Source organism: Nostoc sp. (genome assembly GCF_036916975.1).
GTDB lineage: Bacteria > Cyanobacteriota > Cyanobacteriia > Cyanobacteriales > Nostocaceae > Nostoc.
The window spans coordinates 115,343-173,013 of the sequence record NZ_JBALFF010000080.1; the positions used below are offsets into that span (position 1 = coordinate 115,343).

Annotated in this window: 45 protein-coding genes and 2 pseudogenes (2 of these 47 running past the window's edge); 29 read left to right on the forward strand and 18 right to left on the reverse strand. The window is 42.0% G+C overall.

The window, feature by feature from the left end; genetic code table 11:
* On the forward strand, nt 1–180 hold the 3' portion of the coding sequence (locus V7K73_RS20080; protein ID WP_334882364.1) for a hypothetical protein. It extends 48 nt beyond the left edge of the window; 180 of the gene's 228 nt are visible here — the last part of the coding sequence; its start codon lies off the left edge, out of view; it ends in the stop codon at nt 178–180.
* A 218-nt stretch (nt 181–398) separates the two neighbouring features.
* Nucleotides 399–794, forward strand: coding sequence for a hypothetical protein (locus tag V7K73_RS20085; RefSeq protein ID WP_334882366.1), 396 nt, complete (start codon nt 399–401; stop codon nt 792–794).
* Nucleotides 795–1,183: 389 nt separating this feature from the next.
* On the opposite strand, the gene V7K73_RS20090 is transcribed toward V7K73_RS20085, so the two are convergent.
* The gene (locus tag V7K73_RS20090) at nt 1,184–1,855 is read right to left on the reverse strand and encodes a LuxR C-terminal-related transcriptional regulator (RefSeq protein WP_334882368.1); all 672 of its coding nucleotides are present in this window, start codon (nt 1,853–1,855) and stop codon (nt 1,184–1,186) included.
* Nucleotides 1,856–1,955: 100 nt separating this feature from the next.
* Between V7K73_RS20090 and V7K73_RS20095 the strand changes: the two genes are divergently transcribed.
* Both V7K73_RS20095 and V7K73_RS20100 read left to right on the forward strand, forming a co-directional pair.
* The gene (locus V7K73_RS20095) at nt 1,956–2,612 is read left to right on the forward strand and encodes a DUF3386 domain-containing protein (RefSeq protein WP_334882370.1); all 657 of its coding nucleotides are present in this window, start codon (nt 1,956–1,958) and stop codon (nt 2,610–2,612) included.
* Between the two features lie 443 nt (nt 2,613–3,055).
* Entirely contained in the window at nt 3,056–3,712 is a 657-nt protein-coding gene (locus tag V7K73_RS20100) for a pentapeptide repeat-containing protein (RefSeq protein WP_334882372.1), read from the forward strand.
* Between the two features lie 90 nt (nt 3,713–3,802).
* Here V7K73_RS20100 and V7K73_RS20105 read toward each other — a convergent pair whose 3' ends face one another.
* The 3 genes from V7K73_RS20105 to fraC form a co-directional block, all read right to left on the reverse strand.
* Nucleotides 3,803–4,582: an ABC transporter permease gene (locus tag V7K73_RS20105; protein WP_334882374.1), complete on the reverse strand. Its 780-nt coding sequence runs from the start codon at nt 4,580–4,582 to the stop codon at nt 3,803–3,805.
* Between the two features lie 257 nt (nt 4,583–4,839).
* Nucleotides 4,840–5,856: a septal junction protein FraD gene (fraD, locus tag V7K73_RS20110; protein WP_334882376.1), complete on the reverse strand. Its 1,017-nt coding sequence runs from the start codon at nt 5,854–5,856 to the stop codon at nt 4,840–4,842.
* A 56-nt stretch (nt 5,857–5,912) separates the two neighbouring features.
* Nucleotides 5,913–6,452, reverse strand: a complete 540-nt coding sequence (gene fraC / locus V7K73_RS20115) for a filament integrity protein FraC (protein ID WP_334882378.1) — start codon at nt 6,450–6,452, stop codon at nt 5,913–5,915.
* Nucleotides 6,453–6,676: 224 nt separating this feature from the next.
* On the opposite strand from fraC, the gene V7K73_RS20120 reads away from it, so the two are divergent.
* The 3 genes from V7K73_RS20120 to V7K73_RS20130 all read left to right on the forward strand — a co-directional run bounded on the left by V7K73_RS20120 (nt 6,677) and on the right by V7K73_RS20130 (nt 9,328).
* Nucleotides 6,677–7,813: a cob(I)yrinic acid a,c-diamide adenosyltransferase gene (locus tag V7K73_RS20120; protein WP_334882380.1), complete on the forward strand. Its 1,137-nt coding sequence runs from the start codon at nt 6,677–6,679 to the stop codon at nt 7,811–7,813.
* 89 nt (nt 7,814–7,902) lie between these two features.
* Nucleotides 7,903–8,232: a type II toxin-antitoxin system RelE/ParE family toxin gene (locus tag V7K73_RS20125; protein ID WP_334882382.1), complete on the forward strand. Its 330-nt coding sequence runs from the start codon at nt 7,903–7,905 to the stop codon at nt 8,230–8,232.
* Nucleotides 8,225–9,328 carry a helix-turn-helix domain-containing protein gene (locus tag V7K73_RS20130; RefSeq protein WP_334882384.1) on the forward strand — a complete coding sequence of 368 codons (1,104 nt, stop codon included), beginning with the start codon at nt 8,225–8,227 and terminating at the stop codon, nt 9,326–9,328. Before V7K73_RS20125 ends, V7K73_RS20130 begins: the two co-directional genes overlap by 8 nt.
* A 61-nt stretch (nt 9,329–9,389) precedes the next feature.
* Here the strand turns inward: V7K73_RS20130 and V7K73_RS20135 are convergent, their stop codons facing one another.
* From V7K73_RS20135 to V7K73_RS20150, 4 genes are all read right to left on the reverse strand, one after another.
* Entirely contained in the window at nt 9,390–10,361 is a 972-nt protein-coding gene (locus tag V7K73_RS20135) for a GGDEF domain-containing response regulator (protein WP_334882386.1), read from the reverse strand.
* Complete coding sequence (locus V7K73_RS20140) at nt 10,358–10,891, reverse strand: Hpt domain-containing protein (RefSeq protein WP_334882388.1); 534 nt, start codon at nt 10,889–10,891, stop codon at nt 10,358–10,360. The genes V7K73_RS20135 and V7K73_RS20140 overlap by 4 nt, the downstream gene beginning before the upstream one ends.
* Nucleotides 10,892–11,234: 343 nt before the next feature.
* Nucleotides 11,235–11,471, reverse strand: coding sequence for a hypothetical protein (locus V7K73_RS20145; RefSeq protein WP_334882390.1), 237 nt, complete (start codon nt 11,469–11,471; stop codon nt 11,235–11,237).
* Between the two features lie 897 nt (nt 11,472–12,368).
* Complete coding sequence (locus V7K73_RS20150; RefSeq protein ID WP_334882392.1) at nt 12,369–12,719, reverse strand: hypothetical protein; 351 nt, start codon at nt 12,717–12,719, stop codon at nt 12,369–12,371.
* Between the two features lie 256 nt (nt 12,720–12,975).
* On the opposite strand from V7K73_RS20150, the gene V7K73_RS20155 reads away from it, so the two are divergent.
* The 9 genes and pseudogenes from V7K73_RS20155 (at nt 12,976) to V7K73_RS20195 (ending at nt 24,234) form a co-directional block, all read left to right on the forward strand.
* On the forward strand, nt 12,976–13,194 hold the full coding sequence (locus V7K73_RS20155; RefSeq protein ID WP_334882393.1) for a hypothetical protein: 219 nt from the start codon (nt 12,976–12,978) through the stop codon (nt 13,192–13,194).
* Between the two features lie 215 nt (nt 13,195–13,409).
* Nucleotides 13,410–14,885, forward strand: a complete 1,476-nt coding sequence (gene gatB / locus V7K73_RS20160; protein ID WP_334882526.1) for an Asp-tRNA(Asn)/Glu-tRNA(Gln) amidotransferase subunit GatB — start codon at nt 13,410–13,412, stop codon at nt 14,883–14,885.
* Nucleotides 14,886–15,456: 571 nt separating this feature from the next.
* Complete coding sequence (locus V7K73_RS20165; protein WP_334882395.1) at nt 15,457–16,584, forward strand: succinylglutamate desuccinylase/aspartoacylase family protein; 1,128 nt, start codon at nt 15,457–15,459, stop codon at nt 16,582–16,584.
* Between the two features lie 337 nt (nt 16,585–16,921).
* Nucleotides 16,922–18,235: a bifunctional ornithine acetyltransferase/N-acetylglutamate synthase gene (gene argJ, locus V7K73_RS20170; protein WP_334882397.1), complete on the forward strand. Its 1,314-nt coding sequence runs from the start codon at nt 16,922–16,924 to the stop codon at nt 18,233–18,235.
* Between the two features lie 248 nt (nt 18,236–18,483).
* Entirely contained in the window at nt 18,484–18,771 is a 288-nt protein-coding gene (locus tag V7K73_RS20175; RefSeq protein WP_334882399.1) for a hypothetical protein, read from the forward strand.
* Between the two features lie 568 nt (nt 18,772–19,339).
* Nucleotides 19,340–20,722 (forward strand): CmpA/NrtA family ABC transporter substrate-binding protein, encoded by a 1,383-nt coding sequence (locus V7K73_RS20180; RefSeq protein ID WP_334882401.1) that lies wholly within the window; start codon nt 19,340–19,342, stop codon nt 20,720–20,722.
* A gap of 126 nt (nt 20,723–20,848) precedes the next feature.
* A pseudogene (locus V7K73_RS20185) lies at nt 20,849–21,739 on the forward strand (CmpA/NrtA family ABC transporter substrate-binding protein); the annotation flags it as partial.
* A 279-nt stretch (nt 21,740–22,018) separates the two neighbouring features.
* On the forward strand, nt 22,019–22,876 hold the full coding sequence (locus V7K73_RS20190) for a nitrate ABC transporter ATP-binding protein (protein ID WP_334882403.1): 858 nt from the start codon (nt 22,019–22,021) through the stop codon (nt 22,874–22,876).
* Nucleotides 22,877–22,908: 32 nt separating this feature from the next.
* On the forward strand, nt 22,909–24,234 hold the full coding sequence (locus tag V7K73_RS20195) for a DUF58 domain-containing protein (protein ID WP_334882405.1): 1,326 nt from the start codon (nt 22,909–22,911) through the stop codon (nt 24,232–24,234).
* A 390-nt stretch (nt 24,235–24,624) separates the two neighbouring features.
* Here the strand turns inward: V7K73_RS20195 and V7K73_RS20200 are convergent, their stop codons facing one another.
* Nucleotides 24,625–26,295, reverse strand: coding sequence for a calcium-binding protein (locus tag V7K73_RS20200; RefSeq protein ID WP_334882407.1), 1,671 nt, complete (start codon nt 26,293–26,295; stop codon nt 24,625–24,627).
* 525 nt (nt 26,296–26,820) lie between these two features.
* Here V7K73_RS20200 and V7K73_RS20205 point away from each other — a divergent pair.
* Together V7K73_RS20205 and moeB are read left to right on the forward strand one after the other, a co-directional pair.
* Entirely contained in the window at nt 26,821–27,279 is a 459-nt protein-coding gene (locus tag V7K73_RS20205) for a M67 family metallopeptidase (protein ID WP_334882409.1), read from the forward strand.
* A gap of 178 nt (nt 27,280–27,457) precedes the next feature.
* Entirely contained in the window at nt 27,458–28,630 is a 1,173-nt protein-coding gene (moeB, locus tag V7K73_RS20210; protein ID WP_334882411.1) for a molybdopterin-synthase adenylyltransferase MoeB, read from the forward strand.
* Nucleotides 28,631–28,715: 85 nt separating this feature from the next.
* Here the strand turns inward: moeB and ftsH4 are convergent, their stop codons facing one another.
* The 3 genes and pseudogenes from ftsH4 to V7K73_RS29925 form a co-directional block, all read right to left on the reverse strand.
* Nucleotides 28,716–30,581, reverse strand: a complete 1,866-nt coding sequence (ftsH4, locus tag V7K73_RS20215) for an ATP-dependent zinc metalloprotease FtsH4 (RefSeq protein WP_334882413.1) — start codon at nt 30,579–30,581, stop codon at nt 28,716–28,718.
* An 88-nt stretch (nt 30,582–30,669) separates the two neighbouring features.
* Complete coding sequence (locus V7K73_RS20220; RefSeq protein WP_334882415.1) at nt 30,670–30,855, reverse strand: DUF2949 domain-containing protein; 186 nt, start codon at nt 30,853–30,855, stop codon at nt 30,670–30,672.
* Nucleotides 30,856–30,902: 47 nt separating this feature from the next.
* A pseudogene (locus V7K73_RS29925) lies at nt 30,903–30,986 on the reverse strand (high light inducible protein); the annotation flags it as partial.
* A 1,064-nt stretch (nt 30,987–32,050) separates the two neighbouring features.
* On the opposite strand from V7K73_RS29925, the gene V7K73_RS20225 reads away from it, so the two are divergent.
* Nucleotides 32,051–34,591, forward strand: coding sequence for a beta strand repeat-containing protein (locus tag V7K73_RS20225; protein ID WP_334882417.1), 2,541 nt, complete (start codon nt 32,051–32,053; stop codon nt 34,589–34,591).
* 84 nt (nt 34,592–34,675) lie between these two features.
* Here the strand turns inward: V7K73_RS20225 and V7K73_RS20230 are convergent, their stop codons facing one another.
* Complete coding sequence (locus V7K73_RS20230; RefSeq protein ID WP_334882419.1) at nt 34,676–35,119, reverse strand: TOBE domain-containing protein; 444 nt, start codon at nt 35,117–35,119, stop codon at nt 34,676–34,678.
* Nucleotides 35,120–35,450: 331 nt separating this feature from the next.
* Here V7K73_RS20230 and V7K73_RS20235 point away from each other — a divergent pair, with 331 nt between their 5' ends.
* From V7K73_RS20235 to V7K73_RS20245, 3 genes are all read left to right on the forward strand, one after another.
* Nucleotides 35,451–35,588, forward strand: coding sequence for a hypothetical protein (locus tag V7K73_RS20235; RefSeq protein WP_334882421.1), 138 nt, complete (start codon nt 35,451–35,453; stop codon nt 35,586–35,588).
* Complete coding sequence (locus V7K73_RS20240) at nt 35,558–36,850, forward strand: APC family permease (RefSeq protein WP_334882423.1); 1,293 nt, start codon at nt 35,558–35,560, stop codon at nt 36,848–36,850. The genes V7K73_RS20235 and V7K73_RS20240 overlap by 31 nt, the downstream gene beginning before the upstream one ends.
* A gap of 94 nt (nt 36,851–36,944) precedes the next feature.
* On the forward strand, nt 36,945–38,390 hold the full coding sequence (locus V7K73_RS20245) for an FAD-binding domain-containing protein (RefSeq protein WP_334882528.1): 1,446 nt from the start codon (nt 36,945–36,947) through the stop codon (nt 38,388–38,390).
* Nucleotides 38,391–38,876: 486 nt separating this feature from the next.
* On the opposite strand, the gene V7K73_RS20250 is transcribed toward V7K73_RS20245, so the two are convergent.
* The 4 genes from V7K73_RS20250 to V7K73_RS20265 form a co-directional block, all read right to left on the reverse strand.
* A complete protein-coding gene (locus V7K73_RS20250; RefSeq protein WP_334882425.1) occupies nt 38,877–39,863 on the reverse strand; it encodes a hypothetical protein in 987 nt (328 codons plus the stop codon).
* Nucleotides 39,864–39,958: 95 nt separating this feature from the next.
* Nucleotides 39,959–41,167, reverse strand: coding sequence for an MFS transporter (locus V7K73_RS20255; RefSeq protein ID WP_334882426.1), 1,209 nt, complete (start codon nt 41,165–41,167; stop codon nt 39,959–39,961).
* A 1,089-nt stretch (nt 41,168–42,256) separates the two neighbouring features.
* The gene (locus V7K73_RS20260) at nt 42,257–43,066 is read right to left on the reverse strand and encodes a hypothetical protein (protein ID WP_334882428.1); all 810 of its coding nucleotides are present in this window, start codon (nt 43,064–43,066) and stop codon (nt 42,257–42,259) included.
* A 266-nt stretch (nt 43,067–43,332) separates the two neighbouring features.
* The gene (locus V7K73_RS20265; RefSeq protein WP_334882430.1) at nt 43,333–44,844 is read right to left on the reverse strand and encodes a calcium-binding protein; all 1,512 of its coding nucleotides are present in this window, start codon (nt 44,842–44,844) and stop codon (nt 43,333–43,335) included.
* Between the two features lie 674 nt (nt 44,845–45,518).
* On the opposite strand from V7K73_RS20265, the gene V7K73_RS20270 reads away from it, so the two are divergent.
* Both V7K73_RS20270 and V7K73_RS20275 read left to right on the forward strand, forming a co-directional pair.
* Nucleotides 45,519–45,764 (forward strand): hypothetical protein, encoded by a 246-nt coding sequence (locus tag V7K73_RS20270; protein WP_334882432.1) that lies wholly within the window; start codon nt 45,519–45,521, stop codon nt 45,762–45,764.
* Complete coding sequence (locus V7K73_RS20275; protein ID WP_334882433.1) at nt 45,745–46,026, forward strand: hypothetical protein; 282 nt, start codon at nt 45,745–45,747, stop codon at nt 46,024–46,026. The genes V7K73_RS20270 and V7K73_RS20275 overlap by 20 nt, the downstream gene beginning before the upstream one ends.
* Nucleotides 46,027–46,231: 205 nt before the next feature.
* Here V7K73_RS20275 and V7K73_RS20280 read toward each other — a convergent pair whose 3' ends face one another.
* Nucleotides 46,232–47,470 (reverse strand): glycosyltransferase family 4 protein, encoded by a 1,239-nt coding sequence (locus V7K73_RS20280; RefSeq protein WP_334882435.1) that lies wholly within the window; start codon nt 47,468–47,470, stop codon nt 46,232–46,234.
* 330 nt (nt 47,471–47,800) lie between these two features.
* On the opposite strand from V7K73_RS20280, the gene V7K73_RS20285 reads away from it, so the two are divergent.
* The 5 genes from V7K73_RS20285 to V7K73_RS20305 form a co-directional block, all read left to right on the forward strand.
* Nucleotides 47,801–49,600, forward strand: a complete 1,800-nt coding sequence (locus tag V7K73_RS20285; protein WP_334882437.1) for a ShlB/FhaC/HecB family hemolysin secretion/activation protein — start codon at nt 47,801–47,803, stop codon at nt 49,598–49,600.
* A 152-nt stretch (nt 49,601–49,752) separates the two neighbouring features.
* On the forward strand, nt 49,753–52,200 hold the full coding sequence (locus V7K73_RS20290; RefSeq protein ID WP_334882439.1) for an S-layer family protein: 2,448 nt from the start codon (nt 49,753–49,755) through the stop codon (nt 52,198–52,200).
* Between the two features lie 64 nt (nt 52,201–52,264).
* Entirely contained in the window at nt 52,265–54,730 is a 2,466-nt protein-coding gene (locus V7K73_RS20295) for an S-layer family protein (protein WP_334882441.1), read from the forward strand.
* Between the two features lie 154 nt (nt 54,731–54,884).
* Nucleotides 54,885–57,431, forward strand: coding sequence for a CHAT domain-containing protein (locus tag V7K73_RS20300; RefSeq protein WP_334882443.1), 2,547 nt, complete (start codon nt 54,885–54,887; stop codon nt 57,429–57,431).
* 189 nt (nt 57,432–57,620) lie between these two features.
* Nucleotides 57,621–57,671, forward strand: the 5' portion of a protein-coding gene (locus tag V7K73_RS20305) for a DUF928 domain-containing protein (RefSeq protein WP_334882445.1). Its footprint extends 936 nt past the window's final position; 51 of the gene's 987 nt are visible here — the first part of the coding sequence; it begins with the start codon at nt 57,621–57,623; its stop codon lies beyond the right edge, outside the window.

Genomic DNA, 57,671 nt, shown 5'->3' on the forward strand with positions numbered 1-57,671 from the left:
CTGAATGGGAACTGCTATATATTATCTGGCGATCGCTCATACGGAACTGCGATCGCCTCTCTATTAAATCAATGGACAGTCAACAGTCTCACTTCGTTATTGGTTGGTTGCAAAATCGTGGGACTTAAACAAAAATTAAGCCCAAATAAAGCCCAAACTGGCTTTGTAAGCAGCAAATAGTCCCGGTTCAGGGTCAACCAATCAAAAAGTACTTTGCGATTGCTTTGCTTGAGAGGGTTCCACTCGCAATGAAAAATTAGTATCTAATAAATCACCTCTTCCCAAAGAAAGATTTAAAATTTTTTTCTTGTTTATAACTAAAATATGCCTTTTGCTAGAAGGATAATTATATTTTTGTAGTTAATCTCTATTTGTAGTCAAAAAATAAGCTAATTGGCATGATAAATTTGATTTCTAGGACGATTGGTAACATCAGTTCCCTACTTAAAGGACTTCAGGTAAAATCTTTTTTGGCTGTTGTCGTAGTTGGTTTCCTAGTGCTGACGACGAATATTGCTTCTGGGCAGAATGATCAAGGCTTAAAAGAAAGAGTCCGCGAACAGATAGAGCAAAATGATGCCCAAAGACCGAAAACAATAGGGCAGTGGTTTAAGGATGCTCGTGAAACGGAAGATTCTCCTGGTGAAAGACTTCAGAAGATTGGGCAACAGTCGGGAGAAGCCCTTAAAGAGTTTGGGTCTGGATACGTAAAGGGCGCTCAAGAAACCGCTAGTGATGTAGGGAACAGTGCGGCAGAGGCAGCCAAAGATGTCTCAAACAAAGTTGGACGCTAAATGCGTTACGAGATTCTATTGGCAGCAAGTACTAAGTAAGTGGGTCAAATTAAATATAAAACCTTACCCTGCCTCCAGCTTCCCTCTCCGATACTTTGGAGAGGGATTGAGGGTGAGGTTTATTATATGTTTAATTACCTCTACCTACTTAATAACTTTTCGCCAATATGGTGTATGATAACCGATTTCAAATAGTTGGGTAACGCGCTTACCCTTGCTGATGATAGATTGTAGTCTTTCTCAGTTTCATAAAATATAGTCCTTTAGTAGGGGCGCACAGCTAGCTGTGCGCCCCTACTGCAAAATTCAGATTAATACAAGATAAGAAATAACCTTAATCACACATTCTAAAAATTTCTGCTCGTGTGAGTTAACGAAATTAGGTCTTTTTATGAAACTTGTATATCTTGTAGCTTTGCTACCATTTCTGCACGCGCCGAAACCTTCAACTTACGAAACATCCTCTTCAAAGCTTGTTTGACGGAATTTTGTGTAATCCAAAGTTTTTCCCCAATTTCCGCGTTCGTTAACCCCTGCGCCACTAAGTCGGCAATTTCTAACTCACGCGCTGTTAGAGGATTTACTAAAAGAGAATGGGATATTTTTGGTTTTGTTCGTAGAGTTGCCATTTTTGCTGATAAATGAATGCATAAGGCACTCAAATCAGCTAAATCGTTGCCATTAAAAGCAGGATTTCCCTTGTCACGAGCCAAGTTAACTGTTCCTACAAGACGACCATTGCAAACAATTGGCCCAGTCATTACGTGTTCGTGATCGGAACGCGAGCAAAAATGCTTCCAGTCTTTTGGTGATAATAATAACTGTTCATGGGCGGGAGCGTGACGCTCAACCACATAGCGCCCGACTGGATTGCTTTCTAAGCATACTGCTGGAATAGCCTGAACATCGATTTGGGCCGTTGGTTGCTCATCTAAGAAATAAATGCCCCAATTTTGGACGCTAAAATGCTCACCAATTTTATCCGTGAGAGCTAGCCTTAATTCTTGCTCATTTTGGACATTGGCGATCGCATCAAATACGGCGTGAAGAGAATTAACCATAAGTGTACCCAGTTGGGGACTATCCAAGCCTCAACAATTACTTCTATGCTAATACCAAGGAAACTAAAACGCTAATTACAGTAGCGACTAGGAGAAGCACATGACAGTTACACAACTCTCTGCTCAGGAACTTTTCCGGGCTGCTTATGAAAACCGCTACACTTGGGACAAAAATTTCCCTGGTTATACCGCAAATATTACCTTTAAGCATGATGATAAAGTGTTTACAGGCAAAGTTATCATCAATGCTAATCTCAAAGCGGAAGTTTTGGATGTAGATGACGAGTCCGCCAAGCAAGCAATTCATGGTCAAGCCTGGGAAATAGCAATTCACCGCATCCGCCGCAGCTTTGAAGACACCCACAGCGCCAATACGTTTAGCTATGGTAAAACTGACGAAACTGGTGCGCTTGAGCTTTTAATGGGTGGTAAGGCTGAGGGCGACAAATATAAAGTCCGCAATAATGAAGTATGCCATGTTCACCGTTTAATCCACGGTACTTACGTGACAATTGACACTTTCAGCAGTCACGACACCGGGGAAGGCTACCTATCCCACAGCTATGATTCTGTGTACCATGACCCCAAGACTGGGGAACAAAAGGGCGGTAGAAGCGAATTTATCGATGAGTATGAAAAAGTTGGTGACTATTTCATTCTAAATCGTCGGGAGATTCGCACCGAGACAGCAGGACAAGTTTCTATTCAAGAATTTATCTTCTCTGATATTAAATTGTTGGAACCTGTTGCTGCTTAAGTTGTATTTTGTAATCTAATTAGCGATCGCTCTTTATTTTAAAGGAGCGATCGCTTTTTTTTGACATTTAAACCTCACCCCTAACCCCTCTCCAAAGCATCGGAGAGGGGACATTTTTATTTTTTAACCTTAACCGAGCAGTATTGGAGGGGAGTGTGTCTTCAAATACGGGGTAAGGTTATGACTGTGTTGCACCATTCAGGAGAATTGCTATATTCTCACCGAGCTAGTTAATTCTACTTGACTTATCAATGTTCCCTGACTTATGTCAGCATTTTTTGTTTTAAAAACCACTCAAAAAGCGCATTTTCAAGCTCCTAGCGATTTTTCGGAAATTTATTTTTGATTATTTACTCAGATGATCTCCATTTGCGGTGTACTCTCAATATACGGTAACTCTCACACTCGACCTTTGAGATAAATTACACCCAGAGGTGAATACCATGAAAAATTATGCTGCTCAACAGGAATTCATATTAAGTCAAATCACAAATAAATATTTTCAGCGCCGAGATTTCAGTGGATGTGACTTGCATGGAATCGACTTAAAAGGAATTGATTTAAGTGGTGTTAACTTCATAGGAGCAGATTTGCGTGATGCAGATTTGTCTGGCTGTATTCTCACTCGTGCTAATTTAAGTGGCGCAAATCTGATGCGAGCTAACCTACGTGAAGCTAATTTATATGAAGCATCTTTGTGCGAAGCTAATTTGATTAATGCTGATTTAACACGAGCAAATTTGTGCGGAACTTTCTTATGGCGGGCAAAATTCACAGGTAGTAATCTTTGGGGTGCTTCTTTATGTGATGTGGATTTGAGAGAAGCAGACTTAAGTGAAGCCAAATTAATTGAAGCATCATTGATTGAAGCTAATTTAGTGAGAGCAAATCTCACAGGAGCAAAGCTATGTGGAGCCAAATTACTAGAAGCTGATTTAACTGAGGCTAACTTAACTGGTGCAGACCTGACATGGGCAAATTTAACCAAGGCAAACTTGAATAAGGCAAACCTTTGGGAGGCAAATCTGATTTATGCCAAGCTTCGAGATACTATCATGCCTGATGGTACAATTGAGCAACCTCAGATAGTTATTTATTAGTCATTTGTCATTTGTCATTGGTCATTTGTCATTTGTCATTTGTCAGGAGAGAAGAAATTTCTGTTTGCTGCAATGGCTAATTGCCAATGACTAAAACTCACGTTGTGAGAAGATAAAAATAGCGATCGCTAACAACATGGCACTATAAAGTAAGCCATAACCAGCATTTGTAATCAGTGCAGTTGTGTCAGGTAGTGCTTGCATACCATAAACGGCATCGTTTTTTAAATTTAATCGAGATAAATCTGGCAAGATGAGAAACAAACCTTGAGTTAGACGTTCCATACCAGGGTTGTGGCTCAGACGACCAAGTTGTACTAAATCTTGAGTAATATTTCCGATTAAATATACCGCAAAGGTTAAAACAGTCGCCAGTAAAGAAGCAGTGAAAACACCGAAGGTAATAGCCACAGCCGTAATTAATGACAACTGCAAAAATAAGAAAATTGCAGCAATTAAAATGCTCGTCGTTGGATGAGGAATGTTACCAAATTGCAGAAATATTAGATAAATTGCTGTCATTGTGGCGACAAGCACAGCGAGTACTGCGGATAAACCCAAGTATTTGCCGACGATAATTTCGCTACGGCTGACAGGTTTAGCAATTAACACCAAAATAGTGCGTTTTTCAATTTCTTTATTAACCAGTCCCGTACCAATAAATATCGTCACAATTAAGCCGATGGCATTCATCGCCGCCATCCCAAAGTCTAAAAAGATTTTGTCTTGAGTCGTTGCTGCAAATTCAGGAAGGACGCGGAAAGCAATAGCGAGGATCAGCGCATAAAAACCAATAATAAATAGGATGCGATCGCGTACCACTTCCTGAAACACATTCTTTGCCAATACAAAAATTCTGTTAATAGTCATTTTTTTTGGAGTTGGGAATCGGGAATCGGGAAGAGGAGGTAAGTAAGTAGGGAAGATAAAGCCAAACTATGTAACGAAAAGTAAAATCTCTGTATTTGGCTCGTAGTTGCGCTTTAGCGCTAAAGCGCAACTACGAGCCAGTAATGATTATTTGCGCCCATTTACTTAGGAGGTAGGAGGTAGGAGGTAAGAGTTCTAAAATGTTTGAATGCGTGAATTTTGAATTGATTTCTCCCTCATCTCCCCACTCCCTACCTTCACTGTTGCACAGGTGGTGATCCACCAAAAAGTTTACTACCGGGATCGCATTCAATTTCTGCAACTGTAACTTTATTGTCTGAATTGCTAGTTGCAGCAACTGGTTCAATGCGGCAAGATTTTTTCAAGTAATAGCCCCGTGGGTTAGAACTCGGACCCATCCAAATACTTAATAAATCTAATATATATCCAGACTTAGCATTAGTTACGCGCGGTTCAACACGCCATAGTTCCTTTTCTTCATATTGACCCAGGTTCTTTTGAATTACTCCCCTAGCCAGAGTTACTACCCGAGGTTCGACATCCTTTTTCGGTATCAGCCATTTCTCCACTTCCGACCAAGGTCTTTTAGCTATTTCTTCTATTACTATTGGTTGAAGTTTCTCTAGAATTATAGCGCCGTTTCGTGGGACTTTTAGGCGTTTTTCTGTACTTACAAGAACGGTACTAGTTCTAAAAGTATCTGCCTGCAAACTCGGATATTCTTGAAACCAATTATTCATTACAAAATGAAACTGAATCCAGCAACTTAGCAGCATACTACTAGCAACTAAAATTATGATTCTTTGGCGGTCTTCTGGTTTCGGAATTCGAGCTTTTGCTTCGGTATCATTACCTTCAATAAATTCTGGTATTGCCGTAATTAGTGCTGAAATTGTCGGCCAAAAAACAATTGTTCTTGGTGTAATTACATCTTGTTGATTTCCAAATGCAAAAACACTCACTAAGAATCCAGTGATCACTGCCCCGACTGGCATAAAAGTACCAGGAACTCTCAAAGGATCTTCAGTTGTATACCAAGCTGTACCAGTAATTAAAAATAACCAACCGAAAAAGGCAATTATATCTTTGATATAACCTATCGCAAAATATGAAACAAACCAAGAAAAAACACTCAAATAAATAAATGTTTGCCATGAATAAGCTTTAGGTGGAACTAATATTTTTCTAATTCCTGCATAAAGCCCTTCAGTAAATTTAAAAAGCCCAAATACATCTTTAAATAGCGTATTCATATTATTACCTCCACCTGATTAATCATTAGTCTTCTTTTGAATTAAGTAAACTATTGCTACTTTGAGCGAAAAAATAAAATAATAGTTATAGCACTATAGCTTAGAGAATTCGCTATTAATGTAGTAATTACTAAATTGCTATTTTGTAATTTAGCAGTGCTAAAAGTACGCCATCGCTGCCGTTTAGATGTTTGAGGTTCCTCTTCTTTTTTAGCAACTGGTTCACTCAATGATAGTAGTAATACCATTAAAATGAAAAATTTCATTATAAAAGTAGCAAAGAAAATTATACAAGCAGTTAAAATAATTACACTTTGTGTATTCGCTGATTTAAAATTATTAAAAAACATATAGCTAATTAATTCTGATTTCATCTGTATCGGCAACATTGGTTCTGCTATAAAAAATATGAGCCAACCAATTACACTAGAAAACAGATTCATAGAGATAGCATAAAAAATGCTAGTTTTTTTGTCAAATTTTAATCTATTTTGCAAAACATAGGCTTCGATCGGGATAGCAATCAATACAAATAAAAAGTCAAACAGAATTCCACCAATAGGAAAAATCCTGGGAAGCATCCAATTTTCAGGCATAAATGGTTAAGGGTAAGGGTTAACTGTAGAGAGTATAACTGGGATAGTGAGGGTGATGGGGGAAATTATCTGATTGTTTTTTTCCTTTACTATGTTGGTGTGTGAATATTATCTTGTCGATATTATTTATACATTATACGGATGCCTCAGAGGAGAAGTTTCTTTACCTAAGAGTACAAGACGTTAGGTAAGATTAAAGACTCCCACTTATAGCTTTTTGAGAAATGACAAGGAACGGTATTGGTATTCGCACGGCGCAAGTGCGTCAAGAACGGCTCGTTGGTCAAATTCACGTCTACGATGGCGTGGGTAAAGGTAAGTCCCAAGCGGCTTTGGGGGTGGTTTTGCGCTCTATTGGCTTGGGGATAAATACGCCTAGCAATTCTAACCGCGTTTTACTGCTGCGGTTTTTAAAGGGGCCTGAACGTGATTATGACGAAGATGGGGCGATCGCAGCTTTGCAACGCGGGTTTCCTCATTTAATTGATCAGGTTCGCACTGGGAGAGCGGAATTTTTTGGTCATGAGGAAATTACCACTTTTGACCGAGATGAAGCGATGCGGGGTTGGGATGTCGCTAAAGGCGCGATCGCTAGTGGTTTATATTCAGTTGTTGTCTTGGATGAAATTAACCCGGTTCTGGATTTGGGTTTGCTACCAGTAGATGAAGTAGTGCGAACATTAAAATCCAAACCCCAAGAGTTAGAAATCATTGCTACCGGACGAGCCGCGCCGCAAAAGTTGCTTGATATTGCAGATTTACACTCAGAAATGAAACCCCATCACCACCCAACAGCCAAAGCCCTCTTCCTTGAAGGGATTGAAATTTATACTGGTGCTGGTAAAGGTAAATCTACTAGTGCTTTGGGCAAAGCCTTACAGGCCATTGGTAGGGGAATCAATCATCCAGGGTCTACTCGTGTGCTGATTATGCAGTGGCTTAAAGGTGGTACTGGCTACACAGAAGACGCTGCGATCGCTGCTTTGCAGCAGTCATATCCAGAAGTGGTGGATCATCAGCGCTGCGGTGGAGATGCGATCGTCTGGCGAAATTCCCGACAAGAATTAGATTATGTAGAAGCCGAACGGGGTTGGGAAATCGCTAAAGTTGCGATCGCCTCTGGATTATATAAAACTATTATTCTCGATGAACTAAATCCCACCGTTGATTTAGAATTACTCCCCGTTGAACCGATTGTCCAAGCTTTACTCCGCAAACCCCGCGACACCGAAATCATTATCACCGGTCGCTGCCAAAATCCACCCGCATACTTCGACTTGGCTAGCATCCACTCAGAGGTTTATTGCCACAAACACTATGCCAATCAAGGTGTAGAACTTAAACGAGGGGTAGATTTTTAGGCGTTGCTGGTTAGTTTATATGCTAGATTTTCTAGAAAACTAACAAATTTATTTACCATTTTGGTAAACTTATATTAGTCTAGTAACGCATGGAAATCACCTTCGCTGACCGCAAACTGCAAAACCTATGCCAACAACAAGACTTAGCGCAAAGAAAATTAGGTGCAAACTGTGCCAAAAAATTGACAGCGCGATTGGCTGACCTTGCAGCTGTTAGCTGTGTCAAGGAATTATTTGTAGGTCGTCCCCATCCCTTAAAAGGAGATCGTGCAGGTGAATTTGCAGTAGACCTAGAAGGTGGTAAAAGACTTGTATTTAAGCCAGAGAACGACCCCATCCCCCTTACCGAGGATGGAAGCATAGATTGGTCAAAAGTTACTGCTGTTTGTATTGTTTTTATTGGAGATTACCATGATTGAGACAACCCGTACCTTTACTCCAGATTGGGTATCTCCTCCCGGCGATACCATCGCTGATATATTAGAAGAGCGTGATTGGACACAAGTACAGTTAGCAGAGCGGTTAGGCTACACTACCAAACATATCAGCCTACTGATCAACGGTAAAGCACCCATCAATGAAGAAACAGCCCTGAAGCTAGAACGGGTTTTAGGGAGTACAACAGCATTTTGGCTCAATCGTGAAGCCCAATATCGTGCTGGTTTAGCAGGGATAGAAGAAGAAAACCGCTTAAAGGGGTGGACATCTTGGTTAGATGAGTTACCAGTCAAAGACTTAATGAGCCAAGGTGTAATTCCTAAGTGTCGTTTAATTGACAAGAATAAGCCTGGTTTAGTAAAAAAGTTACTGCAATTTTTCGGTGTTGCCTCGCCGGAAGATTGGCAGAATTATTATGCAGGTATGGAAGCTGCTTTTCGTCGTACACACGAAGACCAAAGTGATGTTGGTGCTATTTCCACTTGGTTACGGTTGGGAGAAATAAGAGCAGAACAACTAGAGTGTCCCAAGTACAGTAAACCAAAATTTGAAAAGGCGGTGCGGCAAATTCGCACTTTGACGGTGTTACCGCCAGAAGAGTTTGAACCACAGATGCAAAAGTTGTGCTGGGAAGCAGGGGTTGTGTTTGTTTTAGTACCATCAATCAAGAAAGCGCACGTCAGCGGTGTTGCACGGTGGTTAAATCCGCATAAGGCACTGATTCAACTTTCGCTTTATAGTAAAACCAATGACCGCTTCTGGTTTAATTTTTTCCATGAAGCAGCACATATTTTGTTACATGATAAAGACAATATTTTTCTGGATGAATGGAATAGTGGGGATTTGAAATCGGAGCAGGAACGCCAAGCAGATAAATGGTCGCGGGAATTTTTGATCCCACCTGAGTATGAGGGGGAATTAGCGAAGCTGAAATCTGAAACTGATGTGATTGATTTTGCTGAACGTATCAGTATTCATCCTGCTATTGTTGTAGGTCGGCTGCAACACGATCATCTAATTGATCCGTCTTGGATGAATGGTTTAAAGGTGAGTCTGGATTTTCAAGGCATAGAATAAGCAGACGATAATCCAAGCCGATACGTTGAACATATTTTAGAAAAGTGTGAAATTTGGCGCACTAGCAGGAATTTTTATTTTTGGGTAGTTGAATATTTTGCACAAAGCGATCGCGTCCTGCTGCCTTTGCTTGATACAATGCCCGATCGGCGGCGGAAATCATTTCTTCTATATCAGAATCTGGCTGAGGAATTTCTGTCGTAAACCCAGCACTCAGGGTAACATGAGGACTAACTTGGGAATTTTTATGAGGAATTGCTAGTGTTCGGACAGTATGACAAATTTGTTCGGCAACATAAGTCACCCCTTCGGTGTCTGTGTTAGGTAAAATCACAGCAAATTCTTCTCCACCATAACGGGCAACTAAATCTCCGGGACGTTTAATAATATCTTTGATGGCCTTAGCAATTTCTTGAAGACAGCGATCGCCTACCCGATGACCATAGGTATCGTTATATAATTTGAAGAAATCAACATCGCAAAGAATTAGAGAGAGGGGGCATTTCTCCCGTTTCATGCGCTGCCATTCTTGGTTAAAATACTCTTCAAAGCATCGGCGGTTAGCTACTTGAGTTAATCCATCGATAGTAGCTAATCGCTGCAATTCCAGATTAACGGCTTCCAGTTTTTGCTGTAACTGAGATTGCTGAATCAAGCGTTTTACCCGTTGTCGCAAAACTGCCCACTGGTAGACTGGTTTAGTAATATAGTCCATTGCCCCCGCTTCAAATGCACGGTCAACTGACTCTTCATTCTCAAGTCCTGTAATCATTAAAATTGGAGTGTGTTTGCTACGATCAAGAATCACCAACTCAGTGCAACACTCGAACCCATCCATCTCTGGCATCATCGCATCAAGAAGTACTATATCAGGATGCAATTGCTCAAAAACTTTTATTGCCTCTATGCCATTTTGAGCTTCCGCTATTTGATAGCCTTCTCGCTCCAAGAAATGCCGCAGTATCAGCCGGATAAAAGGTTCATCATCAACAATTAGAACTAAAGATTGGCTTTCTTGAGCATCGGCTTTCATAGTACTTCCTTCCCAAGTTCTTGTTCTAAGGCAGTTTTAACTTGTTCATATTCCTGATATAATTGTGAGATTAATTCTAGGCTGTTTTCTAATTTACTGCTGTATGCCTGTGCTTCTAACACCTTGCAAAACTGTGCCAAGGCGATCGCTCCAACAGAAGCACTGCTAGACTTAAGTTGGTGGGCTGTGTTCAATAGAGTTTGGGTATCCTGAGATGTGATAGCTGTGCTGATATTTTCCACCTGTCTTGGTGTCTCTGTAAGATAACACTCAATCAGTTCAACAAATGCCACACGATCTCCTCTGAGCATATCCTGCAAGGATTGGAGAATTTTGGCATCGATTTTGGCAATTTTTAATGTCTGGTTTTGCTCTGATTGTAGGATATTTTGCGAAGGTTGCAATTCTAAGCACATCACCTTATCTTGTTTTCCTTTAGAAGTGAATTTAGAACTTCTTTGGGGTGGGTACTTGCTGAGTGCCTTAGCTAACTCTTGAAGCTGAATCGGTTTGCTAATGTAGTCATCCATACCAGCAGCAAGACAGACTTCGCGATAGCGATCGCTAATGTGCCATTGACGCGAATAAACTTAAAGTTACAGGCTCACCAACACCCTCCGCGAAAAGGCTTAGGCTTGCTATCTGGTGAATTGGCAAGAGTAGCTGGGATCAGATTTGAAAACGTAAAATACAAAAGTCGATAGGCTCGTGACAACATCCAGAATTTTTAAGTGAAGCGTGAATTGCAATCTGGAGTTGTACGCCTACAAATTTTTAATTTTTTTATACGAGCAAGATAAGGAGGCAGAGGACAGTTATTGCTGGAAGAAAACTGCCCTCTTTCAAAATAGGTCTATTGCCTATACTTATACCTTAAATCACAGCTTCTTGGCGTTGACAATCAAAAACAACCATGTACGAAGCATTTGGTATTTCTTGGGGGAGGTGCCGCATATAGCCTTCGGCATCAGAACGGCTGCGGAAGCGAGCAACAATCTCGCGTTGGGTATTAGGAAGTAGGCGAGCGATCGCCCAAGAATTGAGGCGTTCTTTATAGGCAATAGCCTGATTGTCTAATTTTGAAGCTTTGTAATCCGTATTTTCTGGCATAATTATCTTAACCGTATGAAGTTTAATCAAGGGCGTTAATTAGTTTCTAGGTAGGAATGCACTAACGCTTTTTTTTAATGCTGCTGCCACCTTGTTATTCGATTATTGAAAAATTGTCAACACTGAGCGCTATATTTTAGACCACTTAACTTATAATTCTCAGGTAGCAATGAATCTCAAAGCCTTAATTTGCAATTGTTTCTAGGCTACAACAATGCTCAAACAAAAAGTTTGGCAAATATTAAGTTTGTATGATTTGTCTGCATACACATAAGTAAAATCTGCATCAGTATTAAAATTAACGTCAACGTCTTAAAAAATACTATTAAAAAATTTATATCTCAAAGTTCTCAAAGCACTTGAAAACGGGAGCATCCCGTCAGGTGCAAAAACCTTGATAGCCTTAATCCCCTAACCCCGAATCCCAAATGATGGGATTCGGGGAACTAGAATTATGTCTCCCCTCTCCCAGATGATGGGAGAGAGGCTGGGGGTGAGGGAAAAGATTTAAGCACTTATTGGGATGCTCCCCTTGAAAACGAGAATAACAGAAAAAAGCGTGCATTCTAACTGAAGGCAAAGCAATAGTTGCTCCGCACCAGAATTCTTTTTCAATTTTACCTAACCTAAGTAAGTCGGCGCAAATAATCGTCACTGGTTTGTGGTTGCGCTAAAGCGCAAGACAGCGCAACTAAGAGCCAAATACAGAAACTTTACTTTTCGTTACATAGTTTAGTTTTTTCTCGCCGACGTACTTATACCATTTCTTTGTGAGGTTGCGCCAAACCCTTTTAACTTCTTCTTTCTTTGTGTTCTTTGCGGACTTTGCGGTTCGTTTTTGTTTCTTGTACTTAAATATGGTTTAGCGCATCTTCATACAGAATTGGTATTATCTCTTCACCACTCCTTATTTAGTAGGGATTCAAATTCAGCTTGTAAGGCGGTTATATCCGCCAATCTTGTGACTAATAAATTATCCTTACCAGCATCAGTTAAACGTACTTTCCAATAACGAATACTGTCAGAGTTATTCAACCAAAACTGAATCACGGTATCTACTACTTGATCGAGATTCCAATCCCATTTTGCTGGAACTGATTCCACTGATTCTAGAAACGTATCGAGTGTACAGGTATGCATTCCCAAGTATTCCACCCCTTGGTGAGGTGGTTTTTGCCCATTTTGCTGTTGCTGATTAAAAAACTGTAAAAGTGGAGATACTCCGACAATATCAAAAGTGTATTTCATACTAGCACTCCCAATTTTAAATTACTTACAGTAAAGCTTTAGTTTTTTCTAAGATAACGTCTAACAAGTAGCTCAAGCATCTAGAAAAAGTATAGTTTATATCTATATCATAAGCATTAAATCTCAGTCAATAATTAGCACTAAAAAGTCTTGAGTGCTAATTTTTTTAATAGTTTGATTTATTATTAAAGATTCGATTGCAGAAAAAAAAGATATTCCTGACTTAGTTGTAGAAGTAATCAAAACTTACCGACGCTTGGGAGTAGGAGAAATTTGGTTTTGGAAAAATAATCGGCTGAGGGTCTATCACTTACGCGAAGAAAATATAGCAGAGTTTTTGGAAAAAAATAGCTATGAGCAAATTACTTTAAGTCAGTTTCTGCCAGAACTAAATATCTCTTTACTAGAACAATGCCGTATAATTTCAGACCAAATTAAAGCTGTTGATGAATTTGAACGAGGTATCAACTCATGACTCAAGTTCTACCCTAAATCATAATCTTGGTTGTTCCCTGACCTAATTTGCTAATTTTATCCAACCAATAATTAAGATTTTCTTTACCTTATGTTGCATCTCCCTTTTCAAGCTCATAAGGGTAAGCATTGCTCACCCAAATAACCGTCTTCAGGGCAACTCAATACGCGGCTACAATAGTACCACTACAAGGATTATGCCCAAATATTGATATTATGACCATTGCTACCACCGTAAAAACTGAGTATGAAGCGATTATTGGTCTAGAAACCCATTGTCAGCTGAGTACCAACACCAAAATTTTCTCTAATAGCTCTACAGCATTCGGTGCTGACCCCAATACTAACATTGACCCGGTTTGTATGGGTTTACCTGGGGTCTTACCTGTACTCAATGAAAAAGTATTAGAATACGCCGTCAAAGCTGGTTTGGCACTGAATTGTCAAATCGCTAGATATAGCAAATTTGACCGTAAACAGTATTTTTATCCTGACTTACCCAAAAATTACCAAATTTCTCAGTATGATCTACCGATCGCAGAACACGGATGGTTAGAAATTGAGTTGGTAGATGCTGAGGGAAATCCTATTCGTAAACGCATTGGTATCACACGTCTGCACATGGAAGAAGATGCTGGAAAATTGGTACACGCAGGTAGCGACCGTCTCTCTGGTTCTTCCTATTCTTTGGTAGACTACAATCGCGCAGGTATCCCGTTAGTGGAAATTGTCTCCGAACCTGATTTGCGTTCTGGATTAGAAGCAGCTGAATATGCCGAAGAGTTACGCCGGATTGTGCGGTATCTCGGCGTGAGTGACGGTAATATGCAAGAAGGATCTCTGCGCTGCGATGTCAACATTTCTGTGCGTCCAGTAGGACGAAAGGAATTTGGCACTAAGGTAGAAATTAAAAACATGAACTCGTTCAGCGCCATCCAACGAGCGATTGACTACGAAATTGAGCGTCAAATTGCCGCAATCGAAGCAGGCGCGAGCATTATTCAAGAAACTCGGCTGTGGGAAGAAGGCGCTCAACGCACAAGTAGTATGCGAGTGAAGGAAGGTTCGAGCGATTACCGCTACTTCCCCGAACCAGATTTAGCACCAATTGAGGTGACAGATGCCGAATTAGAGAAATGGCGCAGCGAACTACCAGAATTACCAGCCCAAAAACGCCATCATTATGAAAGTGAGTTGGGACTTTCGCCTTACGATGCGCGAGTGCTGACAGAAGATCGTTCAATAGCAGAATATTTTGAAACTGCGATAGCATCTGGAGCAAATCCGAAAGCTGCTGCAAACTGGATTACTCAAGATATTGCAGCCCACCTCAATAAGCAAAAACTCAGTATTGCTGAAATTGGCCTAACTCCCACCAATCTAGCTGATATCATCACTCGCATTGAAACGGGCAAAATTAGCAATGCTCAAGCTAAAGAAAAGTTGCCAGATTTGCTCAGTGGTATTTCTCCTGAAAAAGCCTTTGCAGGTCAAGAGTTAATCACCGATCCTAGTGTACTAGAACCCATCGTTGATCAAGTTATAGCTGCCAATCCCAAAGAACTAGAAAAGTATCGCAACGGTAACACCAACCTCAAAGGCTTCTTTGTCGGACAAGTTCTCAAAAAGACAGGCAAACGTGCCGATCCTAAGCTGACTAATGAATTGGTGGATAAAAAACTGAACGCCTAGCAGTTCTTGCTGGGGGCAGGGGGAGCAAGAAAAAATAACTAATCTCCAATCCCCAATCCCCAATCCCCAAGTACGTATTTTCCCGGTTATTCTTCACGAAATCTTTATATAAAAACTGGTGACAGCCCCCATAGCTAAAATGCTATGCTGTGGTAAGTAGATGCACCCTGATGATCTGGAGAGCTGCCTAAGTGGCTCTCTTTTTATTTTAGTTATGTGGTATTTAGGTAAAATCTTCATCAAATCGCGTGCGAAAACCTCCGTATTTTATCCAATATTGTTTTAAATTGTGACAGGGTGTATGCAAACTGGCTCTTGCCTGATACAGAATCACTTGACGATCGCTTGCCCTGTCCCCCACTATTTAATAGCTTACTGCGAGTCCAATATAACTTCGCCAATAGCATGGCTGCATTGTACACTCTATGCAGAGATGAGGCGCACATCGCTGGAATGTGTAAATTTTTTGCTAGGTAGAAAAAGCTGCCGCAACTTGGTATGATTTTGGTTTGCATGGCTTTTAATTCGGTACATATCCAGCGATAATTTATTCACATCATCACTTTATTTCATGCTACCAGTTATTGAAACTATTGTATTACGTCAAATGGCTTCGGGCGATCGCTTGTCTCTACAAGTTTACAAATTCATCGGCGCTCAACCTGGTAAAAAGGTTTACATTCAATCTAATCTGCACGGTGCAGAAATTTCTGGCAATGCTGTTATTCACCAGCTAATTGAGTCTTTATTAACAATAGATGCTCCAAATTTAACTGGAGAAATCTGGCTAGTTCCCGTTTGTAATCCAATGGGGACGAATGAGCGATCGCACCATTTTTCCCCCGGACGATATTGCCTTTACGAAGCCAAAGACTGGAATCGCATATTTTGGGACTACGAGAAAGAAGCTAATGATTTAGTAGCTTTTACTAAATCTCAACTTCATATTGATCCAAAGGTGATTCGACAAAATTATCTAACTATAATTAAGCAACGATTTGCGAAAATTTTAGAAAAAATTAATTCTCCTAGTGCAGTGCCATACACTGAGCTTTTTAGCTACAAACTGCAAAATCTAAGTTTAGATGCAGACTACTTAATTGATTTACATAGTTCTACAAATCACGCTTTAGACTACGTTTATTACTTCCGAAATCGAGAAGACAGTGCAAAATACTTTTTACTCGATTTCGGAATCTTGCTTGATAAATATGATGGTGATGCTTTTGATGAAGCATTTATTAAACCTTGGTTAGCACTGGAAGCTTGTTTTAAAGAGTCGGGTAGAGAAATTAAGTTTGATGTGGAAGCATGGACACTGGAATTAGGCTCAGGAATGCAAACAAACCCTGATTCCGTCGCTAAAGGTGTAAGGGGTGTAAAAAACTATTTAGCGCAAAAAGGTGTATTACAAATTCCTGATTTATCGGATGATATAAAAACCCCTAAGATGGCTTTTGCATCTAGCAGCAACCGGAAAAAATATTATGCGATCGCGGGTGGGATGATTCAATCCAGAATCGAATTAGGTAGTACAGTCAAAGCTGGACAAAAGCTGTACCAAATTCTCAGTTTTAATAAAGAAGGTAAGTTACCTAATGTAATTGATGTCTACGCTCAACAAGATGGATTAGTTTATGATGTCGCAACCAATCAAGCTGTGAATGAAGGTGAATTTGTTTTAGGAGTTATTAGTTAGGAGTTTTTTTGTAAGCGTCTGTTCCCCCTTCTCGCAAAAGGAGAAGCAACTGCGGTGTGAATTTTATGGCACTAATAGGGCTAAAATTAAGCTGTATCGAAAGTTACTAGTGTTTGATTCAGGGAGTTATCCAGAGCGATCGCAAATGATAACCGCTCAATCTATAAACCCCCGATCATCAGGGGTTTAAATAATTCGTAATTCGTAATTCGTAATTCGTAATTAAGTTTTGTAATGGGGATTTAACCCCAATCGCATTACTTGCTTATTTTTTGAACCGGGGGACTTAAACCCACGGAACCAGGTAAAATTTTCTAATAGTTTAGAGTGAAGAATAATGGCAGATTGGCAAAAAATCACAGGTGGCATCACAGCACCAAGGGGGTATCAAGCGGCGGGAATTACCGCAGGGTTGAAACCTTCAGGGTTGCCAGATTTAGCTTTGATATTCTCAGAGGTAGAAGCGATCGCAGCTGGTGTATTCACCACTAGCCAAGTCAAAGCTGCTTGCGTAGAATATTGTCGCCAACGCTTGCAAGCTAAACAGAGCGCTCGTGCCATCCTCTGCAACGCTGGACAAGCAAATGCTGCTACAGGGACTCAAGGCTACCTTGATACTTTAGAATCTGCTATGGCACTAGGCCAAGCACTAAATATCCCATCTGAATCTGTATTATTGGCTTCTACTGGCGTGATTGGTCAAAGAATTAAGATGGATGCTTTGCGAAGCGGGATTCCTAAAGTAGTAGCAGCACTATCAGAAACCGGCTCAGATGCCGCCGCTGGGGCGATTATCACTACAGACTTGGTAACAAAATCTATTGCCCTAGAGACAACTATAACAGATCGCCCGGTACGAATTGGTGGCATTGCCAAGGGTTCCGGCATGATTCACCCGAACATGGCAACCATGCTGTCATTTGTTACTTGTGATGCTGTGGTTTCGCCTCACCTTTGGCAACAGATGTTAGCAAGGGCAGCTGATAGAAGCTTTAATTCCATTACTGTGGATGGTGATACCAGCACCAACGATAGCTTAATCGCCTTGGCAAATGGTCAATCTCGCACCCCAGCAATTACAGAATGGGGCGCAGAAGCAGAGAAATTAGAAGCGATGTTAACAGCAGTTTGTCAGCATTTAGCCAAAGCGATCGCTCGTGATGGTGAAGGCGCAACCTGTCTAATTGAAGTGGAAGTAACAGGGGCCCATGATGAAATTTCAGCCCGACAAATAGCTAAAACCATCGCTGGTTCATCTTTAGTTAAATCTGCAATCTTTGGACGCGATCCAAATTGGGGACGCATCGCCGCCGCCGCCGGACGTGCTGGTGTGCCTTTTGAGCAAGAAAACCTGCAAATTAAGCTAGGGAATTTCTTAATGTTAAAAAATGGGCAACCTCTGCAATTTGACCGTGCAGCAGCGAGTGCTTATTTGAAACAAACTGCTGTTGATTCTTCCCTACCCAAAGACTTCATTGCCACCAATAATAGTAATGATTTATCCTTTGATAGAAGTACTATCAAGGCTCAACGAGTTGATAATCCGGTGATCATTGCAGTTAATGTTGGCAATGGTCATGGTTCGGGTAAAGCTTGGGGTTGCGATTTGAGTTATGACTACGTGAAAATTAACGCCGAATACACTACGTAAGCTACTCACTGTTTGCTAATTAGACAGACGCGATAAATCGCCATCTCTAATCTTAATTTATTGACTTAAGACATTAAAATCTCGTTTACAGGTGTAATGCCGTTTCTACTTTAAGGTTGATACAAATAGGTTGCTAGGGGCGCACAGTTAGCTGTGCGCGCCTTAGAGTAAACGCATCTAATTTTATCAATCAGTTAAAATACTCAGAATAGTCTTACGGTTTCTCATGCTGTGGCTGGACGGAGAAAATGGCTAAAAAGCATATAGAACTTAGAAGAAAGAGGTACTTCAAGCTCAGTTCACAAATCGCTCAGGATAATACACAATTGCGTTCTCTGTTTGACAATAGTGAGTCAAATGAGTCCAGCACGGGTTGGGGGATGAATCACTCCATCATTTTTGGGGAATCCAAGGTCTTTGTAAAACGTGTTCCGGTTACAAATAACAACAAGGACACGAAACTTCGTCACGCAGAACTACGGCTGCTGCTAAAAGAGACGGGGTTTCTTACTGCTGCTAGAACCCACGGCGGATAGTTGCCATCACTGGATAATAAATACACGTATTTTGGATGTTTGGTTAGATTTCCAAAGCTTCCCCAGCTTTACCATCTGGCTCTCATTGCGTTGCTCCTTTAAATCATAATGTCAACATAATAGTTGTTATAAATAAAAACTTATATATCACAAATCCCTACTAAAAATAAGTAGAAGCAGGAAATCATAAAGTAAATATAATAGGTTTCATAAATAAGAGTTTATATATTAAAAATTATTCCGATATTTTAGGAAAATGGATAAGTTTTTCCTTATACATGCAATTTAATATTTCTTTAAGAAATCAATAGTCCAAATTAACAAATTTGGCTTCAAAGGCTGTAAACTGATTTGAACAAGGTGAATGATACCTCTGCATCACACTAGAAAAGCAGAGGAAATAAACTAGCCGAGTTTTTATACAGGTAGCTATTTCAACAATGATTTAGCTGCGATCGCTTTGCAAAATCTAGCTTGATTAATAATTAATAGCGCAATAAACATAACGTTTGTTTTGCCTAAATTGTCATAGCTATAAAAAATAAAAATTGCGTTTTCAGGAGATATTATGGCAGAATTTTTTAATCAAATTTCCCGTCGGAAATTCATCGTCACAGCCGGAGTATCGGCGAGTGCTGTATTTCTCAAAGGCTGTTTGGGCAATCCTCCTGAAAATCTGACTGGTGGAAACACTAAAGCACAACCAACTGCTCAATCTGTTGCTAATATTAGCCCTGAACAAACACCAGAAACTACTACAGTCAAACTGGGGTATATTCCCATTGTCGAAGCGGCTCCTTTAATTATTGCTAAAGAAAAAGGCTTTTTTGCAAAGTATGGCATGACTAATGTTAACCTTTCTAAACAAGCTTCTTGGGGTGCAGCCAGAGACAACGTAGAAATTAGTTCTGCTGGTGGTGGTATAGATGGCGGTCAATGGCAGATGCCAATGCCACATTTAATCACAGAAGGTTTGATAACCAAGGGCAATCAAAAAATTCCCATGTATGTATTATGTCAATTAATTACACATGGAAATGGAATTGCGATCGCAAACAAACACCAAGGTAAAGGTATTAGCTTACAACTCGCCGGCGCTAAGTCTTTGCTTAAGGAATTAAAATCTTCAACACCCTTCACAGCTGCATTTACCTTTCCCCACGTCAACCAAGATTTGTGGATTCGCTACTGGTTAGCAGCAGGCGGCTTAGACCCAGATGCAGATGTCAAATTGCTTACAGTCCCTGCGGCGCAAACTGTAGCCAACATGAAAACCGGAACAATGGATGCCTTTAGTACAGGCGACCCCTGGCCTTATCGCCTTGTTCAAGAAAAAATTGGCTACGTAGCAGCATTAACCGCAGAAATTTGGAAAAATCATCCTGAAGAATACCTCGCCATCAGAGGCGATTGGGTTGATAAAAATCCCAAGGCTACCAAAGCAATTTTAAAAGGAATTATGGAAGCCCAACAATGGTTAGATAATTTTGACAATCGCAAAGAAGCGGCTCAAATTCTGGCTGGACGAAATTATTTCAACCTTTCTTCACCAGAAATACTGGCTGATCCATACCAAGGTAAATATGACATGGGTGATGGTCGCAAAATTGATGATAAATCAATGGCTGCTTACTACTGGAAAGATGAAAAAGGTAATGTTTATTATCCATATAAGAGTCACGATTTATGGTTTATAGTTGAAAACGTTCGTTGCGGATTCTTGCCAAAAGATTACGTAGACAATAATGCTGCTAAGGCTAGAGAACTTATCAACAAAGTCAACCGCGAAGATATTTGGAAAGAAGCTGCAAAAGAAGCTGGAATTCCTGTTGCTGATATTCCTACAAATACATCCCGTGGTGTAGAAGAGTTTTTTGATGGTATGAAATTTGACCCCGACAAGCCAGAAGAATATCTCAAGAATCTCAAAATCAAAAAGGTCAATATTTAGTTATTAGTCATTGGTCATTGGTCATTAGTCATTGGTCATTAGTTATTTGCGAAGGACAAATGACTAATGACAACGGACAAATAACAAAGGACTAATAAAAAATAAAATTTCAGGAGAAAAGAGCATCAACGCTTTTATGACGAAGGTGTGCAAACCTTATCAGACTTCCGAAATCACCTGATTCTCACCCGCGAACAACGGCATACAATGGGGGTAGTGCATCCTGCATCGATGCACAACTTGCTGTTGCGTTACTGGCTAGCGGCTGGTGGAATTGACCCCGATAGCGATGTGGACATGAAGACCATTCCCCCAGCGCAGATGGTAGCCGACCTAAAAGCCGGAAGCATTGATGGTTACTGCGTCGGCGAACCTTGGAACTACCGCGCTGCTGTGGAAAATGTCGGCTTTACCATCGCTACCGACTTAGAAGTTTGGTTTGGACACCCCGGCAAAGTTCTTGGTGTGCGGGAAGATTGGGCAGAAAATTATCCAAATACGCATATCGCCTTAACCAAAGCTTTATTAGAAGCTTGCCATTATTGTGCAAATCCCGAAAATACCCAAGAAATTCGCCAAATTTTAGCAGGGCGAGAGTACGTCAGCACTGATTTAGAATACATTCAACTCGAAGATCCAGATAGTCTCACCTGTGACTTAGATCATCCGTTGCGAGACTATGCCCATCACCAGTTTTATTCTGAGTCTGCCATTAACCGCCCCAGTCGCACCGAACAAATTTGGATTATGAGTCAATTGGCGCGTTGGGGTGACACTCCTTTTCCCAGAAATTGGGTAGAAGTTGTTGAACGGGTATGTCAGGTGCGGGTTTTCAGCACCGCCGCCAGAGAATTAGGTTTGGATATTAGCTATATTCGCCAACCGATCAAACTCTTCGATGGTACTCCCTTTAACGCCGACGATCCGATCGCTTATCTCAACAGCTTGAAAATTAAACGTGATTTTTCAATCGCAGAAGTTCTTCTTGATGCACCGAGAAGAAGACTTGCATCCTAAAAAAATCGTGAGAGAAAGAGGGAGTGGAAGAACTAAGAAAATCATGCGTGAGTCTTTGAACTCCATTAATGAACCTCTGAACTCCTTTAACGATCTGACAATTCAGGTCATCTGGAAAAGCCAACAAAAGACCTAACCCCCTACCCCCTTCCCTACAAGGGAAGGGGGGAAAATTCAAAGCCTCTCCCCTTCTAGGGGAGAGATTTGGAGAGAGGTCAGAATATTCGTTGCACACACATCGCGTACATTAAACTTTTTAATACCCAAATACCAAATACCATGCAAAACCGCAACTTAACAACTACAAGCACACTCGGAAAACCATTTGTTCCTGCAACCACCAACCGTAGACCTTTCCTAGAAATTAAAGAGGTTACCAAAGTTTATCCCACAAAGAAAGGCCCCTTCACCGTACTCGATGGCGTTAACCTCAACGTCGAACAAGGGGAATTTATTTGCCTCATCGGCCACTCTGGCTGTGGCAAATCGACGCTGTTAAATATGGTATCCGGTTTTAACTTTCCCACCTCCGGGCAAGTATTACTCGAAGGAGAACCAATCACCAAGCCAGGCCCAGACAGGATGGTTGTTTTCCAAAACTATGCCTTGCTACCTTGGCGAACTGCTTTTGAAAACATCTACTTAGCTGTTAACGCCGTTTATCCCAACAAACCACAAGCCGAAAAAAGAGCGATCGTCCGCGATCATTTAGCAATGGTGGGACTGGCTGATGCAATGGAAAAGAAACCAATGCAAATGTCCGGGGGTATGAGACAACGGGTTTCTATCGCCCGGGCTTTGGCGATTCGTCCGAAAGTCTTAATTTTAGATGAACCTTTTGGGGCGCTGGATGCGATCACCAAAGAAGAATTACAGGAAGAATTGCTCAAAATTTGGGGCGATAATCGTTGTACAGTGTTGATGATTACCCACGACATCGACGAAGCACTATTTTTAGCAGATAAATTGGTGATGATGACCAACGGACCACATGCGAAAATTGGTGAAGTTATGGAAATTCCTTTTTCTCGTCCCCGCGATCGCGCCCGCATCATGGAAGATCCAAAATACTACCAATTACGTAATTATGCCCTAGATTTCCTGTTTAACCGCTTTGCCCATGATGACGTAGGTTAAGCTAATCTTCTCCTAACTTCTCAGTCTAAAAAATGGTTCCTTCCAAACGAGTTTATTTATTGTTGGTTTTAGGTATAGCCATCGCCGCGATTCTATGCCTTTTTCTCAACATTAAAGCAGCGATCGCCATCATTTTGCTATTTGATGCGATCGTTCTCGGATTGATGGTTGTAGATGGTTTACAGGTACGGCGTTCTCGCGTGCAAATTAGCCGCGAATTACCGTCAAGATTATCCATTGGGCGCGATAATCCAGTGGTGTTAAAAGTAACATCGCCAAATGCCAACGCCTTAATTGAAATCTGCGATTATTACCCAACAGGTTTTGGCATATCTGCACCGACACTTCATGCTATTATTCCCAGTAACAGCAGCCAGGAATTGACGTATACCGTCAACCCAAGACAGCGCGGCGAGTTCCCTTGGGGAAATATCCAAGTTCGACAGTTGGGAATGTGGGGATTAGCTTGGAATGATTGGCAAATTCCCCAAAGTCTGCCAGTGAAAGTTTATCCTGATTTAGTGGGGTTGCGATCGCTGACAATTCGTTTAACATTGCAATCATCAGGATCAATCCGCCAATCTCGCAAAACTGGTATTGGTACAGAGTTTGCCGAACTGCGGAACTATCGCACTGGTGACGATTTGCGGTTTATTGATTGGAAAGCTACCGCCCGTCGGGTTGGGGCTTATAATAATGCAACGCCATTGGTAAGGGTTCTAGAACCCGAACAAGAACAAACTTTAATAATTTTGCTCGATCGCGGGCGATTGATGACAGCAAAAGTGCAGAATTTGCAGCGATTTGATTGGGGTTTGAATGCAACTTTATCCTTAGCATTGGCAGGGTTGCATCGAGGCGATCGCGTCGGTGTTGGTGTATTTGACCGCCAGATGCATACGTGGATTCCCCCAGAACGCGGTCAACATCATTTGAATCAGCTAATCGATCGTCTGACACCAATTCAACCAGTGTTATTTGAATCTGATTATTTGGGGGCGGTGACAAATGTTTTGCAGCGTCAAACTCGCAGGGCGCTAGTAGTGGTGATTACCGACTTAATTGATATCACCGCTTCTACAGAACTCCTGGCTGCACTTTCCAAACTAGCACCCCGGTATCTGCCATTTTGTGTTACTCTGCGAGATCCGCAAGTTGATCGTTTAGCACACACCTTTACAGATGATGTTACAGATGCTTATGCCCGTGCAGTCGCACTAGATTTATTAAAGCAACGACAAGTAGCTTATGCCCAGTTGAAACAAAAAGGTGTATTAGTACTAGATGCACCAGCAAATCAAATTGCCGATCAGGTAGTTGAGCGATATCTGCAACTCAAAGCCCGGAATCAACTTTAGCCAATTAGACATCTCCGAAAAAGAATGTAGAGACGCGAAATTTCGCGTCTCTACAACCGTTTCAGGTTACGCATATTTAATTTCTGGAGATGTCTATTGCATTAGGGACTTCCAAATAAAAAAATGTTCCAAAACTGACGCAAAAACTCTCTCTATTTCTTCTCTCTCTGCGTTCTCTGCGTGGCAGTCGCTCATGGGGGAAACCCCCAAGACCGCGCTGCCTTGTCTCTGTGGTTCGTTTATTTGAATAATTTATTTCTTGGAAGTCCCTTAGACCTTTTGCAAAAGTCCCTAACACCGCACCCCCAGCCCCTCCCGAAAAGCGGGGAGGGGAGCGTAAGTTTACTCAAATGCGGGGTGGGGTTCTTTAATTCTTATTCCTAATCACAATTAACCAACCACAAAATTGTTGTTGGTTAGTGTCACACCAGCAGATAGTTGTGCAAATTTTACCTGAGTAAACCCAGACGCACTACCATCTTGATCAAAGAACAATCCACCTGTAGCAAAGTCATAGATAAATCGTTGAGCATTAGTACTTGCAGATGTTCCGAGGGTAAACTGACTTGGCTTAAGTGAACCTGGTGATAACCCGCCACCAAAACCAACAGCCGATACCTGAATCAAGTCATTAGTGGACTTAAAGTCATAAAGTCTATCAATGCCTTCATTGAAACTATTGAAAACAAAAGTATCATTCCCACTGCCACCATAAAGAGTGTCATTACCAAAACCACCTGCAAGGATATCATTCCCACTGCCACCATAGATTGTGTCATTCCCACTGCCACCATAAAGGGTGTTCTTACCAGAGGCGTTAGAGGCGGAAATATAATCATTACCAGCGCCACCATCCAGTAGGTTATTGCCTTTTGAATTGCTAGCATTTAAGTTATCGTCCCCAGCGCCACCGTTAAGGGTATTATTGCCTATGGAACGAGAGTCGTATGTGATGGAGACATCGCGCGGTGAGTTCGGGTCGCTGGGAGTGTAGCTGTAGTAGCCAGAGATGGAGAGATAATCATTGCCATCACCCCCAGAGAGCAGGTTATTGCCTGCTGAACCGCCAGCACTCAAAGTATCCTTACCTGCACCACCGTTGAGGGTATTATTACCAGACGAACGAGAGTCGTAGTCTTGGTAGTCATTTCCTTTGTAGTAGCCAGAGACGCTAAGAGAATCATTGCCATCATCCCCAGACAGCAGGTTATTACCTGTTGAACCCTCAGCACTCAAGTTATCGTCACCAGCGCCACCGTTGAGCGTATTCTTCCCAGACGAGTGAGAGTCGTATACGTCGTCTGGGTAGCTGAAGCTGGTGTAACCAGAGACGGAAAGAAAATCATTGCCATCGCCCCCAGAAAGCAGGTTATCGCCAGCGAGGGAGTCATTGCCCGTACCACCAATAAGGGTGTCATTCCCCGCACCACCAATGAGAGTATCATTCCCCGCACCACCCCGCAGCAAGTCGTTGCCACTCTTGCCATCAATGCGGTCATTGCCCCCCTGACCATTAATGACATCATTTGAGTTGTCTAAACCCGTAATATTGTTGGATAGGTCATTGAGGAAAGTCACGGTGTTTTTGATGCCCAGGCTAGTTTGAGTGGAGTTAGCATCCAGGATATTAAAGCTGCTGGTAATGTTAGTTTGCCCATCAAACAGGATATTACCGATCGCTGGTCTTGTTCCAGAAGCTTTCAGATTGCCCAAGTTTTCTAGTTTGAAGTTTTGCAAGATAACTATGGCATCAGCCTTCCCTGCAAAGGTAATTTCTACATCGCTGCCATTCTGGGTAAGCAGCAGATTTGGAGCAGTTAAGCCTGCACCCTGGAATTTGATTGTGTCCACTTGGGCAATGACTGCTGCTGTCGGGTTAGTTGCTTTACCTACCCCGCCGAAATCAGTGATGGTATCAGTACCGTCGCCCAAGTTGTAAATAAAAATATCTTTGCCACCGCCACCAGTCAGCGTATCATCCCCCTGACCACCAATGAAAGTATCATTGCCCTGACCACCTTGTAGCAAGTCGTAGCCGTCGGTTCCAACGATATTTGCCATAATTTTTACCTGACTAAATCAATTTTTTCAGTAACTTAAGTTCTCAACCTGATGTTAGTACTTTCGGACACAAAAAAGTAGCCAAAAATTTAAGTTTTCGCTATAGTTTCATGTCACTCTTGAGGGACAGCAATTTTCATTTGAAGGTTCAGCATATAAAAAGGCTTGTAAGTAATACTTGCCAACTGATTTAGGACTATCTAAGCCTTAGGCACTGTACAAAGTCATGAGCATGTGTATTAAGGAAAACACATAGTTTCAGGCTTTTTTATCAGCCGTGAAAGCTGAAATGCTTAAAACTCACACTTAAGAGGTTGGTTTTTTGTCAATGCGTAAGTCCTACTAGCGTTAAATAGAGAATAGTTTACTTTTCATAGTTTCATAACTTAAATAGGATTGCTATATTTTCCTTTTTGATGGCAGCTATGCCTGCGGTTCTTGCTAGCCTACACCTGGCAATATATTATATATGTGCAAATATATGTGCAAAAATCGCTATAGGTTACTAAAATTACAAATGCAGAGATGATCCGATTTAGCCAAGAAGACTTGCAAACTATCCGCACCCATGCTGAAAGCACCTATCCAGAAGAATGCTGTGGTATAATTTTGGGCTATCTGGCTAGTGGAGGTAAAATTGTGGTAGAAGTCATACCAACAGAAAATGCCTGGAATACAGAAGCGGTGGCTGAGTTTGCAGGGGAACACACAGCAGAAAGTAAAAGACGGCAATATGCGATCGCACCCGAAGTTATGTTAAAAATACAAAGGGAAGCACGCAATAAATCGCTCAACATTATTGGCATTTTTCATTCTCACCCAGATCATGTAGCTATCCCTTCAGAATGCGATCGCCTATACGCTTGGCAAGGATACTCGTATATCATAGTATCCGTCCAAAACGGCAAAGCTGGAGAACTCCAAAGCTGGAGCCTTGATGATACTGATCATTTCCAAACAGAGGCAATTGAAAATATAATTTAACTAGTTCCGTGGGTTTAAGTCCCCCGGTTCTAAAACCGATAAGTAATGCGATTGGGGTTAAATCCCCATTACAAAACTTAATTACGAATTACGAATTACGAATTATTTTAACGGCTTAGTTTAAAGACGCATATCGTTTTTCGATAGGATTAATATTCCCTCCCAGATCATAACTGCTATGCTCAATCCCAATCTGGATGAAATCCAGTTGACTAAGGACGATTACGAACGCTACTCCCGACACCTGATTTTACCGGAAGTAGGATTAGAAGGACAGAAGCGCCTAAAAGCTGCCAGTGTCCAGTGTATCGGTACAGGTGGACTCGGTTCACCACTACTTTTATATTTGGCGGCGGCGGGTATTGGACGTATCGGAATTGTGGATTTTGATGTTGTCGATACTTCCAACTTACAACGCCAAGTTATTCACGGTACATCCTGGGTAGGTAAACCTAAGATTGAATCGGCAAAAAACCGCATTCACGAAATTAACCCCTATTGTCAGGTTGATTTATACGAAACCCGCCTAACTTCCGAAAACGCCCTAGAAATCCTTGAACCTTATGATATTGTGGTAGATGGTACTGATAACTTCCCCACCAGATATCTAGTTAACGACGCTTGCGTATTGCTGAATAAGCCCAACGTCTACGGTTCAATTTTACGCTTTGAAGGGCAAGCTACTCTATTTAACTACCAAGGTGGGCCAAATTATCGTGACCTTTTCCCAGAACCACCACCACCAGGGATGGTTCCCTCTTGTGCAGAAGGCGGCGTATTGGGAATTTTACCCGGAATTATTGGTTTAATTCAAGCAACGGAAACTGTCAAAATCATTTTGGGACAAGGTAATACCCTAAGTGGGCGGTTGCTGCTATACAACGCCTTAGATATGAAATTCCGGGAGTTGAAGCTGCGTCCTAACCCAATTCGCCCTGTGATTGAAAAACTGATAGACTACGAACAATTCTGCGGAATTCCACAAGCTAAGGCAGAGGAGGCTAAACAGCAGATGGAAATGCAAGAAATGACGGTTAAGGATTTGAAGGAGTTGCTTGATAGTGGTGCGAAGGATTTTGTCCTGCTAGATGTCCGCAACCCCAATGAGTACGACATTGCCAAAATTCCTGGTTCAGTGTTGGTGCCTTTACCAGACATTGAAAATGGCATTGGCGTTACCAAAGTGAAGGAAATATTGAACGGTCACCGCTTAATTGCTCATTGTAAGATGGGCGGGCGATCGGCAAAAGCCCTGGCTATTCTCAAAGAAGCCGGGATTGTTGGAACGAATGTCAAAGGCGGAATTACCGCTTGGAGTCGAGAAATTGATCCTTCTGTTCCAGAGTATTAAAAACGCAAAGTAACGCGGAGGTTTAACGCAGAGGTACGCAAAGTTATTCTCTGCGTACCTCTGAGTTTAAAAGCTGACTTCTTAATTAGGAATTAGCTACGGGTTTAATTTGACCCAGCAAACTGTGCAGTTTTTCGCCTTCAATGACCTCTGTTTCTAAGAGTTGAGTAGCGATCGCTTCTAGCAAGTCTCGGTTCTGTCTGAGAATCTCTAGGGCTTGTTCGTGGGCTGTTTCCACGATTTCCTTGACTTCGATATCAATGGCTTTTGATGTGTCTTCACTCACCGCCCGCCGAGGATTACTAGCGCCATTACCCAAAAACATCGATTGTTGTCCTTGTTGGTAAGCCAGTGGCCCTAAGACTTTACTCATACCATAAGTTGTTACCATCCGTTCTGCCAAGTCAGTTGCTCGTTGCAAATCGTTGGAAGCACCTGTTGTAATACTGTTAAACACAATCTCTTCGGCGGAACGTCCACCTAATAGAGTCGCAATCTGACCCCGCAGTTCTTCTTCATTCATCAAAAAGCGGTCTTCGGTTGGTAATTGCAGAGTGTAGCCTAAAGCTGCCATTCCCCGAGGAATAATCGAAATCTTTTCGACGCGACCGTTTCCTGTTGTTAGCGCCCCGACCATTGCGTGACCGACTTCATGGTATGCTACAATCTTTTTCTCAGTCTCGTTCATCACGCGACTCTTTTTCTCTAAACCGGCGACTACCCGCTCAATTGCTTCGGCAAAGTCTTCTTGAGCAACACTTTGACGCATATTACGGGCTGCTAATAATGCCGCTTCATTCACCAAGTTTGCCAAATCTGCACCAGCAAAACCAGGGGTACGAGTAGCGATCGCTCTTAAATCTACATCATCTCCTAATTTTACCTTTTGAGCGTGAATTTTGAGAATTGCTTCCCGACCAGATAAATCGGGACGGTCTACCAACACTTGGCGGTCAAAGCGACCTGGACGCAGCAATGCAGAGTCAAGGCTTTCCGGGCGATTAGTAGCTGCTAGTACAATCACCGTTGCATCCCCAGCTGCAAACCCGTCCATCTCCGTTAATAACTGGTTGAGGGTTTGTTCTCGCTCATCGTTACCACCGTAGAAGCCGTTACTACTACGAGATTTACCGATCGCATCCAATTCATCTATGAATATAATACAGGGAGCTTGTTTTTTTGCTTGCTCAAACAAATCCCGCACTCGAGAAGATCCTACACCGACAAACAATTCTACAAACTCCGAACCAGAGATACTGAAGAATGGAACTCCTGCTTCTCCGGCTACGGCTTTCGCTAAAAGTGTCTTACCAGTACCCGGAGGCCCAACCAACAACACACCTTTGGGAATCCTAGCGCCAATTTGCGTAAATCGTGCCGGAGTCTTCAGGAAATCCACAATTTCCACTAATTCCGTTTTTGCTTCTTCTACCCCAGCCACGTCTGCAAAGGTGATTTTAGCTGATTCGCCTTCAACGTAAACTTTAGCTTTGCTCTTACCAATGGAAAGCGCACCTTGGGGACCACCGCCACCACCACGGGCGAGAAAAAACTGCCAAATACCAATAAAAATCAGTGGTGGAATCACCCAACTTAAAAGGGTTGTAAACCAAGTATTTTTCGGTGGAGGTGTAGCAGCAAATTCAACTCCCTTTTGTTCTAGCAGTTTGGGTAACTCTAAATCAAATATTGGTGTAGTTGCAAACACCTGGGGCGGCTCGGCATTTTCTGCTTTTAGTTGGTAAATAATCTGGTTTTGACCAACGGAAACGCGGCTAACTTCCCCTTCTTGTACTTGATGAATAAATAAGCTATAGGGAACACCACTCGGACCAGAAGCAAATAAACCAGGCAAAAATAAATTTAAGACCAAAAATAGTCCTGATACTGCCAGTAATATATTAGCAATGATCCGAAACCGAGGTGACTTAGGCTGTTCTTTAATTGGCATTGATGTTACTAATCCTTAAAATCAAAACTGTTGAGAATGTGACTTTCTGTGAAAGTCTGTTATTTACCATCCAAATAGTTGAAGCAGCTTATACTGTTTCCAACCAATCAAAAATTTGGGCTAACTGATCCAGTGTTACCAGTCCATACTGCCAGAGGGTCATAGCCAGAAAGTTGGGGGTCTGTTCACAATGTCGCAATGCAAGAGAAATTGCTTCACCAGAAATACCTAACTCTTGTTCTAAAAAATGCACCAATTTATCTGTAGCTTTCATAACAATCTTAATTAAATCTTATTTCTGAGTTAGCTCAAGAAACTTGATTAAACACCAGTCAATATTTCTAAAGCTATAAGAGACATAAACCCAATCATTGCCAAGCGACTATTGAGTTTTTCGGCATACTTTAGTCAAACCAAGAACCGATTCTTGCGTGATGTACATCCAAGGTGCTGGTGTACCCGCCCAAACTAGGCGAAGGGTTACGTGCATCGTTCGATTTGTCTTGTTCCTCAAGGATATTACCGTTTCTCATAATTTCTCCCATTTAGCAATGTTTGCAGCATTTTTTTATTTATGTAACTAAACTTAACAATTAAATTAATCTTTGAGAACTAACGAGCAAATACGGTTTACCGTACTCAAAGAGTTAACACGACTCGAAAACAGAAAACTTTAGTGAAGAGAATGCTGTCAAAGAAGACGCAAAGATTCTGAGAGGCAAAGATAAATCTCTGTATTCTCTTCCATATCTCCGTCTTATGTTCATTTTTCACCAATGATTTATATCTTTAGATAGATACGTAAAGTCAGCATCCCAATGAGTGATTAAATCTTTTCCCTCACCCCCAGCCCCTCTCCCAAAATTGGGAGAGGGGAGACATAATTCTAGTTACCCGAATCGTAAATGATGGGATTCGGGGTTAGGGGATGAGGGCAAACACAAAGTTTTTGCACCTGACGGGATGCTCCCTACGTACACAATCTGGAGAAAGCAATATCTAAGATGGTCACTGAGCGGCTAGTGAGGGGAGTCGAAGCATGTCGTACTCCTTGCCTACGGCACGCTCCGCGAACAAAGAAGCAAGCTAGCAAGAGCGTCTCCAAGAGTTGTGCGGGCTACGCTTACACAAAAACTTTACTTTGCACTTTATAAAGTTAACTATAACTTTACCATAATTACACTTACCCTATTGACACTACTTATATATTCATAAGAGTATCTAAGTGTTTTGAAAAATATCAAAGTCAAATCTTTTGACTAAATGATACCCAAAGATTGCTATCAACATAATTCGTAATTGAATTTCTTAATTACGAATTACGAATTACGAATTACGAATTACGAATTATGTGTCTCTTCATTGACACCAATGTACATCTGTGCGCCCTTACTTGGAACATGGAACTTCAAGCTCAGAACCTTAAAGCCCACTCCCTGACTAACAACAAATAAACACAGGAGAAAATCATGGCTAATTCATTCTTCAATCTCAGTGACTTGAATGGCACGAATGGCTTTAAAATTAACGGCATTGCAGTAGGTGACTTCTCAGGCAACTCATCAGTCAGCAATGCGGGAGACATCAACAACGATGGCATTGACGACCTGATTATTGGGGCATCTAATGCCTCCCCCAACGGCATCTCTCGGGCTGGGCAAAGCTATGTAGTGTTTGGGAGGACGAATCTGGGCAGTCGCGGCACCTTCTACCTCTCTAATTTGAATGGCACTAATGGCTTTTTCATTAACGGCATTGCAGCAAATAACCAGTCAGGCAACTCAGTCAGCAATGCAGGGGACATCAACGGTGATGGCATTGACGACCTGATTATTGGGGCATCTGGTGGCGACCCCAACATCAACTCTGATGCTGATCAAAGCTATGTAGTGTTTGGGGGCAAGAATCTGGGCAGTGGCGGCAGCTTCAACCTCTCTGATTTGAATGGCACTAATGGCTTTTTAATTAACGGCATTGTACCAAATAATGCAGGGGACATCAACGGTGATGGCATTGACGACCTGATTATTGGGGCATCTGGTGCCGACCGCAACAGCAACTCTGTTGCTGGGCAAAGCTATGTAGTGTTTGGGGGCAAGAATCTGGGCAGTGGCGGCAGCCTCAACCTCTCTGATTTGAATGGCACTAATGGCTTTATAATTAACGGCATTGCAGCAGGTGACTACTCAGGCACCTCAGTCAGCAATGGGGGGGACATCAACGGTGATGGCATTGACGACCTGATTATTGGGGCATCTGCTGGCGACGCCAACGGCAACTTTTATGCTGGGCAAAGCTATGTAGTGTTTGGAGGGAGGAATCTGGGCAGTGGCGGCACCCTCAACCTCTCTGATTTGAATGGCACTAATGGCTTTATAATTAACGGCATTGCAGCATATGACAACTCAGGCATCTCAGTCAGCAATGCGGGGGACATCAACAACGATGGCATTGACGACCTGATTATTGGGGCACCTTATGCCGACCCCAACGGCAACTATAGTGCTGGGCAAAGCTATGTAGTGTTTGGAGGGAGGAATCTGGGCAGTGGTGGCACCCTCAACCTCTCTGATTTGAATGGCACTAATGGCTTTATAATTAACGGCATTGCAGCAGGTGACAACTCAGGCATCTCAGTCAGCAATGCGGGGGACATCAACAACGATGGCATTGACGACCTGATTATTGGGGCAGTAGGTGCCTCCGTCAACGGCAAAGATGGTGCTGGGCAAAGCTATGTAGTGTTTGGGGGCAAGAATCTGGGCAGTGGCGGCACCCTCAATCTCTCTGATTTGAATGGCACTAATGGCTTTATAATTAACGGCATTGCAGCAGGTGACTACTCAGGCAACTCAGTCAGCAATGCGGGGGACATCAACAACGATGGCATTGACGACCTGATTATTGGGGCATCTGGTGCTTCCCCCAACGGCATCTCTAATGCTGGGCAAAGCTATGTACTGTTTGGGGGAAGGAATATTGCTAGTAGCAACACCTCTGTCAACCTGACTGGAACTCCTGGTGCAGATAACTTATTTGGTACACCTAGCAACAATATCATCGATGGGTTAACTGGTGACGATACCCTAACAGGCAACGGCGGTCAAGATAAATTTTTTATTCGCCTTGGCGATGGCAATGACACCATCACCGATTTTGGTGGCGTTGGCAAAGGTTCAAATCCTTCAGCAGCAGTGATTGCAAATGTTGACACCTTGCAATTTACAGGTAGTGGTTTAACTGCCCAAAATCTGCAATTAACTCAAAATGGTAATAACTTAGAAGTTACCTTTGAAAATGTGGCTTCTAACAAAGTCACTCTGCAAAACTTTAAGTTAGAAAACCTTGATAATCTGTTTCCTCCTCAAGTAAGCCTTGGGATTGGCAATATAGAGTTTGATGGGCAAGGCAACATCGCCGACAACTTTGATGTGTTCGATGCCAACTCTACTCAAGCTAGCATTTTCAACAAAAACACTGTCACCTTCCTCAATGACTTAAACAATAACATCGCAGGTTTTGACAACTCCAATGATGTGATTAATGGTCAAGGGGGTAACGATATTATCAATGGCTTGAGTGGCAATGACCTGTTGCGGGGCGGGTCAGGCGATGATATTCTCATCGGTGGCAAAGGCAATGATACTCTTGTGGGTGGCGCGGGTGCTGACAGATTCCTTTACAACACCGATGCTGCTTTTGCCCTGAGTGCTGTTGGTGTAGATGCGATCGCTGATTTCAACAGTTCCGAAGGTGATAAGATTATCCTAGATAAAACTACTTTTTGTGCGGTCGCTTCAAATCCAGGAACAGGTTTTAGCAATGCCAATGATTTTAAAATCACCAGTTCCGGGGCGACTAGCACGGCGAAAATTATCTACGACGCTGTGAGTGGCCAGTTGTTCTACAACCAAAATGGCAGTGCATCTGGTTTTGGTAGCGGTGGTCTATTTGCAACTCTCACGGGTGCGCCAACTCTGAGTGCATCAGATTTTATCGTGCAAGCGTAGGAGCATACAGAAATTCTGTTTTCTGAATTCTAAAGTCTGCTATAATTCATCTTTTTAAGCCCAACGCTTAAAATCAACGTATTTCTATTCTCTAGCGATGACAATATCGTTAGATTTAATCACTGCATAAGCTTCTTTTCCCGCAGATAGTTCTAACTCTTCTGCGGAAGCTCTAGTAATAATCGAGGTTAATTCTACTTTATGAATAATCTCTAAAGTCACTTCACTATTAACTGCTCCATAAACAACTCGTTTAACGATACCTTTAAGAATATTGCGAGAACTAACTTTTAGTGATTTCTTTTGAATAGTACTTTCTATATCAGGCTTTTGAATGTAAATATCTTCCTGTTTTTCCTGCTGAATTGATGGTGATATCGGTGCTGATGAGTGCTGATTAAGGCTACGCACGAGTTCCCGCAGAATCTCAGTTTTAGTTCGTTGAGACTGTTCGCAGAACTCCTCCAGAATCTTTCGCTCGTCCTCTGAGGTTTGAAATGTGACCCATCCTTGTTCTTTTCTTGGCATAATGTTATCAGTTTTAGTTATTCTTGGTATGATTCTACCAACTATCAATTCGATGTGTTGTTTTTAGGACTTACGCAAAATATCTCTCAAACTCTGATTTCTCCGTGTCCTCTGCGCCTCTGCGGTTCGTTATTCCGTGACTCGTGCGTAAGTCCTGGTTTTAATAAAAATATTTTTTTGGAAGCATTTTCTCCGTTTTTATAGAGAATTCCTCAACTAATCCCATACATTTAACTACATAAATATTTATTTTTTGTAGGGACAAAACAATTTGTTACTTAATATTAAGTGAGATCGCTAATTTTGTACCAACTTATTTGGTACAAAATCTATGCTGGCTTATTTTGGGATCAAAATTATGATTATCTGCAAGCCTTTGTGTCGTGATATCCTCACTGATGAACGCTACATCTTGCAATCTAAACAGGGAGATCAAAGATGTCCGCCACAAATTCTCCACCCCAACTGAAACGAGAGTTAGGGGTTGTTAGTGCAACCTTGATGGGACTGGGTTCGATTGTCGGGACGGGTGTATTTGTCACTATCGGGATTGCAGCAGGGATTGCTGGGCCTGCGGTAATTTTGGCGGTAGCAATTGGGGCAATTGTTGCCAGTTGTAATGGACTCAACAGCGCCCAGTTAGCAGCTAATCATGCTGTCAGTGGTGGCACTTATGAATATGGTTACAAATATCTTACCCCTGCTTTGGGCTTCACCGCCGGGTGGATGTTTTTGGTAGCAAAGACTGCCTCAGCCGCAACCGCCGCTTTAGGTTTTGCTGATTACTTGCTGAACGTTGGGGGTTTGAGTTCCAGTTGGGTAGTTCCTACAGCCCTCTTAGCTGTAGCGATGATGACGTTGGTTGTCTTAAGTGGTATCCGCCGCTCTAATGTAACCAATACGGTGATTGTGTCGGTAACGCTGCTATCTTTAGGCTTCTTTATCCTGGCTTGTCTACCCCGTGCTACTGAGGTGGGAATTAAGAATTTGACACCTTTTTTCACAACCTCCCCAGCAGCAGTACTTCATGCTAGCGCCTTGATGTTTGTCGCCTACACAGGTTATGGGCGCATTGCCACAATGGGAGAGGAAGCACGCTCCCCAAGAGAAACGATTCCGAAAGCGATGATTGTCTGTTTGCTGTTGACAATGTTGCTTTACATGGCAGTGGCGATAGTTGGTATTGGGGCTGTGGGGGCAGATGTCTTGAGTAATAGCACAGGGCAGACAGCAGCGCCCCTAGAAGTGGCAGTCCGCAGCGTTGCCGGTTCTGGTGGTGCTTTGGTTTTAGGGATTGGTGCGGTGACAGCTATGTTAGGCGTGCTATTGAACCTGATTTTGGGTTTATCTCGGGTGTTACTGGCAATGGGACGACGTTCAGATGCTCCAAAATTCTTAGCGCGGCTTAACCAAGAACAGACAACCCCATACTGGGCTGTGATATTTGTCGGAATAGCGATCGCTCTATTAGTACTGTTGGGTAATGTCAAAACTACCTGGTCGTTTAGTGCCTTTAGTGTTTTAATTTATTACGCAATTACCAGCTTCGCCGCCTTGCGTCTAACCCCATCAGAGCGACTCTATCCTGTATGGATAGGTTGGTTAGGTCTTGTAAGTTGCCTTTTTCTGGCTTTCTGGGTAGAATCTGCAATTTGGCAAGTGGGTTTAGGGTTGATTGTCGCAGGGTTAATTTGGCACAAAATTCGCCGAGCGATCGCTCAAGGATCATGAAGGGAGCAGGGGAAGAAGAAATTTATCGCCAGAATGATGTTCAATGGTACCACTAGCATTTAAGCTAGTACGGGTGAACTATATGTTGCATGGAATGTCTGACTTAATTCTGTTTTGGCATCGGCGCGATTTACGCATTTCTGACAATACGGGACTGGCTGCGGCAAAACAACAGAGTCCGAAAGTGGTGGGCGTGTTTTGTCTCGATCCAAATATTCTGGAACGGGATGATGTTGCTCCTGTGAAAATAACTTATATGATTGGCTGTTTGCAGAAACTCCAAGAGCGATATGCTGAAGTTGGTAGCCAGTTGTTAATACTCCACGCCAATCCTGTACAAGCGATACCAGCTTTAGCAGAAGCAATAAATGCCAAAGCTGTTTTTTGGAATTGGGATGTAGAACCTTATTCACAAGAACGCGATCGCACCGTTATAAATGCCCTCAAAGAAAAAGGCATTCAGTTTCTTAACCAAAACTGGGATCAAATTCTCAATTCCCCAGAGCAATTACGCACTGGTAGCAATCAACCTTACACAGTTTACACCCCCTTCTGGAAAAATTGGATTACCAAACCGAAAGCGAACCCAGTAGAAACTCTGCAAAATGTTGAGGGGTTAACAGAAACTGAACAGGAAATTGCTAAACTTGCAGGAGCCTTAACCCTACCTTCAGCGAAAGATTTAGGATTTATTTGGGATGGAGAATTGATTATTTCACCGGGAGAGGCGGCGGCGCAAGAACGGCTAGAAGAATTTACGGCTATTGCCATTACTGAATACCAACAACAGCGAAATTTCCCCGCAGTAGACGGAACATCGCAACTGAGTGCAGCTTTAAAATTTGGCGTAATTGGCATTCGCACCGTTTGGCAAGCCACGATAGAAGCACTAGAAAACAGCCGCAGTGAGGAAACAGCAGTTAATATTCGCACATGGCAACAAGAATTAGCTTGGCGGGAGTTTTATCAACATGCAATGTATAACTTCCCGGAATTAGCTGATGGTGCTTTCCGCGACACCTTTAAAAATTTTCCTTGGCAAACTAACGAAGAACACTTCCAAGCTTGGTGTGAGGGGAGAACTGGCTACCCCATTGTAGATGCAGCGATGCGCCAGATGAATGAAAGTGGCTGGATGCACAACCGTTGTCGAATGATTGTCGCCAGTTTCCTTACCAAAGACTTGCTAATTAATCCCCAATTGGGAGAAAAATACTTTATGCAGCGCCTAATTGATGGTGATTTATCTGCTAATAATGGCGGTTGGCAATGGAGTGCTTCTAGCGGCATGGACCCTAAACCTGTGCGGATTTTTAATCCAGCCAGTCAAACACAAAAATTTGATCCAGAGGCAGAATATATTCGGCAATGGGTATCAGAATTGCGGTCTGTAGATACAGAATATTTAGTTACTGGTAAAATTCCATCTTTAGAGCGTCATGCTGTTGGCTATCCTGAAGCTATTGTGGATCATAGAATACAGCAACAACAGTTTAAACTCCGTTATCAACAGCAAAAAACCCTTGGTAGTGGTGAGTAAAATTCTGAGTTTTTTAATGTTTATTTATAGCATGTCCAGCTAATCAACCTTCTTTCAAAAATGTTCGTAGTCAGGTAGGACTTACGCCAAATATCTCTCAAACTCTTATTTCTCCGTGTCGCGCCAGTTGCTTCTCCCAAGGGGAGACGCGCAAGGGACAAGTCTCTTAACCCGCAAGGACGCACTGGCTTCTCTGCGGATCTGCGGTTCGTTACTTTGTAACTCGTGCGTAAGTCCTATCATAAATTCAGTCCTGATTGTGTAAAGTCCTTTGGGCATATAACAGTCCTAAATCATTTGTGATTATATATCTCTTTTTTCTTTCTTTCCTTTCTTTTCTTTGCGTCCTTAGCGTACTTTGCGGTTCGTTTTCTTATTTATATTTTTCACGAATCAAATAGGATTGCTATAGCTGCGCTTCCCGCGTAGCTTCTCAGAGAAAAAACTAAAGTTATTACTACAAACCTATGGGTATTTTGACAAGCATCATATTACGTCTTGCTTGACATGTAAACGAGAAATTGTCCATAAGATGAGCAAGAAGATTAAGTAAATTACGCCAACCAGCCCAAACTCAATCAGAGGAATATAGGTTACTTCATAAATTCTGCCCAAGCCGCGTTCAGTCAGTCCATAAACGGCCATTACACTCACTAAAAAGGCTCCGTAGATAGTGCGTTTAGTCAAGATACTCACAGGTAAACCGTGGAGTTGAGTAAGTATTAAAATGCCAATAAAACCAAAGAGAAATGTTGGCCACTTGCTTTGTCCTAACATTAAAGATACAATTACACTATGTAAAACAACTGATATTTCTAAAGAAAATGTCCACCAACGATTTACATGGGTGCGGTTAAATATCAACGACGATTGCAGCAGAAGCAAGAACATATAGAGAAAACCAATTAAATGCTCCAAAGTCGCCTCCATTGGATGGTACCAAAAGGTATAGATAGCGGCGAAGGAGAAAAAGTAGCCGTGGTACAGCTTGATAATTTGCAAAAACTGTTGATGGAATGGAACAGAATTACCAAAAAACAAACCGCGTCGGGGCGTTTCTAAAATTAGTACGAATACCAGTAAAAGGACAACTGCACCTTGAGAAGCCCAAATTGAAGTATCTTGAGCTAGAGCATCGTACCAAATATAGGTTTGGAGAAAGTGGAAAGCGATGAATGCACCATTAATAGCAAGCATGAGGTAGTTAATCGGGTGCAACGCTGATTTGTATTTCAACTGCGATCGCTGCGCCCACAAGATACACCCCCAGATGCTAAACTGATGCCCCAGGTACATACCCCAAGCTGTCGCTCGACTCCAAAAGGTTGGTTGGGGAAGCTTCCAGTAATACCAGTTTAATCCTTGGTCAGGAAGTTTAGTGATGCTTGCAGGAATGCTCCCACCTAGCCAAATTGCATAGGTGAGGAGGATGCTTATAAAGATGCCTAAAAACAATACTCGCCGACCTGTCATAGTAATTCGTAATTCGTAATAAAAAGTGGGAAAAAAGGAGGATTTAGGAGGATCTAAAATTTTGCATACATCAGCCCTCACTTTTAAAAGATCCTCTAAGACCTAGATTGTGAGGCTACACGTTCTTTGTTTGGTTCAGATGCGTTTGTAGTCACTCGTGAACTAAGTGTCAAAGCTACTAGCATTACTAAAAATCCACTCAAAAAAGGAGCATGACTCCCAAATTTCATAAAACTAACCCCTGCCCAGGTTGGCCCACCGATGCGTGCTAAGGCAGAGCAAGAACTAGCAATACCTAATATTTCTCCTTGTTCTTCTGGGGGTGTCATTTGGGAAATCAGGCTATTTAATATTGGTTGGCTGACACTAATTCCCCATGCTACAAGCATGGTAGCGGCCAACACTAAAATTAAACTTTGTGAGAATCCAATTAACAGTAATCCCAAACCTAACCCTAATATCCCCAAGATAAGTAACTTTCTTTCACCGAAGTATTTCTTGAGAAATCCGATTAGTCCTCCTTGAATGATTGTGCTGACAATCCCCATGAAGGCAAAAAGATAACTAGTTTGTTGAGGCCCCCAGTTTAATTGCTGCTTTGACCATAAAGCCAATGTAGAGTCCATAGACGCAACAGCAAAGGTAACAAAAAAGTAGATGCCAATAAGCAAGCAAAACTGTGGACGCTGTGACAGTTGTAGCAAGTTCAGCCGTCGCTGACGGTAGCGATTAGCTTGGATTTTGGCTCTAGTCTCAGAATTTAGAGATTCTGGAAGTAACATCAAAGCACAAAGCAATGCTAATAAAGATAATCCGGCTGCGAACAACGACGGTAGATGAAAGTTAGCGTTGTCTCCATCGAACCCGATCAAAATACCTCCAATTGCTGGGCCGAGAATAAAACCAAGACCAAAAGCTGCTCCGATTATGCCCATGCCACGAGATCGATTAGCTGGCGTGGTAATATCTGCTATGTACGCCTGAGCAGTAGCAATATTCCCTGCCATAATTCCAGCAAGACTACGAGCAATAAACAAAATCCCTAATGAGTTGGCAAAACCTAACCCAGCGTATGCAATTACAGAACCTAATAAAGTAAGCAATAAAATTGGACGACGACCGTAGCGATCGCTAAACTTACCCCATAATGGTGCAAATAAGAACTGCATTAAAGAATAAATAGCTATAAGTAGTGTCGCTTCATTAGGTTTTGCTCCGAATTGTTCAGCATACAAAGGCAATATTGGCAAGATAATTCCGAAGCCGAGCAAGTCTATAAATACAGTCAAAAATATAACCAACATAGCCCTGCTATTATTTTTACTCTCCATAGTGCAATTCACTTTTATCAAAAGTAAGTGTAATATCGATTACCTGTGAGGTTGCGTATAACAAAAAGCTTAAATCTCAAGTCTGACTAAGCCTTATTTTATGCAGCTTCTTAGGGGAGCATCCCGTCAGGTGCAAAAACTTTGTGTTTGCCCTCATCCCCTAACCCCGAATCCCAAATGATGGGATTCGGCGAACTAGAATTATGTCTCCCCTCTCCCATTTTTGGGAGAGGGGCTGGGGGTGAGGGAAAAGATTTAAGCCAAAATTGGGATGCTCCCGCTTCTTAGAGAATTGGTATAACTATTAGGCAACACTTGCTCATAAAAGCCTATTGAACGCAACCAGTAATCATCTCAAGCAATATGATTGAATTTGAGTGTGGTTGAGCAAAATAGCATGGAACAATCCCACTATAAACATTAAGCCAATAATACTACTAATAAAAGCAACTATAACCTCGTGCTTCCGTATAGCTTTTTGTATCTTAGCGTCTATGATGTGTTCTAATTCTTTGTATGACATTTACTTTAATTCGGGTAAAACTAAGAATTATGTGAACCTTGCGTTTGACTGAAGTTTGAGTATGTCCAAAAAATTAAGCTTATTCAACGACAAATTCTTTTGACGCTTCCACAGTATTGAAATAATTCGTCATTGATAATAATACTCGCCTTTGGCAAGAAATAAGCTACGTAATTGTTAACTACAATCACTGTTAGGCGATTTCCGGAAAATAAATTATCTGATATACCGATTAAATTAGTTATGATTATCTATTGACAATATGGTTCAGATGAGCATTCTTGACCTAAGAGTGGATCTGGGAAAAAGCTTGTTTTAACTGACCTGGTGATTTCTTATTCAGAAATGTCTTGACCTAAGAACTCGTCACTCATAGCAGCATGAAAAAGCGAGTTTGCATCCCCCTGAATTTGCTAGCCAGAACGTCTTATAGATAGCCTTTTCCAGACCACCCCATCAAAAATTTTGGTGTGGGTTGCTGTACCCTCATTAATTACAAATTGCGTAGCTTGCTTATCGCTGGAGACGAGTATTACTAATTAGCAATTATTTGGCCAAGGGCGTTGGCGTAATTTTAAAACAACACCTGAAATACCAAAAGCTAATATCGCTAAGGTGAAATTTGGTTCAGGAGCTACAACAATACTTACCTGATTAATAGCCAAGGCGTATTGTGGAGCAGAACTGCTAAAAACGAGTCGTGAGATGTTTGCAGTGTCACTACGAACCCCCAAAAACACTGCCGAGTTATCTAATGCTAGCGACGAAGTACTAAGAACTGAGAAACTACCCAACAAATTATTGCTGCTATCAAAAGCGTTGATAAAAGTTTCAACTTCTAAATTACCAATATCTACAGCTATCTGAGTACCAGCGCCATAAACAGGCTGGGCAAAACTAATGCTCAAAGGTTCTCCGTTCCCCTGAGTCCGAGGATCGGGAGCGCCAGGAAGACGAGGTTGAAAACCTGTTGGGTCTATACCTCCAAAGAGAATAAAATCTCCTTGGGCGAAGTTAGTCCGAATGCCAGGTGGAGGTAACGTTTGAAAGATAAACGGTGGAGTAATCTGAGGATTTTTAGCTGGAGTTATATTTACATCTAAGCCTAAACCAGCTTGGGATGTTGTTGAAAATGAGTTAGGTAAAAAAACAGAAAAGTCAGGCGCAGAGGGATTGAATACTTTACCTAAACTTCCCCAATCAACTTCATCATTACTTCCTAAAAGGGCGCGTTCATTTACTAAAAATGTAGCTGCTTGAACTGGTAATGCGAGAACCGTTATTATTGCTGTAATTGCTGGGAAATATTTAACCGATAACTTGAATAATTGATTGATAGTAAATGCCACAAGCTTTACTCCTTAATTTTGTAAAATAATATCATCAAAATGGAATAATTCAACACTCAGGATCAGGCAGTGCGTTGCTCTGGTCGAGAGAGCTAAAGCAACTAGTCAATGGTTATGTTGCAAAAATTTTTTGAGAGTTAGCAGGCGAGAACTGATCCGATTTATACTTGTATCAGCCCAGCCTCTTTTTTTGCAACATAACTTTTACTCTGGGAACAAATTACAAAAAGTTTTAACTTGTGATGGAGTTGTGACTTTTAGGAATTTTACACGAACTGAATACTCACATTGGATGAGAGATTTTCAACTAAGGCAAGTTGATTTCCTAAGAAAGATAAGTTCCCGGTAGAGGTGTTGTAGGAAAAGTCGCTATTATTAGTACTACCAAACCCTAATTTAGAAACTTGGATTACGTCGCCCTGAGCAAAGTTGTAATCTTTGATGATGTCAACACCCTCCTTAGCACTGTTGAAAGTAAAGCTATCTGCACCAATGCCACCTGTAAGAACATCGTTACCTTCTCCACCGATGATGGTGTCATTACCTTCTCCACCGAAGATAGTGTCATTACCTAAGCCACCGATAATGGTGTCATTACCTAAGCCACCGATGATGCTGTCATTGCCTAAGCCACCGACTAATCGGTTATCTTGGCTATCGCCAGTAATGCTGTCAGCCTCATTTGTACCGAAGAAATCGTCAAAGTTGACTACATTGAATGTTAATGTTCCCAAACTAGGAACGTTATTGGCAGAGATAGTTTTGGCTTCTAGGTTAACGGTGGCAGATACCCCAGGCAAAGATTGAGACACATCTATAGTGTTATTAGCAACACTAGCATCAGCAATAACTGTTTCTACTTGAAAGACTTGATCTGTTCCAAATCCACCAGCTTTGATAATTGCCCCTACACCTGAGAAGGCGATCGCTTGACCTAGTTTGCTGTAGTCTGCTGTATCCAAGCCATCTCCGCCATTGATGCTGTCGTTACCGCGACTGCCGGTGAAGGTGTCATCGCCTGCACCACCTATCAACGTGTCATTTCCTAGTCCACCGTCAATCACGTCATTGCCACCTCTACCATCAATTAGGTCATCACCAGCCAAACCAGTTAATTGATTATTTTGACTATCGCCCTTAATGATGTCAGGGCCATTTGTGCCAATGACATTGGCAATGTTGGCTATTTTGAATGTTAGTGTTCCCAAACTAGGAATGTTATTGGCAGAGATAGTTTGGGCTTCTAGGTCAGTAGTGATAGATACCCCAGACAAAGATTGAGACGCATCTATGGTTTTATTGCCATCTTTGCCATTGATTATGGCAATAGATGCCCCAGACAAAGATTGAGACACAAATGATGTGGTGTTATTAACATCTTTAGTATCGATTATGGAATTGCCGATGAAAGATATCCCAGACGAAGATTGAGGTACATTTGTGGTGTTACTAACATCTTTACTATTGATTATGGGATTGCCGATGAAAGATATCCCAGACGAAGATTGAGGTACACTTATGGTGTTACTAACATCTTTAGTATTGATTACGGAATTGTTGATCAAAGATATCCCAGACGAAGATTGAGATACAGATGATGTGCTGTTATTAACATCTTTAGTATCGATTACGGAATTGTTGATCAAAGATATCCCAGACGAAGATTGAGGTACACTTGTGGTGTTACTAACATCTTTAGTATTGATAGTAGCTATTTGCTGCTTACTGAGAATATTGGAATTGGTTACACCAAAAACATTTAGAACCTCAATGGTCATGATATATACCTTTGTCGTTTTACAGATCAAATGTGCTTGATCGTTGTAATGCTTACATAAACCAAGGTCTTGAATTATAAATTTATGATGAAATCACCTGAGACATAATTAATGTTGTTTTATATATCTAATCAACTAAACATGCATAAGGATTCAGTTTTCCCAAAAATGCGTTATTCTGTCGGAAATATTCAGAAGTAATAGCATTAGGAATGATGTACTTTACAAACTATTTATCTTGTGAATCATAGTCAATAGGTCGTTTCAGCCTTTTGCTATAGGATTGCTATTTGATTTTGAACAAAATTAGGTACTGTAGGGTGGATTAGGCACATTACAGTACTATTAATAAAAAATATGGTAGTAAATCTACTAAACAGACTTGATATTACACCTAACAGAAATAAGCAACCTGTGAGGGGACAAGATAGGAAATCTATATGTTACTTATCTTATTTACGACATAGTGCGGCAGGAAAACACTTAAAAGGATAGGTCAACTTATTCTACACAAACAGCGATCGCATCTCAGATTTGTTTAGATAATTTTGGATATATTACCGCAAATGCGCTGATATTTTATTTTCGCCTCTTTATAAAATCCGCAAAAACACCGTTACGCTATTTGAACTTGTGATCAAAACTTAGAGCATCCAGTTTATTAGGGCGTGTTTATGACCAACCCTGTAAAGACGGTTATCGAAGTCAATTTAGAGATGGCTCTAGAAGTAGCTCAAGAATTGGAGCAAGCTCCATACACTCAACTCGGTACTTATTGCTTAGAGATTTTGCGGGAGATAGGATGTGCTGGTACTGAACTCCCCGTGAACTTACAAACTCGCGATCAGCAGCTAAACTTTATCACAGGCTTTGCGTCTTATGCTTTTGGGGAGGTACAAAATGTACAAAGCATTAATTGAAGATATATTTTCTGATCCAGAAGAGGCAGAAGAAACTACTTTTCCTGCCACAGATCAAGATTTGTTAATTTTAACAGAAAAATTTTTAGGATTTGAAATTCCTTCAAAGGTTTTCTTACAAGCTATAGCCATTGCTGATTACGATGGTGCAGCTGCTTTTCGCTACGTTGATAATTATTTGACAACTCTCAAAAATAAAAATAAACGTAAGCATAAGAAATTACTTCTGTTAGGTGCTTCAACTAAATTTGACAATAATTGATGTGTTTGTTTACAACCTAACCCTGAACCAATCCGATTTAGACAAGATAATTTGTACAGCCGATGTAGAGACATTGCATTACAACGTCTCTACACACATCTGTCCCACACCGACAACAAAGAACAATTAGAATTTATCTAGAAGCTAGTGGTGGGTTCTCTATTAAATCAAGCATTTTTATGTGTGTGCTAATTACTAATTAGTATTAATCTTTTTTAAGACACACTTGTTCATAACTTTTACCAGCAATATCCCAAGTGAATTCTGTTTCTACTAGTTGTCTGCCGTTGTCAGACAATTGTGAACGCAGATGTGGATGCTCAAATAGTTGACTAATAGCGGTGACGTACTCTGGCAATTTATTTGCTCGTAATGCCCGGAATGGATGATTAGCAACATCTACGGCTAGTCCTTCTAAACCGCGATCGCTAGCTACTATCGGTACACCAGCTGCCATTGCCTCTAAAGTTTTATTTTTAATCCCAAACCCAGTCCGCATTGGTACAACGCAAATGGTAGCTTGATGTAAATATTTTACCATCGAAGGCACACGCCCAATCACATTAATTCCTGGTTTTTGAGCAAGTGCTAAAACTTCTGACACCGGATGAGAACCGACAATATCGAAAGTTGTATCAGGATACAATTTTTGGATTTCTGGCAAAACTTCGTTGCTGAAAAAGCAGACAGCATCAATATTTGCCAAATTATCCATCGCCCCGATGAAAATTAAACGGTGTCCTCCTGGATCGGTGGTACGGTTGGGGAAAGAAACTAAATCTACACCATTGGGAATAACTGTAATTTCACTATTGGGGTTAAACTCTTGTAGTTGAATTTTATCTTCTTCTGTTGTCGCAACAATTGCCGAAAACTTAGCACAGTAGTTTTGCTCATAACGACGTAACAGTGGCAGATTAATTTTGTCTCTGAGGGAATTTTCGGAAATGCCCGTTGATAGTTGGTTTCGACAAGTAGCGTAAACTGAACTATGAATATTAACTATAGTTTTTAGTTGTTTGGGAAAATCCGTAGGCGTAGCCCGTCGTAGACATCGTACATAAACTTCATTGACGCTATGTTCGCAGGTAATTACATCACATTTCCCTGCTTCCACCCAGTTATCAATCCATGTTTGCATCTCAACTGAGTAGCGGTTGAGTACACTTGGTGGTGTTCCCTGTTGCAAAAATTTACTAAATCGCTGTATTTTCTTCAATATTCCGGTGGTTGCAGAATGTGGCGGGCGTTCAAAAATGGCTAGATAATCCACACAATCGCGTAATTCTGCTACTTCTGCGTCTGTAACATCGCCCTCGCGTTGAGTCACCAGGGTAATACTATGGCGTTGACTGAGATATTTAAGTAAATTAAATGTCCTGACTTGGGTTCCCCCGCGCGTTGCTGGGTAAGGAAAGGTGGAAGAGAGCATTAAAATGTTCATATAAGTGATGAATCAAATGTGATACATATACCATCACCCAAGCTACGTTTTTTGTCTTCCCGTGCTCAATAACAGCCTGCCTTAACCAAGAAATTCCTTAACCGAACGTTATTGGGGTTACTCCTTCAGAAAAAGCAGTATTTACCCTGACGGCAGTTGTAAAAAATACAGCGAATATTTATATGAGATGATATAACACTCTTTACATTAAAGTATCGGGGCTTAATTAGATAACTAGTCATGCAAAATAAATTATCTAGTTAGGCAAGGGAACTATTAACAGTAAAGGAATACAGCGATTTAATCGGATTAAAAAATGGCTAAATATTTATGCGTAGGTATTTAAATGTGAAGAAAGAATTGATAATTAACTATACGCAAAAACAGCAACTGATTCGTAAACCTTGCATAGCCAGACTAAAACTTTTAACATTCGGCTTTGTTTTAGCAGCAGTATCGTGCAACTATGATTGGGCAATTGCCCAAACTTCTAATCCTCAAACGTTACCGCCTCACTGGCCAAAAGATACCCCGGTCATTCCCTTACCTTCGGATGCGCTACCGCAGCCATCAGACCAGAATCAATTACTTCCTTCGCCACAAATACCGGATCAGCCAACTCTAAAAGAGGATGATCCTAATGCTAAATTCCGGGTCGATCGCATTGAAGTTGTTGGCAGTACAGTTTTCAAACCAAAAGATTTTGCTGCTATTACGGCTCCCTTTGTGGGACGAGAAGTATCGTTTGCAGAGTTGTTGCAAGTCAAAGATGCCATTAGCAAGCTCTACACTGATAAGGGCTATGTAACTACCGGAGCTTTAATCACACCGCAGACACTAGAAGCTGGAGTCATTAAAATTCAGATAGTCGAAGGCAGTTTGCAAGAAATTAAAATCGTTGGCAATCGCCGATTGCGTAGTCAATACATTCGCGATCGCATCCAACTTGGTGCTGGCAAACCTCTCAATATACCACGCCTAATAGAAAAACTGCAACTGCTTCGCCTTGATCCGCGCATTCAAAACCTATCAGCTGAGTTGCAGATGGGTGTACGTCCCGGAACCAATATATTGCAAGTCGAGGTTAAAGAAGCCGATACTTTTTCGCTTACAACAATTTTAGATAATGGGCGATCGCCCAGTGTTGGCAGTTTTCGCCGGGGAGTGAATCTACAAGAAGCCAATCTATTGGGCTTTGGTGATACTCTCAGTGTCGGATACGCCAATACCGATGGCAGTAATACAATCAATGCGAATTACACACTGCCAATTAATGCTCACAATGGCACTGTATTTTTTGGTTTTAATCAAGGGTGGAATCACGTAATTGAAAAACCATTCAGCGTCCTTGATATTCAGTCAAACAGCCGGTCTTACGAATTGGGCTATCGGCAACCGTTAGTACAAAAGCCAACTCAGGAATTAGCGGTGGGGCTATCATTCTCACGGCAAGAAAGCCAAACAGAGTTAGGTCTTGATAATATTGGCGGGTTTGCTTTATCGCCTGGTGCAGATGCGAACGGAAAAACCAAGATTTCCGCTCTGCGTTTTATCCAAGAGTATACCCAACGCAGCAATAAACAAGTTTTTGCAGCGCGATCGCAATTTAGCGTCGGGGTAGATTGGTTTGATGCCAATGTCAATAAAGATGCCCCAGATAGCCGCTTTTTTGCTTGGCGGGGACAGGGGCAGTGGGTGCGGCAATTCGCACCAAACACTCTATTGTTAGTTAGAGGTGATTTACAACTAGCAGCAGATTCCCTCGTACCTTTAGAGCAATTTGGTCTTGGGGGACAGCTAAGTGTGCGGGGTTATCGCCAGGATGCATTACTCACAGACAATGGTATGTTGTTTTCGGCTGAATTCCGGTTGCCTATTGTGCGGGCTTCCAATCTTGGAGGAGTGCTACAACTGACACCATTCATTGACGTGGGCAAAGGCTGGAATAACAAGGGCGATAATCCATCATCTAGTACGTTGGTGGGTACTGGGTTAGGACTGCTGTGGCAACAAAGCGATAAATTTTCAGCTAGGCTAGATTGGGGCATTCCCCTGATATCGGTAGACGGTGAAAAGCGATCGCTCCAAGAAAATGGGCTATACTTCTCACTTACCTATTCGCCATTTTAACGGACTTGCTATATTGCGATCGCACAAAGCGTGCCTGCTGCAAGAGTGCGAATTGATTTAACCTGTGCTGCCATTACAAAAAGTTAATCATGTTATTAATCATGCCATTTAGGGAACTCTAACTTGACATCAGTTCAAGGAATTTTTTGGTGATGAAATTCGTACCCTTTGTATTTTTTTTAACAATTGGGTTCTTATCTCCAGGGATGATGCGATCGGCGATCGCTCAGGTGACATCTGATGGCACTACCAACACTATTGTCAAGCAAAGTGGTAATAATTTTACTATTATTAACGGAATTGATAAAGGTAATAATTTATTTCACAGTTTTAGTAATTTTTCTGTGCCTACTGCTGGTTCAGCAACGTTTGATTTAATTAACACGCCAAATATTACAACTATATTTAGTCGGGTTACAGGTGGAAATGTTTCTAATATTGATGGGTTAATTAGCACGCTTAATAGTAAAAACGCGGTAAGTTTGTTTTTGATGGATCCTGCGGGAATTGTGTTTGGTAAAAATGCCGCGTTGAATATTGGTGGGTCGTTTGTGGGGACGACGGCGAATAGTATAAAGTTTGGTGATGGGGTATTTAGTGCCGTCAATCCAACTGCAACACCTTTATTGACCATGAGTGTGCCTATTGGACTGCAAATGGGCAGAAATCCCGGAGCAATTCAAGTGCAAGGTGACGGACACACCGGGCAATTTAGTGACTCGCTCCAGGTGTCTGGGCTGAGTGGCACTACAGGTCTACAAGTGCAACCCGGAAATACCTTGGCATTAGTGGCTGGAAACATTGCTCTGGATGGCGGCTTACTCAAGGCCCCAGGAGGACGGATCGACTTAGGCAGCGTCACCAGTGGCAGCGTCGCCCTCAATTCCCACCCGCAGGGATTTGCCCTCAGCTATGACAATGCTTCTGGTTTTGGCAATCTTCAGATGACGCAACGGGCGTTAGCTTCGACCCAGAACTTGAACAACAGTAGTGGCGGCTCGATCCAATTGCAAGGAAAACAAGTCAGCCTGCGCGACGGGTCTGTGGTGCTAATTCAAAATCGCAGCAATCAGCCGACGGGAGATATTACCGTCAATGCCACAGAGTCGCTGCAAATTCTCGGCAAGTCGCCAAATTTCACGGCATCCAGCGCTTTGGTGAATGAAACCGTTGCCGATGGTGCTGCCGGGAATATTGCGATTAAGACGCCGCAATTTCTGATCGATCAGGGCGGCTTTGTGCTGAGTCGTACCTATAGCTCGGCTCCCGGCGGCAACATTATAGTGAACGCCGGTCAGATGGTGGTCAACGGCTTTGCCGCCGGTGACTCTAATCAATTTAGATCGGGCAGTTTGCTGCTGGCAGCCTCTAATAGCAGCGGTAAGGGCGGTAACGTTGACATCACCACTCAGAACCTGTCGATCTTTTCCGGGAGTAGGGTGTCAGCCAGCCCCACCAGTTCGGGTGTTGGCGGGAATGTGACAGTGACTGCCGATTCTATTCAGATAGACGGTGGTACGCGAAGCTCGGCTAACACTTCCCTATCAACAACAGCCTCTGGCACAGCGAATGCAGGCGATCTAACGTTGAACACTCGGACGCTATCAGTTCAATCGGGTGGGGTTGTGTCGGTTTCTAGCGTCCGTTCGGGAAATTCTGGGGCGCTCACGGTGAATGCCTCGGAGTCCATCGAGGTCAACGGGACGAGGCGGACGTTGATCGGGGCTTCCGTTCTTGCTTTCTTCGGTTCAAATTCCCTTGCCAATGCAGGAAAAATCACCCTGAATACGCCCCTGCTAAACGTTCGTAACGCCGGAATAGTCTGGATTGATAATCAAGGATTGGGCAATGCTGGCAGTTTAACCGTGAATGCTAAACGGCTGCAACTTGAAACCGGGGGTAGCATTGCGGCATCGACGCGATCGGGCAACGGGGGCAATATCAATCTGCAACTGCAAGAGAGCTTGATTCTACGTCATGGCAGCAACATTACTGCCACAGCAGGCGGCAATGGCAATGGTGGCAACATTCTGATCAATTCACCCATTATTCTGGGTTTAGAAAACAGTGATATCATCGCTAATGCAGTAAAAGGTCGTGGCGGCAATATTAACATCACCACCCAAGGCATCATCGGTCTAAAATTCCGCAGTACGCTCACTCCCAGAACCGACCCCACGAATGACATCACCGCCAGTTCCCAATTCAATGTCAACGGCAACGTAGAAATCAATAATATCGGTGTTGACCCCAACTCTGGATTAGTCGAACTACCACAGAATGTTACAGACCAATCTCAGCAAATAGCCAGTGGCTGTTCTGAAAACCAAGGCAGCAGTTTTGTGGCAACCGGAAGGGGTGGTGTACCGCAAAATCCAACGCAGGAAATGACAAGCGATCGCACTTGGTCTGATATCCGCGACATCTCTGCATATCGCAAAACTGGCGAAGTAACTGCCCAAATATCACCATCTCCAGAGGTTCTTATCCAAGCTACTTCCTGGCATCGTAACGCACAAGGCAAAATTGAGTTAGTTGGAGATTTATCTGCAACTCAGCTGCAACAAGCGTTAACCTGTGCTGCTATTCCCAAAAGTTAATCATGTTATCAACAATAGCATTTAGGGAACTATAACTTGAATCAGGTTAAGGAAGTTTTTTGTGATGAGAGCCGTACCTTTTCTATTTATATTAACAAGTGGGTTATTAACTCCAGGGATGATGCTAAGGGCTTATGCTCAGGTGACATCTGATGGTACAACTAACACTATTGTCAACCCAAATGGGAATAATTTTAATATTCTTAATGGTATAAAAAAAGGTAATAATTTATTTCATAGTTTTAGTAATTTTTCTTTGCCTACAGGTACTTCAGCAAATTTTGATTTAATCAACACGCCAAATATTACAACTATATTTAGTCGGGTTACGGGTGGAAATGTTTCCCATATTGATGGGTTAATTCAAACTCTCAACGGTAATAATCCGGTAAGTTTGTTTTTAATGAATCCGGCGGGGATTGTGTTTGGAAAAAATGCCTCATTGAATATTGGCGGCTCGTTTGTGGGGACAACGGCGAATAGCATTAAGTTTGCTGATGGAATAGAGTTTAGTGCGACTAATCCCGGTGCTACGCCATTGTTGACGATGAGTGTGCCAATTGGGTTGCAAATGGGGCAAAATCCGGGAGATATTACCGTCCAAAACACTGGACACCGTTTAATTAGTATTGGTAATACTATAGTTTCTCCTCTGGATCGAAGTAACAATCCTGTAGGATTAAGCATTACCTCTGGTAATAACTTGGCATTGATAGGGGGAGAAGTAGGCTTAGATGGTGGAGTGTTAAATGCACCTTCTGGACATATTGAACTCGGTAGCGCCAGTAATGGCACAGTTAATCTCAACACTTCTTCTCCTCATTGGAATTTTGATTATGGCAATATAAAGCAATTTGGTAATATTCATCTGTCCCATCAATCCCTTGCCGATGCCAGTGGCACCCCTGCGGGTTCTATTCATTTCCAAGGTCGAAATATTAGCTTGCAAGATGCGTCTGCTGCCCTATTAGTTAATCAAGGAAGCAATAATTCAGGCGATATTAGCGTTAATGCTAGTGAGTCATTGCAACTGGGGGGAGTTGGCACTGATGGATTTCCACAAAGTCGATTGCGTGCTGATAATTTTGGCGATGGTGCTGGGGGTAATATTTTGGTTTCTGCCTCCCAAGTATTCCTCTATGATGGTGGTACTGTTGATGGATTCAATTTTGGTAAAGGTTCAGGAAGTAATATTTCTGTGGAAATTGGAGATTTGCTTCAAGTTGTGGGATTATCGCCTATTAGTGGATTGAGCAGTTCACTGATTACTAGCACCACCAATTCGGGGAAAAGTGGTGATATTCGAGTAGTTACCAAAAAATTGCAGATTTTAGATGGTGCTGAGATCGACAATGTTAGCGTGTCTAATGGTATGGGAGGTAATACCACAATTAATGCTGCTGATTTCATCGAAGTGATGGGGCAAAATTTGAATGATAGCCTCATAGCGGTTAGTGCATTCAGCCAAGCAAATGCAGGCCAATTAACTATTAATACTGCCAAACTGAGGGTGCGAGATGGAGGAGGTATCGTTGCCTCTACCGTAAATAGCGGCAATGGAGGGGATTTGCTAATCAATGCTTCAGATAGCGTTGAAGTCAGTGGAGTGAGTAGTATTTCTCGTCTCCCAAGTCGAATTGGTGCTAGGGCCGAATTACTTGCACCACCGATTCGGCAACTACTTGGATTACCAGATGTGATCACAGGTAACACAGGTAAACTCGTTGTTAACACCTCGCGCTTGCAGATTACAGATGGGGCAATTGTTGGCGTTGACCATCAGGGTATTGGCGATGCTGGAAAACTGGAAATTAATGCGGTTTCAATCCGGCTCGACAATGGTGGTAAAATTACTGCCGCTACTGTTCAGGGTGAAGGCGGTAACATTTCTGTCCAGGCAAATGACTTGGTTATGCGTCGTGGTAGTTCAATAGTTACTAATGCAGGTGGTATTGGCAATGGTGGCAACATCACCATTAACTCTCCCATCATCGTCGGCTGGGAAAATAGCGATATCATCGCCAACGCATTCCAAGGTAATGGGGGCAACATTAACATTACAACTCAGGGTATTTTCGGTCTAGAATATCGTCCTCAACTTACCTCAGAAAACGATATTACAGCTAGTTCCCAATTTGGCGTTAACGGTACGGTAGATATCAAGAATTTTGGTGTCGATCCAAATTCGGGCTTAGTAGAATTACCAGCAAATGTTACTGATCCATCTAAGCTTATTGCTACAGGCTGTTCTAATAATACTGGTAGTAGTTTTGTGGCAACGGGAAGAGGTGGAATACCGCAAAATCCCACAGAGGAGGTGAGGAGCGATCGCACTTGGTCTGATATCCGCGACATCTCTGCATACCGCAAAATTGGTAAAGTAACTGCCCAAATATCACCATCTCCAGAGGTTCTTATCCAAGCTACTTCCTGGCATCGTAATCCTGACGGCAAAATTGAATTAATTGCAGATAAAGCTACTGCGAATGTACAACAACCATTAACTTGTGCTGCTGTTCCCAGAAGTTAATCTCAAATGGACACTAACTATCTAATTCCCCAATGCGATCGCTCATCAGCTGATAGTTCGCCTTATAAGTTGGGAATTATACATGTAGTCATTTCCTAAAAACCTGTGTTGTGACTAATTGTGAACAAAATGGCTTAATAATTAAGTATTTTTTATGGCTTTCGGAATTAAACAAACTCGTTGGCTATATATCAGCCTCAGTATTTTAAGTTTGTGTTTAGCATTTACAATTACACCTGTAAAAGCATCTCCACCAGTAACAACCCCATTTTTATCTTTTTCCCAACCCACCAATTGGCTAGAACTTGGACGAAACCTCTATCAATCGGGGCGTTTTTCTGAAGCAGTGACGGTTTGGCAAACGGCAGCACAACAGTACCATAACCAAGGCGATCGCAGCAATGAAGCCCTAAGTTTGAGTTACCTGTCATTGGCACAACAGGAACTCAATCAGTGGGAAGTAGCTAAAGAATCTATCGAACAAAGTGTAAAAATTTTGCAATCGGTTAAACCCTCTGCCGATGCGATTATCTGGGCGCAAATACTGAATACTCAAGCAAATTTACAACTGCATACAGGCAAAACTGAAACCGCCCTAGAAATTTGGCAACAAGCTCAAAAATATTATGAGCAGGCAGGCGACAAAATGGGCAGCATAGGCAGTCAAATCAACCAGGCACAAGCCTTACAAAGTTTGGGATTTTACCGCAGATCGAAACAACAGTTGGAGACGCTAACCCAAAAGCTAGCAACAATGCCAGATTCAGAAATCAAAGTTAGTGGGTTGCGATCGCTCGGTTTAGCTTTGCACGCGATCGGTGATAATAAAAGTCAGCAAGTTTTAGAACAAAGTTTAGCCACAGCGAATAAAATTGCCGCTAAAACCCAGTTAAGTTCTATTCTTTCGAGTCTAGGGAAAATTGCCTCTGACTCCCAAGACCCAGAAGCAGCATTAAATTACTTTGAAGATGCCCAAACAGCAGCTACGAACCCGAATGAAGCTTTACAAGCGCGTTTAGCTCATTTCAAATTATTGGTGGATTACAACAAACTGGAAAATGCAATTCCCCTCGCACCTCAATTACGACAACAGTTGTCAGAACTACCACCCAGTCATAGTTCCCTTAATGCAGCAATTAATTTTGTCGCAACCTTAAATCGCTTAGAAAACCCCGATCGAGTTTTACCAAGCAAAGATTTGGCACAACTGATGGCAGACACAGTTAAGTCTGCCGAAAAAATTCAGGATGCAACTGCCCAAGCCTATGCACTGCATCAGTCGGCACAACTCTACCGTCGCACAAAACAGTGGTCTAAGGCAAAGGAATTAGCCGAGAAATCCCTGAATATTGCCCGTCAACTCCAAGCTGACGATCTCATTGCTCAATCAGCTTGGCAAGTGGGACAGTTGTATAAACAACAAGGCGATCGCAAAGAAGCAATTACCGCCTATACCGAAGCAGTTAAGTCATTAAAGGCACTGCGAGGCGATATGGTTGCCGTTAACCCCGAAGTCCAATTTTCTTTCCGCGAAAGTGTGGAGCCTGTCTATCGGGAACTAGTGGGTTTACTTCTGGATGAGCAACCAACCCAGCCTGAATTGATCCAAGCGCGGGAATTGATTGAGTCACTCCAAATCGCCGAACTTGATAACTTTTTCCGTGAAGCTTGTTTAGATAAAGCCCAGCAGATTGACCAAGTTGACCCCACAGCAACGGTTATTTATCCGATTATTCTAAGCGATCGCTTAGGAGTAATTCTCTCCAAAGCTGGACAACCACTGCGTTATTATGTGACTCTAAAATCTCTTGCTGAAATTGAGCAAACTTTAGATAATTTCCTTGTTGGTCTCAACCCAGTCTCAGACTCAAAAGTTCGGGATCAATTGTCCCGGCAGATTTATGGCTGGCTGATTCAAAAACCAGAAGAAGATCAAGCATTCATTGATACTAAGACATTGGTATTTGTTTTGGATGGTAAATTACGTAACATTCCAATCGCAGCCCTGTATGACGGTAATCAATATCTGATTGAGAAGTATGCTGTGGCCCTCTCACCAGGATTGCAACTAATGGCAGACCGATCGCTCTCTTCAAACCATATTGATGCAATTATCGGCGGTATCAGCCAATCTCGATCTGGTTTTAGTGCCTTGCCATCAGTGGAATCCGAAGTCAAGGAAATCTCTCGGACTGTGCCATCTTCAATGTTACTGAACCAAAAATTTACAACTCTTGCCCTGGCCGCTCATGTCAAATCCAGTAATGCCAATATTGTCCATCTAGCAACCCACGGACAGTTTAGCTCCCGGCTCGAAGATACCTTTTTACTTACGTGGGATGGACAAATTAATGTGAAGGAGTTGTCCGAACTCCTTAAAAATCGTAGTGGTAATTCATCAAAAGCGATCGAATTATTGGTACTGAGCGCCTGCGATACCGCAACGGGAGACGATCGCGCCGTTCTTGGACTAGCAGGCTTGGCTGTTAAATCCGGTGCCCGTTCCACCATTGCCACACTTTGGCCAGTCAAAGATAAGGCAGCCCAAATGCTCATGACTCGCTTCTATGAACAACTACGGCAACCCAGAGTTACTAAAGCCGAAGCACTACGGCAAGCACAAATTAACCTGATTCACCAAACTGATTTCCATGACCCGTTCTTTTGGTCTGCCTTTGTTTTGGTTGGAAACTGGCTGTAATTACGTAGATTATTTTCTATTGACATACACAAAAAAAACATCTAATTTATGGAATTTCAGCCGACATTCGGATATAAATGCTAGTAAGCTTCCTTATCATGGATAGTGTTTAGAAGTATTCTATCCTTTTTTAGCCCAGTGATTTTGATGTATTACATATCACTATTTACTCAAATGAGGTCAAACACCATGAAACGTCGATATTTAACTAGTGCATTGAGCATCATCGCTTTGATAGCT

Excerpts from the sequence above, each read along its gene's own strand:
- V7K73_RS20200 (WP_334882407.1), bottom strand. The coding sequence starts at position 26,295 with ATGGCAAATATCGTTGGAACCGACGGCTACGACTTGCTACAAGGTGGT.
- V7K73_RS20290 (WP_334882439.1), top strand. The coding sequence starts at position 49,753 with ATGAAATTCGTACCCTTTGTATTTTTTTTAACAATTGGGTTCTTATCT.
- V7K73_RS20265 (WP_334882430.1), bottom strand. The coding sequence starts at position 44,844 with ATGACCATTGAGGTTCTAAATGTTTTTGGTGTAACCAATTCCAATATT.
- V7K73_RS20175 (WP_334882399.1), top strand. The coding sequence starts at position 18,484 with ATGGCTAAAAAGCATATAGAACTTAGAAGAAAGAGGTACTTCAAGCTC.
- V7K73_RS20125 (WP_334882382.1), top strand. The coding sequence starts at position 7,903 with ATGGAAATCACCTTCGCTGACCGCAAACTGCAAAACCTATGCCAACAA.
- V7K73_RS20255 (WP_334882426.1), bottom strand. The coding sequence starts at position 41,167 with ATGTTGGTTATATTTTTGACTGTATTTATAGACTTGCTCGGCTTCGGA.
- V7K73_RS20090 (WP_334882368.1), bottom strand. The coding sequence starts at position 1,855 with ATGGTTAATTCTCTTCACGCCGTATTTGATGCGATCGCCAATGTCCAA.
- V7K73_RS20245 (WP_334882528.1), top strand. The coding sequence starts at position 36,945 with ATGTCTGACTTAATTCTGTTTTGGCATCGGCGCGATTTACGCATTTCT.
- V7K73_RS20130 (WP_334882384.1), top strand. The coding sequence starts at position 8,225 with ATGATTGAGACAACCCGTACCTTTACTCCAGATTGGGTATCTCCTCCC.
- V7K73_RS20085 (WP_334882366.1), top strand. The coding sequence starts at position 399 with ATGATAAATTTGATTTCTAGGACGATTGGTAACATCAGTTCCCTACTT.
- V7K73_RS20100 (WP_334882372.1), top strand. The coding sequence starts at position 3,056 with ATGAAAAATTATGCTGCTCAACAGGAATTCATATTAAGTCAAATCACA.
- gatB (WP_334882526.1), top strand. The coding sequence starts at position 13,410 with ATGACCATTGCTACCACCGTAAAAACTGAGTATGAAGCGATTATTGGT.
- fraD (WP_334882376.1), bottom strand. The coding sequence starts at position 5,856 with ATGAATACGCTATTTAAAGATGTATTTGGGCTTTTTAAATTTACTGAA.
- V7K73_RS20270 (WP_334882432.1), top strand. The coding sequence starts at position 45,519 with ATGACCAACCCTGTAAAGACGGTTATCGAAGTCAATTTAGAGATGGCT.
- V7K73_RS20220 (WP_334882415.1), bottom strand. The coding sequence starts at position 30,855 with ATGAAAGCTACAGATAAATTGGTGCATTTTTTAGAACAAGAGTTAGGT.
- moeB (WP_334882411.1), top strand. The coding sequence starts at position 27,458 with ATGCTCAATCCCAATCTGGATGAAATCCAGTTGACTAAGGACGATTAC.
- fraC (WP_334882378.1), bottom strand. The coding sequence starts at position 6,452 with ATGCCTGAAAATTGGATGCTTCCCAGGATTTTTCCTATTGGTGGAATT.
- V7K73_RS20240 (WP_334882423.1), top strand. The coding sequence starts at position 35,558 with ATGTCCGCCACAAATTCTCCACCCCAACTGAAACGAGAGTTAGGGGTT.
- V7K73_RS20105 (WP_334882374.1), bottom strand. The coding sequence starts at position 4,582 with ATGACTATTAACAGAATTTTTGTATTGGCAAAGAATGTGTTTCAGGAA.
- V7K73_RS20135 (WP_334882386.1), bottom strand. The coding sequence starts at position 10,361 with ATGAAAGCCGATGCTCAAGAAAGCCAATCTTTAGTTCTAATTGTTGAT.
- V7K73_RS20275 (WP_334882433.1), top strand. The coding sequence starts at position 45,745 with ATGTACAAAGCATTAATTGAAGATATATTTTCTGATCCAGAAGAGGCA.
- V7K73_RS20190 (WP_334882403.1), top strand. The coding sequence starts at position 22,019 with ATGCAAAACCGCAACTTAACAACTACAAGCACACTCGGAAAACCATTT.
- V7K73_RS20165 (WP_334882395.1), top strand. The coding sequence starts at position 15,457 with ATGCTACCAGTTATTGAAACTATTGTATTACGTCAAATGGCTTCGGGC.
- V7K73_RS20285 (WP_334882437.1), top strand. The coding sequence starts at position 47,801 with ATGCGTAGGTATTTAAATGTGAAGAAAGAATTGATAATTAACTATACG.
- V7K73_RS20145 (WP_334882390.1), bottom strand. The coding sequence starts at position 11,471 with ATGCCAGAAAATACGGATTACAAAGCTTCAAAATTAGACAATCAGGCT.
- V7K73_RS20225 (WP_334882417.1), top strand. The coding sequence starts at position 32,051 with ATGGCTAATTCATTCTTCAATCTCAGTGACTTGAATGGCACGAATGGC.
- V7K73_RS20150 (WP_334882392.1), bottom strand. The coding sequence starts at position 12,719 with ATGAAATACACTTTTGATATTGTCGGAGTATCTCCACTTTTACAGTTT.
- V7K73_RS20300 (WP_334882443.1), top strand. The coding sequence starts at position 54,885 with ATGGCTTTCGGAATTAAACAAACTCGTTGGCTATATATCAGCCTCAGT.
- V7K73_RS20250 (WP_334882425.1), bottom strand. The coding sequence starts at position 39,863 with ATGACAGGTCGGCGAGTATTGTTTTTAGGCATCTTTATAAGCATCCTC.
- V7K73_RS20295 (WP_334882441.1), top strand. The coding sequence starts at position 52,265 with ATGAGAGCCGTACCTTTTCTATTTATATTAACAAGTGGGTTATTAACT.
- V7K73_RS20140 (WP_334882388.1), bottom strand. The coding sequence starts at position 10,891 with ATGGATGACTACATTAGCAAACCGATTCAGCTTCAAGAGTTAGCTAAG.
- V7K73_RS20280 (WP_334882435.1), bottom strand. The coding sequence starts at position 47,470 with ATGAACATTTTAATGCTCTCTTCCACCTTTCCTTACCCAGCAACGCGC.
- argJ (WP_334882397.1), top strand. The coding sequence starts at position 16,922 with ATGGCAGATTGGCAAAAAATCACAGGTGGCATCACAGCACCAAGGGGG.
- ftsH4 (WP_334882413.1), bottom strand. The coding sequence starts at position 30,581 with ATGCCAATTAAAGAACAGCCTAAGTCACCTCGGTTTCGGATCATTGCT.
- V7K73_RS20205 (WP_334882409.1), top strand. The coding sequence starts at position 26,821 with ATGATCCGATTTAGCCAAGAAGACTTGCAAACTATCCGCACCCATGCT.
- V7K73_RS20235 (WP_334882421.1), top strand. The coding sequence starts at position 35,451 with ATGCTGGCTTATTTTGGGATCAAAATTATGATTATCTGCAAGCCTTTG.
- V7K73_RS20095 (WP_334882370.1), top strand. The coding sequence starts at position 1,956 with ATGACAGTTACACAACTCTCTGCTCAGGAACTTTTCCGGGCTGCTTAT.
- V7K73_RS20120 (WP_334882380.1), top strand. The coding sequence starts at position 6,677 with ATGACAAGGAACGGTATTGGTATTCGCACGGCGCAAGTGCGTCAAGAA.
- V7K73_RS20180 (WP_334882401.1), top strand. The coding sequence starts at position 19,340 with ATGGCAGAATTTTTTAATCAAATTTCCCGTCGGAAATTCATCGTCACA.
- V7K73_RS20230 (WP_334882419.1), bottom strand. The coding sequence starts at position 35,119 with ATGCCAAGAAAAGAACAAGGATGGGTCACATTTCAAACCTCAGAGGAC.
- V7K73_RS20195 (WP_334882405.1), top strand. The coding sequence starts at position 22,909 with ATGGTTCCTTCCAAACGAGTTTATTTATTGTTGGTTTTAGGTATAGCC.